48 protein-coding genes and 1 pseudogene are annotated in these 51,393 nt (G+C 70.4%); 38 read left to right on the forward strand and 11 right to left on the reverse strand.

What is annotated here, in order from left to right; genetic code table 11:
• Positions 1-183: pseudogene (locus tag QH270_RS28470) on the reverse strand (hypothetical protein); the annotation flags it as partial.
• A 150-nt stretch (positions 184-333) separates the two neighbouring features.
• On the opposite strand from QH270_RS28470, the gene QH270_RS28475 reads away from it, so the two are divergent.
• The 17 genes from QH270_RS28475 (at position 334) to QH270_RS28555 (ending at position 16,759) form a co-directional block, all read left to right on the forward strand.
• Positions 334-1,206 (forward strand): MaoC/PaaZ C-terminal domain-containing protein, encoded by an 873-nt coding sequence (locus QH270_RS28475; protein WP_280347139.1) that lies wholly within the window; start codon positions 334-336, stop codon positions 1,204-1,206.
• Positions 1,207-1,231: 25 nt separating this feature from the next.
• Positions 1,232-2,443, forward strand: a complete 1,212-nt coding sequence (locus QH270_RS28480) for a lipid-transfer protein (protein ID WP_280347140.1) — start codon at positions 1,232-1,234, stop codon at positions 2,441-2,443.
• Between the two features lie 56 nt (positions 2,444-2,499).
• On the forward strand, positions 2,500-2,934 hold the full coding sequence (locus tag QH270_RS28485) for a type II toxin-antitoxin system Rv0910 family toxin (RefSeq protein ID WP_280347141.1): 435 nt from the start codon (positions 2,500-2,502) through the stop codon (positions 2,932-2,934).
• Between the two features lie 34 nt (positions 2,935-2,968).
• Positions 2,969-3,856 carry an SDR family oxidoreductase gene (locus QH270_RS28490; RefSeq protein ID WP_280347144.1) on the forward strand — a complete coding sequence of 296 codons (888 nt, stop codon included), beginning with the start codon at positions 2,969-2,971 and terminating at the stop codon, positions 3,854-3,856.
• Complete coding sequence (locus QH270_RS28495) at positions 3,856-4,719, forward strand: alpha/beta fold hydrolase (protein ID WP_280347146.1); 864 nt, start codon at positions 3,856-3,858, stop codon at positions 4,717-4,719. Before QH270_RS28490 ends, QH270_RS28495 begins: the two co-directional genes overlap by 1 nt.
• A gap of 29 nt (positions 4,720-4,748) precedes the next feature.
• Positions 4,749-5,591, forward strand: a complete 843-nt coding sequence (locus QH270_RS28500; protein ID WP_280347148.1) for an SDR family oxidoreductase — start codon at positions 4,749-4,751, stop codon at positions 5,589-5,591.
• 45 nt (positions 5,592-5,636) lie between these two features.
• On the forward strand, positions 5,637-7,451 hold the full coding sequence (locus tag QH270_RS28505; protein WP_280347150.1) for an AMP-dependent synthetase/ligase: 1,815 nt from the start codon (positions 5,637-5,639) through the stop codon (positions 7,449-7,451).
• Positions 7,435-8,064, forward strand: coding sequence for a TetR/AcrR family transcriptional regulator (locus QH270_RS28510; protein WP_280347152.1), 630 nt, complete (start codon positions 7,435-7,437; stop codon positions 8,062-8,064). The genes QH270_RS28505 and QH270_RS28510 overlap by 17 nt, the downstream gene beginning before the upstream one ends.
• Before the next feature lie 76 nt (positions 8,065-8,140).
• Positions 8,141-9,109 (forward strand): MlaE family ABC transporter permease, encoded by a 969-nt coding sequence (locus QH270_RS28515; protein ID WP_432420442.1) that lies wholly within the window; start codon positions 8,141-8,143, stop codon positions 9,107-9,109.
• Positions 9,109-9,975: an ABC transporter permease gene (locus QH270_RS28520; protein WP_280347155.1), complete on the forward strand. Its 867-nt coding sequence runs from the start codon at positions 9,109-9,111 to the stop codon at positions 9,973-9,975. The genes QH270_RS28515 and QH270_RS28520 overlap by 1 nt, the downstream gene beginning before the upstream one ends.
• A 4-nt stretch (positions 9,976-9,979) precedes the next feature.
• The gene (locus QH270_RS28525) at positions 9,980-11,011 is read left to right on the forward strand and encodes an MlaD family protein (protein ID WP_280347157.1); all 1,032 of its coding nucleotides are present in this window, start codon (positions 9,980-9,982) and stop codon (positions 11,009-11,011) included.
• On the forward strand, positions 11,008-12,015 hold the full coding sequence (locus tag QH270_RS28530; protein WP_280347159.1) for an MlaD family protein: 1,008 nt from the start codon (positions 11,008-11,010) through the stop codon (positions 12,013-12,015). The genes QH270_RS28525 and QH270_RS28530 overlap by 4 nt, the downstream gene beginning before the upstream one ends.
• Positions 12,012-13,028, forward strand: coding sequence for an MlaD family protein (locus QH270_RS28535; protein WP_280347228.1), 1,017 nt, complete (start codon positions 12,012-12,014; stop codon positions 13,026-13,028). Before QH270_RS28530 ends, QH270_RS28535 begins: the two co-directional genes overlap by 4 nt.
• Complete coding sequence (locus QH270_RS28540; RefSeq protein ID WP_280347161.1) at positions 13,028-14,134, forward strand: MlaD family protein; 1,107 nt, start codon at positions 13,028-13,030, stop codon at positions 14,132-14,134. Before QH270_RS28535 ends, QH270_RS28540 begins: the two co-directional genes overlap by 1 nt.
• Positions 14,131-15,168, forward strand: a complete 1,038-nt coding sequence (locus tag QH270_RS28545) for an MlaD family protein (protein WP_280347163.1) — start codon at positions 14,131-14,133, stop codon at positions 15,166-15,168. The genes QH270_RS28540 and QH270_RS28545 overlap by 4 nt, the downstream gene beginning before the upstream one ends.
• Positions 15,165-16,124, forward strand: coding sequence for an MlaD family protein (locus QH270_RS28550; RefSeq protein WP_280347165.1), 960 nt, complete (start codon positions 15,165-15,167; stop codon positions 16,122-16,124). Before QH270_RS28545 ends, QH270_RS28550 begins: the two co-directional genes overlap by 4 nt.
• A 32-nt stretch (positions 16,125-16,156) precedes the next feature.
• Positions 16,157-16,759, forward strand: a complete 603-nt coding sequence (locus QH270_RS28555; protein WP_280347167.1) for a hypothetical protein — start codon at positions 16,157-16,159, stop codon at positions 16,757-16,759.
• A 114-nt stretch (positions 16,760-16,873) separates the two neighbouring features.
• Here QH270_RS28555 and QH270_RS28560 read toward each other — a convergent pair whose 3' ends face one another.
• Positions 16,874-17,353, reverse strand: a complete 480-nt coding sequence (locus tag QH270_RS28560) for a YiiD C-terminal domain-containing protein (protein ID WP_280347169.1) — start codon at positions 17,351-17,353, stop codon at positions 16,874-16,876.
• An 82-nt stretch (positions 17,354-17,435) separates the two neighbouring features.
• Here QH270_RS28560 and QH270_RS28565 point away from each other — a divergent pair, with 82 nt between their 5' ends.
• The 3 genes from QH270_RS28565 to QH270_RS28575 all read left to right on the forward strand — a co-directional run bounded on the left by QH270_RS28565 (position 17,436) and on the right by QH270_RS28575 (position 20,790).
• Positions 17,436-18,053: a TetR/AcrR family transcriptional regulator gene (locus tag QH270_RS28565; RefSeq protein WP_280347171.1), complete on the forward strand. Its 618-nt coding sequence runs from the start codon at positions 17,436-17,438 to the stop codon at positions 18,051-18,053.
• A gap of 152 nt (positions 18,054-18,205) precedes the next feature.
• Positions 18,206-19,729 (forward strand): aldehyde dehydrogenase family protein, encoded by a 1,524-nt coding sequence (locus QH270_RS28570; RefSeq protein WP_280347172.1) that lies wholly within the window; start codon positions 18,206-18,208, stop codon positions 19,727-19,729.
• 404 nt (positions 19,730-20,133) lie between these two features.
• Complete coding sequence (locus QH270_RS28575) at positions 20,134-20,790, forward strand: nitroreductase family protein (RefSeq protein WP_280347173.1); 657 nt, start codon at positions 20,134-20,136, stop codon at positions 20,788-20,790.
• A 31-nt stretch (positions 20,791-20,821) separates the two neighbouring features.
• Here the strand turns inward: QH270_RS28575 and QH270_RS28580 are convergent, their stop codons facing one another.
• Complete coding sequence (locus QH270_RS28580) at positions 20,822-21,550, reverse strand: PaaX family transcriptional regulator C-terminal domain-containing protein (protein WP_280347175.1); 729 nt, start codon at positions 21,548-21,550, stop codon at positions 20,822-20,824.
• A gap of 134 nt (positions 21,551-21,684) precedes the next feature.
• On the opposite strand from QH270_RS28580, the gene QH270_RS28585 reads away from it, so the two are divergent.
• The 3 genes from QH270_RS28585 (at position 21,685) to QH270_RS28595 (ending at position 24,692) form a co-directional block, all read left to right on the forward strand.
• Positions 21,685-23,316: an acyl-CoA dehydrogenase family protein gene (locus tag QH270_RS28585; protein ID WP_280347177.1), complete on the forward strand. Its 1,632-nt coding sequence runs from the start codon at positions 21,685-21,687 to the stop codon at positions 23,314-23,316.
• A gap of 74 nt (positions 23,317-23,390) precedes the next feature.
• Positions 23,391-24,410 carry a crotonase/enoyl-CoA hydratase family protein gene (locus tag QH270_RS28590; protein ID WP_280347179.1) on the forward strand — a complete coding sequence of 340 codons (1,020 nt, stop codon included), beginning with the start codon at positions 23,391-23,393 and terminating at the stop codon, positions 24,408-24,410.
• A gap of 93 nt (positions 24,411-24,503) precedes the next feature.
• Complete coding sequence (locus QH270_RS28595; protein ID WP_280347181.1) at positions 24,504-24,692, forward strand: DUF1918 domain-containing protein; 189 nt, start codon at positions 24,504-24,506, stop codon at positions 24,690-24,692.
• A 36-nt stretch (positions 24,693-24,728) separates the two neighbouring features.
• Here QH270_RS28595 and QH270_RS28600 read toward each other — a convergent pair whose 3' ends face one another.
• Positions 24,729-25,934: a sensor domain-containing diguanylate cyclase gene (locus tag QH270_RS28600; RefSeq protein WP_280347182.1), complete on the reverse strand. Its 1,206-nt coding sequence runs from the start codon at positions 25,932-25,934 to the stop codon at positions 24,729-24,731.
• Between the two features lie 228 nt (positions 25,935-26,162).
• Here QH270_RS28600 and QH270_RS28605 point away from each other — a divergent pair, with 228 nt between their 5' ends.
• The 9 genes from QH270_RS28605 to QH270_RS28645 all read left to right on the forward strand — a co-directional run bounded on the left by QH270_RS28605 (position 26,163) and on the right by QH270_RS28645 (position 39,812).
• On the forward strand, positions 26,163-27,230 hold the full coding sequence (locus QH270_RS28605; protein ID WP_280347183.1) for a methionyl-tRNA formyltransferase: 1,068 nt from the start codon (positions 26,163-26,165) through the stop codon (positions 27,228-27,230).
• On the forward strand, positions 27,227-33,142 hold the full coding sequence (locus QH270_RS28610; protein WP_280347185.1) for a non-ribosomal peptide synthetase: 5,916 nt from the start codon (positions 27,227-27,229) through the stop codon (positions 33,140-33,142). Before QH270_RS28605 ends, QH270_RS28610 begins: the two co-directional genes overlap by 4 nt.
• A gap of 132 nt (positions 33,143-33,274) precedes the next feature.
• Positions 33,275-33,922 carry a fasciclin domain-containing protein gene (locus QH270_RS28615; protein ID WP_280347187.1) on the forward strand — a complete coding sequence of 216 codons (648 nt, stop codon included), beginning with the start codon at positions 33,275-33,277 and terminating at the stop codon, positions 33,920-33,922.
• 119 nt (positions 33,923-34,041) lie between these two features.
• Entirely contained in the window at positions 34,042-34,689 is a 648-nt protein-coding gene (sigK, locus tag QH270_RS28620) for an ECF RNA polymerase sigma factor SigK (RefSeq protein WP_280347189.1), read from the forward strand.
• A complete protein-coding gene (locus QH270_RS28625) occupies positions 34,686-35,429 on the forward strand; it encodes an anti-sigma factor (protein ID WP_280347191.1) in 744 nt (247 codons plus the stop codon). Before sigK ends, QH270_RS28625 begins: the two co-directional genes overlap by 4 nt.
• A 49-nt stretch (positions 35,430-35,478) precedes the next feature.
• The gene (locus tag QH270_RS28630; RefSeq protein WP_280347194.1) at positions 35,479-37,020 is read left to right on the forward strand and encodes a molybdopterin-dependent oxidoreductase; all 1,542 of its coding nucleotides are present in this window, start codon (positions 35,479-35,481) and stop codon (positions 37,018-37,020) included.
• A 49-nt stretch (positions 37,021-37,069) separates the two neighbouring features.
• Positions 37,070-37,687, forward strand: a complete 618-nt coding sequence (locus tag QH270_RS28635; protein ID WP_280347196.1) for a DUF6968 family protein — start codon at positions 37,070-37,072, stop codon at positions 37,685-37,687.
• Positions 37,688-37,734: 47 nt separating this feature from the next.
• Entirely contained in the window at positions 37,735-38,718 is a 984-nt protein-coding gene (locus QH270_RS28640; protein WP_280347198.1) for an alpha/beta hydrolase, read from the forward strand.
• 167 nt (positions 38,719-38,885) lie between these two features.
• Positions 38,886-39,812 (forward strand): ABC transporter substrate-binding protein, encoded by a 927-nt coding sequence (locus tag QH270_RS28645; protein WP_280347200.1) that lies wholly within the window; start codon positions 38,886-38,888, stop codon positions 39,810-39,812.
• A 144-nt stretch (positions 39,813-39,956) separates the two neighbouring features.
• Here the strand turns inward: QH270_RS28645 and QH270_RS28650 are convergent, their stop codons facing one another.
• Complete coding sequence (locus tag QH270_RS28650; RefSeq protein WP_280347203.1) at positions 39,957-40,541, reverse strand: TetR/AcrR family transcriptional regulator; 585 nt, start codon at positions 40,539-40,541, stop codon at positions 39,957-39,959.
• Between the two features lie 76 nt (positions 40,542-40,617).
• Here QH270_RS28650 and QH270_RS28655 point away from each other — a divergent pair, with 76 nt between their 5' ends.
• Positions 40,618-41,103: a DUF1772 domain-containing protein gene (locus QH270_RS28655; RefSeq protein ID WP_280347206.1), complete on the forward strand. Its 486-nt coding sequence runs from the start codon at positions 40,618-40,620 to the stop codon at positions 41,101-41,103.
• Between the two features lie 44 nt (positions 41,104-41,147).
• The gene (locus tag QH270_RS28660; protein WP_280347208.1) at positions 41,148-41,762 is read left to right on the forward strand and encodes a methyltransferase family protein; all 615 of its coding nucleotides are present in this window, start codon (positions 41,148-41,150) and stop codon (positions 41,760-41,762) included.
• A gap of 51 nt (positions 41,763-41,813) precedes the next feature.
• Here QH270_RS28660 and QH270_RS28665 read toward each other — a convergent pair whose 3' ends face one another.
• Genes QH270_RS28665 through QH270_RS28680 form a run of 4 tightly spaced genes read right to left on the reverse strand, consistent with a single transcriptional unit; the run spans position 41,814 to position 44,711 of the window.
• Positions 41,814-42,440, reverse strand: a complete 627-nt coding sequence (locus QH270_RS28665; RefSeq protein ID WP_280347210.1) for an MBL fold metallo-hydrolase — start codon at positions 42,438-42,440, stop codon at positions 41,814-41,816.
• Positions 42,437-43,522: an S-(hydroxymethyl)mycothiol dehydrogenase gene (locus QH270_RS28670; RefSeq protein ID WP_280347212.1), complete on the reverse strand. Its 1,086-nt coding sequence runs from the start codon at positions 43,520-43,522 to the stop codon at positions 42,437-42,439. Before QH270_RS28670 ends, QH270_RS28665 begins: the two co-directional genes overlap by 4 nt.
• A 56-nt stretch (positions 43,523-43,578) precedes the next feature.
• Positions 43,579-43,797 (reverse strand): three-helix bundle dimerization domain-containing protein, encoded by a 219-nt coding sequence (locus QH270_RS28675; RefSeq protein WP_280347214.1) that lies wholly within the window; start codon positions 43,795-43,797, stop codon positions 43,579-43,581.
• 38 nt (positions 43,798-43,835) lie between these two features.
• Positions 43,836-44,711 (reverse strand): hypothetical protein, encoded by an 876-nt coding sequence (locus tag QH270_RS28680; RefSeq protein WP_280347216.1) that lies wholly within the window; start codon positions 44,709-44,711, stop codon positions 43,836-43,838.
• 246 nt (positions 44,712-44,957) lie between these two features.
• Here QH270_RS28680 and QH270_RS28685 point away from each other — a divergent pair, with 246 nt between their 5' ends.
• Together QH270_RS28685 and QH270_RS28690 are read left to right on the forward strand one after the other, a co-directional pair.
• Positions 44,958-45,734, forward strand: coding sequence for an ankyrin repeat domain-containing protein (locus tag QH270_RS28685; protein WP_280347218.1), 777 nt, complete (start codon positions 44,958-44,960; stop codon positions 45,732-45,734).
• A gap of 39 nt (positions 45,735-45,773) precedes the next feature.
• Positions 45,774-46,691: an alpha/beta fold hydrolase gene (locus QH270_RS28690; protein ID WP_280347219.1), complete on the forward strand. Its 918-nt coding sequence runs from the start codon at positions 45,774-45,776 to the stop codon at positions 46,689-46,691.
• On the opposite strand, the gene QH270_RS28695 is transcribed toward QH270_RS28690, so the two are convergent.
• Positions 46,675-47,667, reverse strand: a complete 993-nt coding sequence (locus QH270_RS28695; RefSeq protein ID WP_280347221.1) for a GlxA family transcriptional regulator — start codon at positions 47,665-47,667, stop codon at positions 46,675-46,677. The genes QH270_RS28690 and QH270_RS28695 overlap by 17 nt on opposite strands.
• A gap of 146 nt (positions 47,668-47,813) precedes the next feature.
• Between QH270_RS28695 and QH270_RS28700 the strand changes: the two genes are divergently transcribed.
• Positions 47,814-48,386, forward strand: coding sequence for a hypothetical protein (locus tag QH270_RS28700; RefSeq protein WP_280347223.1), 573 nt, complete (start codon positions 47,814-47,816; stop codon positions 48,384-48,386).
• Between the two features lie 43 nt (positions 48,387-48,429).
• On the opposite strand, the gene QH270_RS28705 is transcribed toward QH270_RS28700, so the two are convergent.
• Entirely contained in the window at positions 48,430-49,083 is a 654-nt protein-coding gene (locus tag QH270_RS28705; RefSeq protein WP_280347225.1) for a TetR/AcrR family transcriptional regulator, read from the reverse strand.
• A 150-nt stretch (positions 49,084-49,233) separates the two neighbouring features.
• Between QH270_RS28705 and QH270_RS28710 the strand changes: the two genes are divergently transcribed.
• Complete coding sequence (locus QH270_RS28710) at positions 49,234-51,267, forward strand: CocE/NonD family hydrolase (RefSeq protein WP_280347226.1); 2,034 nt, start codon at positions 49,234-49,236, stop codon at positions 51,265-51,267.
• Positions 51,268-51,393: the final 126 nt, after the last annotated feature.

Genomic DNA, 51,393 nt, shown 5'->3' on the forward strand with positions numbered 1-51,393 from the left:
CACCCCGTTGACGAGGTGGCTGGACAACTTGCCTTCCGGCATGGCCTTCACCGCGATGGAGATGAGGCGCTTGCCGCCCGGCGACTGGCGCGCGTCCCCGCCCCCCCGGGGGGCCGCGGCCTGTTCCCCCCTGGCGCGCACCCGGCCGATGGGCAGGGTGTTCTGGGCGTCGGAGGAGGGCACGGGCCAGACCGTATCAATCGAATCCGGGCGCGACGGTCAGGTCGAGCGTTTCGGTCAACGCGCAGAGAGATTCGGTCATCGCAGCCGGGGGTGCGCGCTCCCTACCGTCGAGTCAGGCACTGCCCAACGACGCGCACAGGAGAGACAGCCGTGGCCGACAACGAGGGTTTCAACCTCGATCACCTAGACACTTGGGGCGAGGAACAGCGGTTCAAGGTCGACGCCGAGCAGACCATCGCGTACGCCGAAGCCACCAACGACCCCATCGCGCAGCACCTGGACGGTACCTACGCGCCGCCGGTCTTCGCGGTGGTTCCCGCGATGGTCATGATGGCCGACGCCACCATGTCGGTGGTCCCCGACGAACTGATGATGCGAATCCTGCACGGGGAGCACGACTTCCGGCTCCACCGGCCGATCGTGCCCGGCGAGACCCTGACGGTGCGCGCCAAGCCGATCGGCGTGGAGGGCAAGTCGTCGGGCGTCGTGGTGACCACGCTGATGGAGACCCGCGGCGAAAGCGGCGATCTGGTCAACGAGCAGTACTTCATCGGGTTCTTCCGGGGCGGACAGTTCGAGGGGTCTGTCGGAACAACCAGTCCGGACCACGCCTTCGACGAATCACTGCGCGCCCGCGAGGCCGACTTCACCACGGTGCAGAAGTTCGACGAGGACCAGACCTTCCGCTACTCCGGGCCCGCCGAGGATCCGATGCCGATTCACCTCGACGACGACTTCGCGCGGGCGATGGGGTTGCCCGGCATCATCATTCACGGTCTGTGCACGATCGCCTTCACCTCGCACGCGCTGATCACCGAGATCAGCCCGCAGGACCCGACGCGGCTCAAGCGTCTGGCGGTGCGACTGACCAAACCCGGTCTGCCGCTGGAGACCATCACCACCAGCGTGTGGCGCAAGGGAGTGGTGGGCGACCGCGAGGTCTACGCCTACGAGACGGCGGGCGACGAGAAGCCGGGCAAGTTCCTCATCACCGACGGCCTGGCCGAGTTCGCCACCGCCTGAGCCGCGCCAACTTTCAGGAGTGATCATGTCCAACAGAGTGTTCGTCGTCGGCGTCGGCATGACGAAGTTCGAGAAGCCGGGCCGCCGGGAGGGCTGGGACTACCCGGCCATGGCCAAGGAATCCGGCACCAAGGCGCTCGCGGACGCCGGAATCGAGTACAGCGCGGTGGGCGAGGCCGCCGCGGGCTATTGCTACGGCGACTCGACCAGCGGCCAGCGCGCGATCTACGAACTCGGGATGACCGGTATCCCGATCGTGAACGTCAACAACAACTGTTCCACCGGATCCACCGCGCTCTACCTCGCGGCCAGGGCCATCCGGGGCGGTTTCGTGGACTGCTCGCTGGCCATCGGCTTCGAGAAGATGCAGACCGGTTCCCTGGAGTCGCAGTGGAACGACCGTGAACAGCCGCTCATGAACCACATCCAGGCGCTGGCCGAACTGCGGGACTTCGCCATGCCGGTGGCGCCGTGGATGTTCGGCGCGGCGGGTGTCGAGCACATGGAAACCTATGGCTCAACGCCCGAGCACTACGCCAAGATCGCCGAGAAGAACCACCGGCACTCGGCCAACAATCCGTACGCGCAGTTCCAGGACGTGTACACCCTCGACGAGGTGCGCGAGGCCAAGATGGTCTACGAGCCGCTGGGGATGACCCGGTTGATGTGCTCGCCGACCTCCGACGGCTCCGCCGCCGCCGTGCTCGCCAGTGAGCGTTTCGTCGACGAGCACGGGCTCGGCGATCGGGCGGTCGAGATCGTCGGCCAGGCCGTGGTCACCGACCTGGAATCCAGTTTCACCGCTGAGACCGCCCGCGCGCTGGTCGGCATCGACATGACCGCGGCCGCCGCGCGCCAGGTGTACGAGCAGGCCGGAATCGGGCCCGAGGACGTCGACGTCATCGAACTGCACGACTGCTTCGCGCCCAACGAACTGCTCACCTACGAGGCGCTGGGGCTGGCGGCCGAGGGCGAGGGCCACAAACTCATCGACAACGGCGACACCACCTACGGCGGTCGCTGGGTGGTCAACCCCTCCGGCGGCCTGATCTCGAAGGGCCACCCGCTCGGCGCGACCGGCCTGGCGCAGTGCGCCGAGATGACCTGGCAGTTGCGCGGTGAGGCCGAACAGCGGCAGGTGGTCTCGGCCGCCGCCGCCTCCGGTGTCGCGCTGGCGCACAACATCGGGCTCGGTGGCGCGTCCTTCGTCACCGCCTACCGCCCCGCGAACCGCTGACGCGCGGACGCGGCACCACAGATCCGTTCCATCACAACGCATCAGGAGAAAAGATCATGGCCAAGGCCAACGTTTCCAAGGAATTCCCCGTCGCACAGGACAAGCTGTGGGCGGCGATCTCCGACCCGCGCCGGTTCGAGGAATGGCTGACGGTGCACACCAAGTGGAAGTCCGAGCCGCCGGCCCAGCTCTCGCAGGGCGCAACCATGGCCGAGGTGCTGACCATCATGGGGATGGCCAACACCATCGATTTCACGGTCGAGACCTACGACGCTCCCCACACCACGAAGTTCTCCGGCACCGGGATGGCGGGCGCGAAGATCAGCTTCACCCTGTCCGTGGCGGCCGACGGCGCCGACGCGTCCACCGCCACCATCGACGCCGAGTTCATCAGCCAGATGATGGTCGGCGCGATCGGCGGCGCGATCGAGCGCGCCACCACCAAGGAACTGACCGCCTCGCTGGACAAGCTCGCCGCGCTCGTCGGCTGAGTCCCCGGCACCTTCTACACAGACGGAGAAACCCATGGGTTCAATGGAGAACCGTGTCGCCGTGGTCACCGGCGCGGGACGCGGCATCGGCCGTGAGCACGCCCTGCTGTTTGCCCGCGAGGGCGCGAGCGTGGTCGTCAACGATCTCGGCGGCGGAAACGACGGCAGCGGTACCGACACCGGTCCGGCCCAGGAGGTGGTGGCCGAGATCCGCGCCGCGGGTGGGTCGGCCGTCGCCAACACCGACAACATCGCGACCTGGGCCGGCGCGCAGAACCTGGTGCAGCAGGCGATCTCGGAATTCGGCGGCCTCGACATCGTGGTGAACAACGCGGGCATCCTGCGCGACGGCTTCGTCGCGGGCATGGATGAGGCGCAATGGGATTCGGTCATCGCGGTCCATCTCAAGGGACACTTCGCGGTGCTCCACCACGCCGCCGCCTACTGGAAGGACCAGAGCAAGGCGGGCACGCCGGTCAACGCCGCGGTGATCAACACCGCCTCCGCGTCGGGCACCTTCATGCCCAACCCGGGACAGGCGAACTACGGCGCCGCCAAGGCGGGCATCGCCGCGCTCACCGAGGTCGCCGCGGTGGAGCTGGAGCGCTACGGCGTGCGGGTGAACGCCATCGCGCCGGTCGCGCGTACCCGGCTCACCCTGGCCACCCCCGGCATGGGCGCGATCTTCGCCGAGGAAGTGGACGAGGGCGAGTTCGACGCGTTCAGCCCGGCCAACATCGCGCCGGTCGTCGCCTACCTGGCCGGCACCGACTGCCCGCTCACCGGCAAGGTGCTGGCGGTGCAGGGTGGCGCCATCTCGCTGCTGCAGGGCTGGACCACCAAGGAGACGGTGGAGACCGACGGGCCCTGGCTGCTGGACAAGCTGCCCGCGCAGCTGAACCACTGGTCCAAGGCCGAGTAGTGATCGGCGAACGGCGTGCGGGTTACGCCGGATATCGCACCCGTGAGCTGTTTGTCGAAGGCGCGGGGCCGAAGCTGGTGCTGGTGCACGGCTTCGGCCACCCCGCACCCTGTTGGCGGCCGGTCCTGGAGCGCTGCGCCCGTGCCCACCGGCCGGCCGTCGCGATCGATCTGCCCGGCTTCGGGCTGGCGGACCCGCTGGCGCCCGGACCGGCGCTGCCCCAGCTGGTTCGCTTTCTCGAGGCCGTCGTCACCGCCCAGGGGGCGAGCGCGCCCGTGGTGCTGGTGGGCAATTCGCTCGGTGCTGCCACGGCGGTGCGCATGCTCGACACCGTGCCGGGACTGCCGGTCCGCGGACTGGTGGCCCTCGATATCGCCACCGACCAGTGGACTCCGCTGGTGAAGACGCTGCTGGTCGCCGACGGCCGGGCCTTCACGGCGGCGGCCGGATTGCCGCTGCCCCGGCTGCTGCAAGGCTCCGCGTCCAGGCGGGTGGTGGCCCGGCTGCTGTACGGCGATCCCCGCGCGGCCGACCCGGCGATGGTGCGGATGCTGGCCGACCAGTTCTCCACCCGCACCGGGCGACGCGAGCTGGCCCGTCTCGCCACCCGCTTGAAGGCGGAGGTGTCGGCGGCCGCCCGGACCGGCGACATCGCCTGTCCCACCATCGTGGTGCACGGTCGGCGCGATCTGGTGGTCGCCCCGGCCGCCAGCCGCAATCTGCACGCGGCCGTACCGGGCAGCCGTCTCGTCCTGCTCGACGGCATCGGCCACTGCCCGCATCTGGACGCCCCCGACGACATCGTCGCGCTGGCGACCGAACTCGCGGGACCGATGCACACCGCACACGCCGGCACCGCGTGACTTCGATCTGCGATCAGTGAGGAACAACCATGACGGATACAGCGGCCGCGGTACGCGGCAAGGTTGTCGCGATCACCGGCGGCGCCCGCGGCATCGGGCTGGCGACCGCCACCGCCCTGCACCGGCTGGGCGCGCACGTCGCGATCGGCGACATCGACGAGCAGGCGGTACGGGCGTCCGGGAAGTCGCTCGGACTCGAGGTGTACGCGACACTCGATGTGACCGACCCGGATTCGTTCGAGGCCTTCCTCGACGAGGTGCAGACCCGGCTCGGACCGGTCGACGTGCTGGTGAACAACGCCGGCATCATGCCCGTCGGCCTGATCGCCGACGAGCCGGACGCGGTGACCCGGCGCATTCTCGACATCAACACCTACGGCGTCATCGTCGGAACGAAAGCGGCTGTGCGGCGGATGCTTCCGCGCGGCCGCGGCCATGTGATCAATGTGTCGTCGATGGCGGGCGAGACGTACACGGCGGGCCTGTCCACCTACTGCGCCAGCAAGTACGCCGTGATCGGTTTCACCGAGTCGGTGCGCGTGGAGCATCGCGGGAGCGGACTCGACTTCTCGCTCATGCTGCCGTCGTTCGTGAACACCGAGCTGACCGCGGGCACCAAGGGCATCCGGGGTTTTCGTAATGCCGAACCCGAGGACATCGCCGCGGGCATTCTCTCGCTCATCGCGCGTCCGCGCCCCAAGCTGCGCGTCAGCCGGGTGTTCGGCGCGGCGGTCGTGGCACAGAAGTTCCTGCCGCGCCGGGTCGGCGAGGCGCTGACCCGATTGCTGGGCGGTGAGCATGTCTTCACCGATGACGTCGATCCGGTGCAGCGCCGGGCCTACGAAGAGCGTGCCCGCGCGCAGGGCGACTGATCAGCCCGTACGACACCATCGTTCGATCACACGAGGACGCCAGCAATGACGAATCGGTCCATAGACCCCCAGCCCGCCACCATGTGCGAGGCGTTTCAAGAGACGGTGCGCCGCTACCCGGATGAGGTCGCGCTGCGCACGGTGGGTGGCGCGGTCACCCTCACCTGGCGGCAGTACGCGGATCGGGTGCGCAGGGTCGCGGCGGGCCTGGCGGGGCTGGGCGTCGCCCCGGGCGACACCGTGGCGCTCATGCTCACCAACCGACCCGAGTTCCACGTGTGTGATACCGCGGTCCTGCACCTCGGCGCGACCCCGTTCTCGATGTACAACACCAACCCGGCCGACATGCTGGCGTATCTGTTCGAGAACGCGGGCAACCGGGTGGTGGTCTGCGAGCGGCAGTTCCTGCCGACGGTGCTGGCCGCCCGCGAGCTCGGCGGCGCGGTCGAGCGCGTGGTGTGCGTCGACGACGCCGACGAGGAGTTCCCGGCCGGTGATGCCGCCGCTGGCGTGCTCACCCTCGATGACCTCGTCGCGGCCCCGGCCGACGGTTTCGACTTCGACGCGGCCTGGCGGGCGGTGGGTCCGGAGGACCTGCTCACCATCGTGTACACCTCCGGCACCACCGGCCCGCCGAAGGGCGTCGAGCTGACCCATCGCAACTTCATCGAGAACGCGCGCGTCATGGCGGAATTCGGTGGCATCGGGGCGGCCGATCGGGCCATCTCGTATCTGCCGGACGCGCATGCCGCCAACCGCTGGTTCGCCCACTACGGCGGCATCCTGTCCGGTGCCCAGGTCACCACGGTCGCGGACATGAAGACGATTCTCGCCGCGCTGACCGAGGTGCGGCCCACCCTGTTCCTCGGCGTTCCGCGCGTCTGGGTGAAGCTCAAGGCGGCGATCGAGGCCGGGCTCGACGAGGAGCCGAGCGCGCTCCGGCGGCGGTTGGCGTGGTGGGCGATCGAGGTCGGCCGCCACCGCGCCCGGCTGGCGTCGGCGGGCCGCTCGCCGAGCGCGCTGGACGCGGTGCGGTACGCGATCGCCGATCGGGTGGTGCTGTCGCGCGTGCGGGCGAAGCTGGGCATGGACCGACTGCGGATCGGTGTCACCGGGGCCGCGCCGATCCCGCCCGAGGTGCACGAATTCGTGCTGGCACTCGGAGTTCCGCTCAGTGAGGGCTGGGGAATGAGTGAATGCACGGCCGCCATCACGGTCAACCGGCTCGAGCGCATCAAGCTCGGTACCGTGGGAACCCCGGTGCCGGGGGCCGAGATCCGCATCGCCGAGGACGGTGAGGTGCTGGCCCGCGGCCCCATGGTGATGCGCGGCTACCGCGCCGATCCCGAGAAGACGGCGGAGACGATCGACGCCGACGGCTGGTTGCGCACCGGTGACATCGGCGAGATCGACGCCGACGGCTATCTGCGGATCGTCGACCGGAAGAAGGAACTCATCATCAACGCGGCAGGCAAGAACATGTCGCCGACCAATATCGAGAACACGCTCGCCGCCAACAGCCCGCTGGTGGGCGCCGCCGTCGTGATCGGCGATCAACGCCCCTACAACGTGGCGCTGATCTGCCTGGATCCCGATGCCGCCGCGGCCTTCGCCGCCAAGCACGATCTCGCTGACACCGCGGTCGCCACGCTGGCGGGCCATCCCGTCGTCCGCGAGGCCTTGCAGGCCGGAGTGGACACCGCGAACGCGAAACTCGCCCGGGTGGAACAGATCAAGAAGTTCACCGTCTTGACCGAGACGTGGGAACCGGGCAGCGCGTACCTCACCCCCACCGGCAAGCTCAAGCGCAAACCCATCGCCACCGACTACCGCGCCACCATCGATGACCTCTATCGATAGTCTCGCCGTCGACCCACCGCGCGCGGTCCTGCGCGCCCGCCGCCGCAGGCATCTGCTCGCGGCCGCGGGCGAGGTGTTCGCCCGGCAGGGCTACCACGCGGCGACCATGGACGAGATCGCCCACCGCGCCGGCTTCAGCAAACCGACGGTCTACGTGCAATTCCCGAGCAAGCTCGCGCTCTATCTCGAGGTTCTGCAGAACCACATCGACGACCTGATCGAGGTGGTGCGCACCGCCCTGCGTTCGACCACGGGCAATCGCGCGCGGGTGCACGCCGTGGTCGCCGCCTATTTCGACTTCGTCGACCACAACTCCGTGGGCTACCACCTGATCTTCGAATCGGACGCCACGATCGAACCCTCCGTCCAGTGGCGCGTCGGCAACGCCATCGACGCCTGCGTGACCGCGGCCGCCGATCTCATCGCCCACGATGGCGACCTCGATCCTTTCCGCGCCCGCATGCTCGCCGTCGGCATGGTCGGGGCCAGCCGCTCCGGTGCCGCGCACTGGGTCGAATCGAACCGCGAGATCCCCAAGGCGGTCGCGGTGCGGCTCACCGCCGAGCTGTGCTGGGGCGGACTGGCCGGGATCCCGCTGCGCGACGACCTGTGAGGGATGTCGCGAGCGTTCGGGTCAAGGGTGTGAGCGGCGCGATCATGGTCGGCCCGCACCCTACGAATCTACGTTTATGCGCAATTGGCTGCTGATAGGGGAATTCGATGTATGTCGGCACGTTCGCGGTCGCTCAACGCCTTTCGTCCGCTTTCTCGACCGGGGCGACGACACGATGAGGGCGCGATCAGCAGTAGGACGGTCGCCGGATATGGCGACCACCGATGAAGTGCCACTGTCGGCCGTCTTGCGCAAGAACTTCACCGATACCGTGGTGTCGGGATTGCGCACCACGGGCCGCCTGGTCCGGCTGTCGAGCGAATCGGTGAGTGGGGCCGCGAGCGATACCGTCCGCCGTCGATTCCCCTGGCAGGAGATGTTGCGGCAGGCCTGGTACCTGATCACCGTCACGACCTTGCCCGCGGTGCTCATGGCCGTGCCGTTCGGCGTCATCGTGTCCGTCCAGATCGGAAACCTGATCCATCAACTCGGCGCCGACTCACTGCTCGGCGCGGCCAGCGGGCTCGGGGTGATCAAGCAGGGGGCGCCCATCGCCACCGGGCTGCTGCTGGGCGGCGCGGGTGCGGCGGCCATCGCGGCCGATCTCGGCGCGCGCACCATCCGCGAGGAAGTCGACGCGCTGCGGGTGATGGGCATCAGTCCGGTACATCGGCTGGTGATTCCGCGCATGGCGGCCATGGTGCTGATCGCGCCGCTGCTCAACATCTTGATCATCGTCACCGGTGTGGTCGCGGGCTTCACGGTCGCGGTCGGCACCCAGGGTGCGGTATCCGGCAGCTACTGGGCCACTTTCGGTTCCTTCACCACGGTGACCGATATCGCGATCTCGCTGTTCAAGGCGGTGTTGTTCGGGTTCATCGTCGTCATGATCGCCTGCCAGCGCGGATTGGAGGCGCGGGGCGGGCCGCGCGGGGTGTCCGACGCGGTCAACGCCTCGGTCGTGTTGTCGGTGGTGGCGATCCTGGTGGTGAACCTGGTGATCACGCAGCTGGTCACCATGTTCGCGCCGACGAGGCTGGCGTGATGACGGCGACTCCCTACGCGCCCAGAGGGTTACGGCACGTCTACCGGATCGTGCGCCATCGCGAGCGGGCCCTCGCGCCGATCGACTCGGCCGGGTTCGTCCTCGGTTTCGTCTGGCAGGTGCTGTCCTCGATTCCCCTGACCCTGCGGCACTATCGCGCGCAGACCCTGCGCACCACCGCCGAATTGACTTGGGGCCGTGGCTCACTCATCGTCGGCGGTGGCACTCTGCCCATGCTGGTGGTGTTGGGTATCGTGCTCGGTGCCGGCATGGGGATCGAAGCGTTCGCGACGCTGAACATGATCGGGCTCGGACCGCTCACCGGCATCGTGTCCGCCTTCGCCAGCACCCGCGAACTCGCGCCCATCATCGCCGCCATCGGCTTCGCCGCGCAGGCGGGGTGCCGGATGACCGCCGAGATCGGTTCCATGCGCATCTCCGAGGAGATCGATGCCATCGAATGCCTGGGCTTGCGGTCGGTGCCGTTCGTCGTGACGACCCGGGTCATCGCCGGGGTGCTGGTGCTGGTGCCGTGCTTCGTGGTGACGCTGATCCTGGCGTATCTGTCGTGTGCCGCCGTGGTGGTCAGCGTGCACGGGCAGGCGGCGGGGGTCTACGCGCACTACTTCGACCAGTTCGTCAGCGGCGGCGACGTCCTGGCGGCGGTGGGCAAGGTGCTGGTGTTCGGGCTGGCGGTGATCCTGATCCACAGCTATCAGGGGTTCTTCGCCACCGGCGGGCCCGAGGGCGTCGGCATTGCCTCCGGGCGGGCCGTCCGCGCCAGTTTCGTCGCCATCATCGCCCTCGACATGGTGCTGAGCATCATGCTGTGGGGCTTCCACTCGTCGATCACTTTCACGGGGTAGACAGATGCCGAAATACGGAATGCCCGGCGTCGCCGTCGATGAACGGGTCTCGCGCAGAGCGGGATTCGCGGCCCTCGCGGTCGCGGCGGTGGTCACGGCGGCGGGGCTGGGCATCCAGTCCCTGCGCGCGGACGCGGGCATCGAGGTGGTGCTGCGCACTCCGCTGGTCGGGGACGGCGTGGTCACCGGAGCCGACGTCCGCCTCGACGGGGTCACGGTCGGCCGGATCGCCGACATCGCCGTCGACGAGCGCGGTTCGCCGCGCCTCACGCTCCGATTGGACGATACCCAGCTCGCCGGTCTGACCGACAGCCTGCTCGTGGACTACGCGCCGTCGAACATGTTCGGCATCAGCGAGGTCGAGCTGCGGCGCGGGCCCGGCGGAGCGCCGCTGCGCGACGGCGCGGTGGTCGACCTCGCCGGCGCCGAGGCGCACCGGGTCTCCGACGCCACCATGGGCGCGCTGATGCGCTCGCTCGCGGCGACCACCGACCAGGTGCTCACGCCACGGCTGACCGATCTGCTCACCCGCCTGGCCGGCGATCTGAAAGCCTTCACGCCGATCCTGGAGGCGGTGGTCATGCTCGGGCGTTCGGTGGCCGACACCCAGCGGCTGGACCCCTCGTACCTGATCGGCCGGTACGCCGACACCCTCGCCGGCGCCGCGCGATTCAGCGCGGGGACCATCGAACTGCTCGACCGGATCAACAACATCGAGGCGCTGCGCGGTGACCGACGAGCCTTCGACGGCGGCATCCAGATGATCGTCGAGCAACTCTTCGTGCCCGGTGTCTCCGAACTCGCGCTGAGCCTGCGACAGCACCTGGGCGGCTACGCCGAGATCCTGACACCCCTGCTCACGGCCGCCGCCGCGACCGTCGCCGACCCGCGACGATCGAGTGCGGAGGTACGCGCGCTGCTGGCGGGTGTCGATCGCTCCTTCGTCGACACCCCCGAGGGGCCGGTGCTGCGACTCGAGGTCGTCGTAAGCGCGATTCCGGTGCTCGCGCCGGTGCTGGGCGGTGGCCAGCGATGACATCCATTGCGGGAGTGAGCGTCCGGCTGGGGCTCTTCGCCGTCGGCATGGTGGTGCTGCTGGTCGGGGTGATCAGCGCCATCACCCGTCCGGTGCCCGGCGACACCGACACCTTCACCGCGATGTTCACCGACGCCAACGGCCTGAAAACCGGCGACGACGTGCGCATGTTCGGCGTGCAGGTGGGCAAGGTCGGCGAGATCGGGCTCAGCGGCGGGCAGGCCGAGGTGCGGATGAGCGTGCAGCGCTCGCATCCGGTGTACGACACCAGCACCCTGGTCATCCGGTACCAGTCACTGACGGGCCAGCGCTACCTCGACATCCGCCAGCCCGCCGTCGCCGGGCACCGGCTGGCCACCGGGACCACGATCGGCACCGAGCACACGGTCCCGTCCTTCGACATCACCACGCTGTTCAACGGACTGCAGCCGGTGCTGGCCGACTTCTCGCCCGCCGCGCTGAATCAGCTGGCGCAGAGCGTGCTGGCCGTGGTCGAGGGCAACGGCACCGGCATCGGGCCCGCGCTCGACGCCATCGAGCGGCTCAGTCGCTACGTCACCGATCGGCAGACCGTGATCTCGGCGCTGGTGCGCAATCTCGGCGACATCGCCGGACAGCTGGGCGGGCGATCACCCCATCTCGAGACGTTGATCGCCGGACTCACAGACTTGTTCACGGTGCTGGAGCAGAAGGTGTACGGGTTGGTCGACTTCGCGGTCACCGCTCCCGGTGTACTCGGCCCGATCGACAGTCTGGCGGCCACGCTCGGCCTGAACGTGGGCTACAACGCCGACGCCGACGCGCTGATCCGGACCGCCATTCCGGATCCGGACACGGCGGTTCAGGCGCTCGGGCGGCTGCCCGGGTTGGTGCAGTCGCTCAACACCCTCATCCCGGCGACCGGCCCCGGCGTCGACCTCACCTGCTCGCGCGGCCGAGCCGAGGTTCCCGGCGTCGTCGCCGTCCTGATCGATGGCCGGAGGATCTCGATTTGCAACCGATGAAGGACAAGTGGCGCAGGCGTGCCCCGGGACAACCCGACGAGGCGACGCTCGCGCGGCGGGAACTGCGCTGGGGACTCGGCGGCGCCCTCGCGGTGGTGACACTGCTCGCTGCGGGCACGATCCTCTACGTCGCCCCGGTCGGGCGCGCCGAATACACCGCGGAGCTGACCGAGTCCGACGCCATCCGTCCCGGCGACGATGTGCGAATCGCGGGTATCCCGGTGGGCAGCGTGACCTCGCTCGTGCTGCGCGATGACCGGGTGCGAATGACCTTCACCGTCGACGACGCGGTGCGGCTCGGCGACAAGACGACCTTGGCCGTTCGGATGCTCACGGTAGCGGGCGGCCACTATCTGGCCGTGTCCCCGGCGGGCACCGAACCCCTGGGCCGCACACCGATTCCGGCGGATCGGGTGCGATTGCCCTACAGCCTCGGGCAGGCGTTCCAGGACGCGGCTCGACCGATCGCCCAGGTCGACGGCGACACCGTGCGCAAGAATTTCGCCGCCCTGCAACAGTCGCTGGATCGCAGCCCGGACGGTCTGCGGCAGCTGGGTACCAGCATCGACGCGGTCGTCGACATTCTCGATCGGCAGAACCAGGACGTCTCCCAGGCGCTGTCGATCGCCGGCGAGTATCTCACCTCGATCAACGCCACCTCGCAGCTCTACGGGCGGCTCAACGCGGAGTTGAGCCTGGTGGAAACGCTGCTGCTGGACAAGAAGTCGGAGATCGCGGTGTCGATCCAGTTGCTCGACAACGTCTTCTCCCGCATCGCCGCGCTGGAGCCGGCCTACGCGAACACCCTGAAGCCGATGGCCGCCGAGCTCGCCCGCGCGCTACCGGAACTGCGGTCGCTGGGCGATCGGTTCGACGGTCTGATCGGGTCGTTGCGCAACACGATCGCGCGGCTGGGCGAACTCAGCGGGCCGGATGGGCTCGCGATCGACCATTCGACCGCGGCCGTGCGCACCGGCGGGGTGTGCGTTCCGGTACCGGGAAGGACCTGCTGATGTTGCGGCGACTCTTCGCTTCCCGGGGATTCCTGTCGGTCTCCGGTGTCGTACTCGTCACCACAGCTGTCGTGGGCGGGTACGCCGTCGCCACCGACGCGGGACGGCCGACACGCGCCTACTGTGCCCTGATGCCCGACGCCATCGGGTTGTATCCGGGCAGTCACGTGACGCTGCGCGGTGTGCGGGTGGGCGCGGTGTCGGCACTGCGCCCCGAGGGCACGGGAGTGCGGGTGGACTTCCGGGTAGACGCGGATCATCCGCTGCGCGGGGCGGTTTCCGCCGTCACCGTGTCGGACACCCTGGTCGCCGACCGGGACCTGGCCGTGCTCACCGAGGGCGCCGGCGCGTCCGAGTGGGACCAGCGCGCCTGCGTCACCGACACCCTCACCCCCAAGAGCATGACGCAGACCATGGCGGCACTGGAGAAACTGTCCGGCGCGCTCACCGCGGGCGAGGATCCGGCCGAGCGCCAACTACTCGGCCGCGGCCTGGCCGCCTTCGACCGGGCCACCGCGGGTACCGGCCCCTCCTTGAACGCGCTGATCCGCGCACTCGGCTCGGCCCTGGATTCGCCCGACGCCGCCATCGGCAACATCGGCGCGCTGATCGACGCGATGTCCGAACTGGCCGCGAAACTCGGAACCCACTGGGGCGCGGTGGAACAGACGCTGACCCGGCTGGGCGAGACCCTGCGCTACGTCAACGGGGAGCTGCTCCCCGTGGTGGTCGATGCCATCAACCGCCTGAAGGTGATCCTGATCTGGTTCAACGACCTCACCCGCACCTTCGGTGGCGCCCTGCTCGACGGCCTCGACGCCACGGTTCCGCTGGTGCGTCTGCTCAGCGCGAACGTGGGCTCACTGCACGAGCTCGTCGACATGATCCCGCCGATCACCGCGGCCTTTCGCAAGTCCGCCGATCCCGAGACGGGATTGACCGCAATCGACTACGCGCCACCGAAACTCACCGTCGCGCAGCCCGAGGCCGACCAGGTCTGCGCCGCGATCAACGCGCTCACGCCCGGCGGCTGCGCGAACAGCGGCGCCGCGATGGCCGATATCGACCTGACCCGTCTGATTCTCGGTGCCGGAGGTGCGCGATGAGACACGCTGTCGCCAAGAGCTTGTCCGCGCTGACGGTGACCGCGGCGCTGGCCGGTTGCGCGTTCGATCCCTCCGCGCTCACCCCGCCCGGAGCCGGGGTCGACGGGCCGACCTACCGGCTGCACATCGAATTCGCCGACGCGCTGAACCTGCCTGCCCGAGCGCAGGTGGTGGCCAATGGCGTCCAGGTCGGCGACCTGCGCGCCGTCACGGTCGTCGATCCGACGCCGAGCAGCGCGGGCTACGTGATCGCCGATGTCGAGATCAGCCGCGCGGTCCGCCTGCCGGTGGACACCCGCGCGCAACTGCGCCAGAACACGCTGCTCGGCGACGTGTTCATCGCGCTGTCCGCGCCGACGGGCCAGGCGGTGTCGCTCCCCGACAACGGCACCATCCCGCTGGCGCGCAGTGAACCGGCGCTGCAGGTCGAGGACGCGCTGGCCGGGCTGGCGACGTTCGTGCAGGGCGGTGCCGTGCATCAGTTCCAGGACATCGTCAACCGGATGAACACGGTGCTGCCCGCCGAACCGGCCGACAGCGCCCGCATCGCCGAGGTTCTCGGCCGAGATCTCACCGACGTCGCCGCGCACCTCGACGGTGTCGGCGCGCTGCTCGACGGCGTGCACGCCAATACGCAAGTGCTGGTGGACAATCGCCGCGCGTTGAGCGAACTGCTCTCCGAGACCGGCGCGACCCACGTCACCGAGGCGGTGCGCTCGATCATCCTGGTCCTCGGTGCTTTCGGGGCGCTCGGCACCGTCGCGCACAGCCTGGAATGGCTGGGTCCGACCGTCGTCGCGGGTGACGCCGCGGCCAAGGCGCTGCTGCCGATGCTGTTCACCGACCGGCCGCTGGATCCGAACGCGTCGTCCAACCTGAACACCCTGGTGTCGCTGATCCGCGATCGGTTGCTGCCGTTCCTCGAACGCGGGGTGAAGGTCGACGTGGTGCCCGTGCTCGGTGCCACCGGCGACCGCGCCGAGCAGACCGCCCGCATCGTCGACACCCTGCGCATGATCGGACTTCTACGATGACCCGCGGCGTCACCGCCTCCCTGGCCGCCCTCGCCGGCGTGCTGCTGATCGGCATCAGCTACCTGACCTTCAGCGTGGTCGGGGTGGACTGGTTCACCCGGTACACCCGGTTGACCATGGTGCTCGCCGATTCCGGCAGCCTCGGCCCGCGGTCGCCGGTGCTGCTGTCGGGCATCCGGGTCGGTGAGGTCACCGGCGTACGTACCGTCGCCACGGGCGTGGAGGTGGCCCTGCGCGTCGACGACGAGTACCGGATTCCGGTGGCCAGCACCGCCGTCATCGAGAACCTGTCGGCGCTCGGCGAGCCCTACGTCCAGTTCGTCCCGACCCGGGCGGGCGCGCCCTACCTGGCCGACGGCCAGACCATCGAGACCAGCGCGGTGCGCACCCCGACCTCTCTTCCCGAGGTCGCCCGCCGGGTGACCGAACTGCTGAACCAGCTCGACCCCAGTACGATTCGCTCCCTCATCGACACGTTCAGCCAGGGCTTGGCGGGCACCGAAGCGATCATGCCCCAGTTGGCGCGGTCGACCAGTTTGCTCGCCGCCACCTTGCTCAGCCGCACCGACAAGATCCGCGCTCTGCTCACCGACCTGCAGACCCTCGGCGGCGAGATGGACTGGACCGGAGCCGCGCTGGCCGACGCCGGGCCCGAATGGGGCGCGCTCGGCGGCACTTTCGACGATGCGGCCGAGGCTGTCGCGGCCTGGGCGAACATCGGCGACGTCCCCACCGACTACACCACCGGGACCGGACTGGTGCCGTTCCTCGACCAGCTACGGGACTGGGTCGACCGTGTCGGCCCCGAGCTGTCGGCGCTGGTTCCCGTGCTCGCTCCGCTGGCCCAGAACTCGACGTCGGCGCTGCGCCGGATCGACCTGGGCAGTTTGATCTCGCAGGCGCTGGAGGCCGTCGGCGAGGACGGGAGGCTGCGCGTGCAGATCCACGTCAAGTAACGCCCTTCACCCTCGAGCTTGCAGGAGTCACCATGTCCGTCGAAACCCCCGAGCAGACCACGACCGCTGCCGACGCGCCCACCAGGGCCGCCACCGAACCGAGGCGTAGACCACGCAGCGTGTCCTTCTCGCTCAACGCCGTGATCGGCGTGGCCGCCGCGGTGGCCGCCGTGGCGATCATGGTGACGCTCGGCGGGCTGCTGTGGTCGGCTCGGGCCGAGCTCGCGGCTCAGCGGGCGACGGCCGACGATCAGCGGCGGGCCGAACAGATCGCCGCTGACTACGCGGTCGGCGCCTCCACCATCAACTATCAGGATCTCAATCCCTGGTTCGCCGAGCTGAAGTCGAATACCGCCCCCGCGCTGGCGAATAAATTCGACGCGACGGCCCCGGCGTTGCGGGAGATCCTGGTCCCGTTGAAGTGGACCTCCAACTCCACTCCCATCACCGCCGAGGTGATGTCGGAGGCGAACGGCGTCTATCAGGTGAACGTCTTCGTCAATGTCACCTCGACCAGTGCGCAGGCGCCGGAGGGCGGCCAGAGCACCGTCACCTACACCGTGTCGGTGGATCGCGGCGCGGACTGGAAGATCACCGACGTCGGCGGCATGGACGGCGCGCTGCCGATCAAGTAGTCCGGGCGCTGGTCCGCAGCGGACCGCCCATCGGTCCCGGCCGGATCGGCGGGCCGCCCGGTTTCGGGCACCCCGCCGATCGTCGGATCACGCCAGGCCGTCACGGCCGAGGCGTCAGCGCGACCGGATCTGGTAGATCCCGCTGGTCGTCGCCACGACGGTGCCGGTGTCGTCGGTGACCTTCGCGGCCAGCACGAATTCCACCTTGCCCGCGGCTGCGAGTTCCACCGGTAGCCGCGCCCAGGTGGCATCGTCGAATTCGGCGGTCGCGCGGATGTCGGAGGTGGCCGGGCGGTGGTAGTCGATCTGGAGAGACTTGACCGTCGGGTAATACCGCTGCGGGTCGAAGCGCGGGAAGAACAGAGCCCCGCCCAGCATCTCGGCCGCGCCGAAAATCGTCGCCGCGTACATGGTGCCGAGGTGGTTGGCATTACCGGCCAACGGCGCCACGGCGACCGCTCGGCGCGCTGTCAGCTCGACGAGATGGATGCCGAGGCCGTGCATCGGCGGGATCGTGTGCTCGATACCCGCGTTGATCACCTCGATCAACTGCCGTTCGGGCAGTTCGGCGAGCGCGGGCGGAGATTTCGGCATGGGGCACCTTCCTATTTGCAGATCAAGTGATCTGTAAATGCAGCATACAGAACAAGTGATCCGTATGTGTAGGGTGAACTCCGTGACAGCCACCGACCGGCCCGTCCGGCGAACCCAGAGCCAGCGCAGGGAACAGACGCGCTCCGCGTTGATCGAGGCGACCATCGCGACGATCGAGCGCTCGGGTTTCCACGCGGCCACCAACCGGGCCATCGTGGACCGCGCGGGCACCTCGCTCGGCGCGATGTCGCATCAGTTCGCCGGCCGGAACGAGCTGATCGCCGCCGCCCTCGACGAGGTCGGCCGACGAGCGGTGACCGAGCTGGCCCGGCACGCGGCCGCACTCGGCGACGGCGGCCCACCGCGGACCACCCAGCTGCTCGACCTGCTGTGGCAGCTCTTCGACGGAAACCTCTTCCAGGTGTGGGTCAAGGTGTGGTCCGCCGCCGCGGACGATCCCGAGCTCTACGCCGCCCTGGCCCCGAACGAGGAACAGCTGTCCACCGCGATCGCCGCCGTGGTCGCCGACCTCACGCCACACCGGGCCGGCGACCGAACGTGGTCGCGCAGACTGGGTGTGGCCGTCGACACGATGCGCGGCTTGGCCCTGGCAGCGCGGTTCGAGCCACACCGGGCCGACCGCGCCCGCGATCGCTGGCCGGGCACGCGCACCGAACTCGTCCGCCTCATCGACGGCTGAGCGTTTCGGTCAACGAGCCGAGAGGTTCGGTCACGGCGGGAGGCGAATTCTGCTGCCTACAGTCGAGAGTGGCGTGGCCGACCACGTCGACGGCGTGGCGACGGCGGCACTGTCCGCGGCCCGGCCGGAGCCGACCAGGATGAGGACACGCGATGATCGACGAAACCTCCGTACCCGCAGGGTATTTCGAGGTACGCAACCCCGCGGACGGCCGATCGGTCGGCACGGCGGCCGAGCGATCCACCGCTGAGGTGGCCGCGCTGGCCACGTCGCTGCGGGCCGCGCAACCGGCATGGGCCGCAGCGGGGCCCGGCGAGCGCGCCGAATGGCTGTTCGCCCTGCAGGATTGGGTCGTCGATCACCGCGCGGAACTGGCCGACATCGTGCAGTCCGAGAGCGGAAAGGCCCGGCCCGAGGCGGAGCTGGAGCCCGCCGCCTGGATCGACGTCATCAACTACTACGCCGGCAACGCGGCGAAGTTCCTCGCCGAGCAGCACCCCGCGCCGCACAGCCCGCTCGGTGCGGTGAAGCGGCTGAGCGTGACCTACCGGCCGTACCCGCTGGTCGGCGTGATCACCCCGTGGAACTATCCGCTGGCCATGGGCGCGCTCGACATCCCCGCCGCGCTGCTGGCGGGAGCCGCCGTGCTGCACAAACCTTCCGAGGTGACGTCACTCTCGGCGCTCGCCCTGGCGCGCGGGTGGGCCGAGATCGGCGCGCCGCCGGTGTTCGCGGTGGCCACCGGGGCCGGCGCGGTCGGCAGCGCGGTGGTCGAGGCCGCCGACTACGTGCAGTTCACCGGGTCCACCCGGACCGGGGCGGCCGTCGCCGCCCAGTGTGTTCGGACGTGGAAGCCCTACAGCCTGGAACTCGGCGGCAAGGACCCGGCGATCGTGCTGTCCGACGCCGATCTCGATCACGCCGCGCGCGGCATCGCGTGGGGCGGGCTGTTCAACTCCGGGCAGACCTGCGTGGCCATCGAGCGGGTGTATGTCGAGGAGTCCGTCTACGACGAGTTCGTGCGCAAGCTCGTCGCGCACGTGCGCGAGCTTCGGCAGGGGCACGACGATCGGGACTACCGGTTCGACATCGGGGCGATGGCCACCGCCGCGCAACGCGATCTGGTCGCCCGGCATGTCGAGGCCGCCGTCGGCGCGGGCGCGCGGGCACTCACCGGCGGCAAGCCCGCCGGTACCGGAACCTTCTTCGAACCCACCGTGCTCGTGGACGTGGACCACACCATGGCGGTGGTCACCGAGGAGACCTTCGGGCCGGTGCTGCCGGTGATCAAGGTGCGCGATGAGAACGAGGCCGTCGCGCTGGCCAACGACAGCGTCTACGGCCTGTCCGCCACGGTGTGGACCGGTGATCTCGCGCGTGGCAGGCGAATCGCCGCGCGACTGGAGGCAGGCGCGGTGAACATCAACGACGCCATCGCGAACCTGTTCAGCTTCGCGCTGCCGATGGGTGGCTGGAAACAATCCGGCGTCGGTACCCGCTTCGGTGGTGCCGCGGGGTTGCGCAAATACTGCCGGGCACAAGCGATCACCGAGCCGCGCCTGCCCATGCCGCCCCTGATCTGGTTCCCCTATTCGAAAACCAGCTTTCGCACGGTATACGCGATCATGCGGGCGATCGGGGCACGTGGTCGGCGCCGCTTCACCCGCCCTGCGTGAGGAGGGCGGGTCGGGGGCTCGGGATGATCAGCAACAGCAGACGACGAGCCGCGGCGCCCGGACGCGCTGGACGAGGCGGTCGCCGCCGTGCGTTCCGCGGCGGTGTGACGAAGTGATCTGGTCGCGTGCAGGCGTTACCTCGCGGTGGATCAGGTTCTCCGATTCCGCGACCCCGGATCTTCGTCGCGTCGGCGAGATCGTGGCGAAGGCCGAGGACGTGCGAAGCCGGCCCTACAAGGAGAGGCTCTGAGCGCCCGGCTCCGGAGTGGTTTCAGGCGGAGGCCCGGATGACGACTCGATCGGGAATGATGAGGCTCGTGAAGTCATCGCCGCATGCGTCGACGAGCGCGCCGCCGACCGTGCGACATCGCGATCCCGAGACCGAACGCATGATCGGAGAAAGCATGACCGTCGAATTCCCGCATCTGGACCTGTCCGCCGACGAGGTACTGACCACGACCAGGTCGGTGCGCAAACGTCTCGACCTGGAGCGGCCGGTGCCGCTGGAGGTGATCACCGACGCTTTGGAGGTGGCGCTGCAGGCTCCGTCGGGCAGCAACGCGCAGGGCTGGCATTGGATCGTGCTGACCGATCCCGAGCCCAAGAAGATCGTCGCGGAGTACTACCGCAAGTCCTACACGGCATACGCCGCGGCGGGTGCGGCGGCGCGGGCGGCGAAGCCGCCGAAGGATCTGGAGACCGCGGAGAAGGTGGCCTCGAGCGCGACCTACCTGGCGGAGGTGATGGAGCAGGTGCCGGTGCTGGTGATCGGCGCGATCCACGTTCCGGGCGGACAGCTGCCGGAGGGTAATCAGGCCGGGCTGTGGGGCTCGCTGCTTCCCGCGGCCTGGAGCCTGGCGCTCGCGCTGCGCGAACGCGGCCTCGGATCAGCTTGGACCTCACTGCATCTGGAGTACGAACGAGAGGTCGCCGAGGCACTGGGAATTCCCGGCAGTGTCCGGCAGGGCGTGCTGTTGCCCGTCGCGTACACGAAGGGCACCGACTTCAAGCTCGCCAAACGCGCCCCGCTCGAAACGGTGCTCCACGTCAACAAGTGGTAGCGCGGCCTGCACCGTTTCTCTGGTTCTCGTGTCACGGCACGTGAGCGGTGGCGAAAGCGGTGAATTCCGTGCGGAAGTCGCGGTAGGCGTGGCGCAGGGCGGCGCCGGGCCAGGGGTTCGGCAGGAATTCCGCGGGGAGGATCGGGTCGTGCAGGATGTGGCGCACGACCGCGGCCGCCACCTCGAGGCGGTCCCGCATCGAGTCCGCGGTGTCGAGGGCGGCCAGTAGTCTTGTCGCGGTGTCGGCCCAGTCGGCGGCGTGGAACATGCGGGTGGCGAGGTCGGCGGGGTCGTCGGGGCGGCCGGTGACATAGGTCAGTCGGTGGGCGGCGGTGATCCGGGCGGTGCGCAGGTTGTCCGGGCGGCCCCAGACGCCTTCGCGAATCTCGCCGAACTTGTTGGCCTGCAGCGATTCCCGGAGCAGGGTGCGGTCGGCCGCGGCTTCGGCGCCGGTGGTGACGATCGCTATGCGCCAGTCGCCGTCGTAGGGGCGCAGGATCGGGTCGAGGGCGAGATCCTGCAGTTTCTGGCGGTTCAGCAGTCGCGGGGTGAGCCGGTAGGTCGCGTCGTCGCGTTCGAGGTCGCCCGCCGACACCATGCGGGTCAGTGCCGCGCGCACCGTCGACTCCTGCAGGCCGAGTTCGGTCGCCAGGTACACGATCGTCGCCGCCGACGCCTGCGCCGGGTGCGCGCCGAGCAGCACGCTCAGGATCGCCGAGCGCGCGGTGAGGCGACGCAGCGGCAGCGAGTTCCGCACCATCGGTCGATGGTAGCCAGTGGGCTACGGGGGCCGAGCGAGGATCCGGATTCGGTATTGCAAATTTCGGTCGTACGACGCAAACTTGCAATACCGGTCGCGGGTGAGCCGGGACGCCGAGTGCCGGGAGGATCAGCATGGCAACCCACGAGGTGACGAACCAGGCACCGCCACTGGTCGACTACGACCCGGCCGACTACCCGGTGGTGCTGGAAGCGCTGCACAGGGCGGGCGCGGCCCACGCCCTCGACGAGCTGCACGAGATCGGCCGGCTGGCGGGCAGCGCGCAGGCGCAGGAGTGGGGCGACCTCGCCGAAGCGCACCCACCGGTGCTGAAGACCCATGATCGCTACGGTCATCGCGTCGACGAGGTCGTCTACGACCCCAGCTACCACCGGCTGATGACCAACGCCATCGGCTTCGGCCTGCACGCCGCGCCGTGGGCCGACGATCGCCCGGCTCCCCACCTGGTCCGGGCGGCCAAGATGAGCATCTGGGCCCAGGTGGACGCCGGCCACGGTTGCCCGATGTCGATGACCTACGCGGTGGTGCCCGCGCTGCGGGCGAATCCCGAACTCGCCGCGCGCTACGAGCCGCTGCTCACCAGCGCGGTCTACGATCCCGAATTGCGGGTGCCCACCACCAAGCTCGGCCTCACGGCGGGCATGTCGATGACCGAGAAGCAGGGTGGCTCCGACGTCCGCGCGAACACCACCACGGCCGTGCTCCAGCCCGACGGTTCGTATCGGATCACCGGCCACAAGTGGTTCACCTCGGCGCCGATGTCGGACTTCTTCCTGGTGCTGGCGCAGGCGCCCGGCGGGCTGTCCTGCTTCTTCGTGCCCAGGGTGCTCCCGGACGGCACCCGCAACCCGTTCCACCTGCAGCGGCTGAAGGACAAGCTGGGCAACCACTCCAATGCCAGCAGCGAGGTCGAGTACGACAACACCGTCGGCTGGCTGGTCGGCCCCGAGGGTCGGGGCGTGCCGACCATCGTCGAGATGGTGAACCTCACCCGGCTCGACTGCATTCTCGGCAGCGCCGCGGGCATGCGGATCGGGGTCACCACCGCGACCCATCACGCCGCGCACCGCAGCGCCTTCGGTGCGAGCCTCATCGACCAGCCGTTGATGCGCAACGTGCTCACCGATCTCGCCGTGGAGGCCGAAGCCGCGACCCTGGCCGGACTGTGGCTGGCCGAGCTCACCGACAGCGCGGTGGCCGGTGACGAGCGGGCCGCGACGCTGCGCCGGATCTCGTTGGCGGTGACCAAGTATCACGTCTGCAAGCGCGGCCCGATCCACGCGGCCGAGGCGCTGGAATGCCTGGGCGGCAACGGATATGTCGAAGAGTCGCGGATGCCGCGGCTGTACCGGGAGGCGCCGCTGATGTCGGTGTGGGAAGGCTCCGGCAATGTCGCGGCCCTGGACACCCTGCGCGCCATGGCCAAGCAGCCCGAGACCCTCGGCGTCTTCCTGGACGAGGTGAAGTCGACGGCGGGTTCCTCGGCCGAACTCGACACCGCGATCGGCCACCTCGAGCGGGAGTTCGCCGACTTCGAGACGATGCAGTACCGGGCCCGCCGGGTCGTCGGGCAGATGGCGCAGGTGTTGCAGGGCTCGCTGCTGGTCCGCTACGGGCACCCGGCCGTCGCCGAGGGGTACCTGCGGACCCGGCTCGCGGGCGACCGCGGCGACGTCTTCGGCACCCTCCCGCTCGGCATCGACACCGCGGCGATTCTCGAACGATCCACCCCGAAGCTCGGCTGAGCCGGGCAGGGGACCGCGATCCATGGTCCAGCCCGTCGGCTGACGTCCTTCCGTCGAATCCCAAGGAGCACACCGTGTCCCATTCCGAGCCCGACTCCGGCGAACGGCAGGCGGCCTGGTACGAGAGCTGGACCGAAGGTCCCGAGTCGCCATGGCGGCACCGCCCCGACCCGGACTTCGAGCGCGAATACGCCACGCTCACCTACGAACGGGACGGCCGGATCGCGCGGATCACGTTCAACCGCCCGGACAAGGGCAACGCCATCACTCCGCACACCCCGCGGGATCTGGCGCACGCGGTGGAGCGGGCCGACCTGGACCCGCGGGTGCACGTCATCGTGGTGTCCGGGCGCGGCAAAGGGTTCTGTGGCGGCTACGACCTGGACATGTTCGCCGAGCAGGGTTTCGCGGACGCGGACGGGGCGGACGAGGTCACCGGAACGGTGCTCGACCCGGTGGTGAACGCGATCAACCACAACCCGCGGGGGGTGTGGGATCCGATGATCGATTACGCCATGATGAGCAGGTTCACCAAGGGTTTCGCCAGCCTGATGCACGCCAACAAGCCCACGGTGGCGAAGCTGCACGGCTTCGCGATCGCGGGCGGCACCGACATCGCGCTGCACGCCGATCAGATCATCTGCGCCGACGACACCAAGATCGGCTATCCGCCCACGCGGGTCTGGGGTGTCCCGGCGGCGGGCCTGTGGGCGCACCGGCTCGGCGATCAGCGCGCCAAGCGGCTGCTGTTCACCGGCGACTGCATCAGCGGCAAGCAGGCCGCCGAGTGGGGTCTCGCGGTGGAGTCCTGCCCCGCCGAGGAACTCGACGAGCGCACCGAAGCCCTGGTGGAGCGCATCGCGCGGATGCCGGTCAACCAGCTGATGATGGCCAAGCTCGCGCTCAACTCCGCGCTGAACACCCAGGGCGTCGCGAACTCGGCCATGATCAGCACCGTCTTCGACGGCATCTCCCGGCACACCAGGGAGGGCTATGCCTTCCAGACACGGTCCGCCACCGCCGGTTTCCGGGAGGCCGTGCGCGAACGCGACGAACCGTACGGCGACTACAAGCGCGCCCAGTTCGAGAGCTGACGCCGCGATGGCCGAGCACACCGACCGCGGGTCGCCGACCAGGATGCGCGTTCGCTCTGGTCTCGACCGTCCTCGGCTCTCTACACTGGATTCATGCAGGCAAACGTAGGCGATCGGCTCGTTTTGCACGGCAGGACCGTCGGTCAGCACGACCGAGAGGCGGAAATCGTCGAGGTGCTCGGCCCGGACAGTGAACCCCTGTTCCGGGTGCGGTTCGAGGACGGGCACGAGACGTTGTTCTCGCCAGGGCCCGACACCGTCGTGCAGCATTCCGCCCGATAGTCCGGGCGGGCGGTCATCCGGCCGGATGGATCTGTCTCACCGCCGGGTGCGGAATCCGCTGTTCGGCGCTTTTACTGCGTAGAGGGCCTGGTCGGATCGGTCGAGCAGGCCCTCTACGTCGGCGCCCGCGAGGTGGACGAGGACCGCGCCGATGCTCATGGTCATGGTCAATTCGGTGCCGTCGAGGGTGAACGGCTCGCGTAGGGCGGCGCGCAGCGAGGCGACGACGCGGTCGAGCCGCTCCTGGTCGGCCGGCGGGCCGACCAGCACGATGAACTCGTCGCCGCCGGTGCGCGCCAGCAGACAATCTTGCCGCGCGGCGGCGGAATCCAGTCGCGCCGACAGCGCGGTCAGTATCCGGTCGCCCGCGCTGTGGCCGTAGGTGTCGTTGACGTGTTTGAAGTTGTCGAGGTCGAGCGCGCAGATGCCGGCTCGCGCGTCCGTGGCCGCGTCGGCGATCACGGTCGCCAGGCGGTCGAGCAGGAAGCGGCGGTTGGGCAGTGCGGTGAGGGGGTCGTGTAGGGCCTGCCACTGTAATTGTTCGGTCGCGGTGCGGCGTTCGGTGATGTCCTCGGCGAAGGCGAGGAGGTAGCCGCGATCGGAGTCGGCGGAACGGCAGCGATGAATCGTCCACGCGACGATCGACATCGTCGCGTCGGCGCGCGGGAAACGGCCCTCGACAGTGAAGGTGTCGGCCCGGGAACTCTCGATCCCGGACCGCACCAGATTCCGCATCTCCGCGCGCCGTTCCGGGTCCATGAGCGCGTAGCCGCTGTCGGCCGTGCGTAGTTCGGCCAGACCCCGGCCGGTGAGGCGTTCGAACGCGGGGTTGGCGTCGAGGATGCGGCCGTGTTCGTCGCTGATCGAGATCGCGATGGTCGCGTGGCGGAAGACCATCTCGTAGCGCTCGCTCGCGGCGCGGGCCGCGCACAGCGCGGCGGCGTAGCCGGTGCCGAACCCGCCGAGGACGGCGTCGAGGGCGGCGCCGTCGCCGGGGCACACCCGGTCGAGGTACCGGCGCAAGACCGGAACCGACGCGGCGATCACCGCGGGGTCGGTGAATCCGAGCTCACCCAGCTCGCGGCCGCACCGAGTGGCCGGTGCGGCGTCGGGAACGGAACTCGCGAGTTCGCCGAGCGCCCGCGCGAGCGTGTGGCCGAGTGCGGCCGCGGGCGCGGGCAACGGACCCAGCTCCGCCAAATTCCGGATCCACTGCCGAACGCTGTCATCGAGGGGCGTCATCGCGGTCTCCACGTCGTCCGGACCTGGCTATGGGTGTTCGGGTGCGATACGACCGCCGCCGGGGCCGCCGACCAGGCGATTCCTGATCGCGGGGCGGCGATCGGTGATGGCATGGTAACCGCGTACGCGCGGCGCGCGGCCCAGGCGTGAGCACGCGAACCCACCGTGGTCCGTAACCTCCTCTACGCAATGTAAGGTAAGCCTACGCAAAATACGAGAGGTGAGTTCATGCGGATCGTGTCGTTCGGCTTTCAAACCTGGGGTCGCAAGACTTTGCAGGCACTCATCGACTCCGAGCACGAGGCGGTCCTCGCGGTCACCCATCCGGCCGCGGATTCCGCCTACAAGGCGATCTGGAACGACTCGGTCGAGGAGCTGGCCCGCGAGCACGGCATCCCGGTGCACCTGACCGAACGCGCCGACGCCGAGACCATCGAACTGGTCAAGCGCGCCGAGCCGGACGTGATCGTCGTGAACAGCTGGTACACCTGGATGCCCGCCGAGCTGTACGACATGCCGCCGCACGGCACCCTCAACCTGCACGACTCACTGCTGCCGAAGTTCACCGGCTTCTCCCCGGTGCTGTGGGCCCTGATCAGCGGCGCCGAGGAATTCGGGCTCACCGTGCACCGCATGGACGAGCAGCTCGACACCGGCGACATCCTGGTACAGAAGCGCCTGCCGATCCCGGCCGGCGCCACCGGCACCGAACTCGTCCTCGCCGGCATGGAACTGATCCCGGGCGCCGTGCACGAGGCCCTCGCCGCGCTGACCGACGGCACCGCGGTCTGGACGCCGCAGAACAAGGCCGAACGCACCTACTTCCACAAGCGCTCCGATCGCGACAGCCGGATCGACTGGTCCTGGGACGCGGTCGACCTGGAACGGTTCGTGCGCGCGCTGTCGGCGCCCTACCCCCGCGCCTACTCCCACTACCGCGGTGAGCGGATCGAGGTGCTCCACGCGGTGATCTCCGAGGCTCGCTACGGCGGCACCGCCGGACGGGTCATCGTGCAGGAAGGCGGCGGCGCGGTCGTCTGCGGCGCGAACACGCACCGCGGCGGCAATACCGCGCTCGTCATCACCCCCGTCAGGACAGCCGACCCCCCCCCACACCCCACAGGCCGAAAAATAAACCCCCGGGGCGATATAAAACCACCCCCCCCCCCCACCCCGCGGGGCCTTATTTTTCCCCCGGGGGGGCAAACACCCCCCCCCCCCCCCCCTCCCCCCCCCCCCCGCCGGGGCCCCGGGGGGGGCCCCCGGTTCGCGCTCCCAGTTCCAGAGGCACCATGACCCACCCCGATGAGACCACCCACGCCCGCCGACCGCTCACCGCGGCCCAACGGGAGGTGTGGCTGGCTCAGCAGCTGCTCGGGCCGGTGCCGCTGACCGTCGCCCAATACGTCGACCTGACCGGGCCGCTCGACCTCGAGCTGTATCAGCGCGCCGCCCGCGCCGCGGCCCGGGAACTGGGCGCCTACCTGCGGTTCACCATCGTCGACGGCGAGCCGGGGCAGCAACTCGATCACGGCATCGCCGACCGCGTCGTCGTGCGGGACCACTCGGCCGAGCCGGATCCGTACGCCGCGGCGCTGGCCTGGATGCGCGCGGACCAGTGCGCGCCGTTCGACCTCGCCGTCGATCCGCCGATCGCGACCACCGTGCTGCGGCTGGGTCCGCGGCATCACCTGCTCTACACGCGCGCCCACCATGTCGCGCTCGACGGCTACGGCGCCCTGCGCATGCAACAGGTGCTGGCGCGGCATTACGAGGCGGCGCTGGCCGGGACGGAACTTCCCGTGGTGGAAACGGATTCGACCGCCGTGCTGGCCGCGGCCGAACGTGACTACGTCGCCTCGCGCCGGTACGAGACCGACCGGCGGTACTGGAGTGAGCGGATCGGCGAGCTGCCCGCGCCGGTCAGCCTCGCTGCGCGGTCGGGCGACCCCGATCCGCTCCCGCGCCACGCGCGCGCCGAGCTGCCCGAATCGCTGGTCGCGCGGCTGGCCGACCGCGGCGGTCTGCCCGGCAACGCCGTGGTCCTGGTGGCGGCCTTCGCCGCGTTCCTCGGCAGGCTCGCCGATGCCGACCCGGTGGTGCTCAGCCTGCCCGTCACGGCGAGAACCGTTGCGGCGCTGCGTGCTTGCGGCGGCATGACGTCCAATATCGTGCCGTTGCGCTGCTCGGGCGACACCGTCGGCGCGGCCATCGCCGAGGCAGGCGCCGCGCTGGGCGGGGCGCTGCGGCATCAGCGCTATCGCGGGGCCGACATGCTCCGCGACAGCGGACGCCAGGCGCGCTCGCTGGGCTTCGGGCCCGCGGTCAACATCATGAACTTCCACACCGAGCAGGTGCTGGGGCAGGCGCGGGGCACGATCCATCTGTTGTCGACGGGACCGGTCGAGGATCTCGCGCTCAATGTGTATCCGGTCGGCGGTTCGCGGTTGCGGGTCGAGTTCGAGGCGAATCGGCATCGGTACACCGGTGCGGAGGTCGCCGCGCACCTCGACCGCTTCGTCGGCTTCCTCACCGCCTTCGCGGCCGCCGCCGACGACATGCCGATCGTCGACCTGCCCGTGCTCAGCGATACCGAACGGGAGCTGCTGGTGCCGTGGCGCGGTCCGCGGGCGGTGGCTCCGGCGACACTGAGCGAACTGATCGCCGCCGCCGTCGCGGAGAACCCGGACGGCATCGCCGTCGCGTACGACGGAAAACGCTGGACCTACCGGGAATTCGACGCGTGGACCGACCGGATCGCCGACACGCTGCGGGCCGCGGGCGCGGGCCCGGAGACGTTGGTCGCCATGGTGATGGAACGGTCCGCCGCCTCGGTCGGCGCCGTCTGGGCCATCACCAAGACCGGGGCCGGGTTCGTGCCGATCGATGCCGGCTACCCCGCCGAGCGCATCGCGCACATCCTCGGTGACTGCGGCGCGAACCTGGGGGTGACCACCGCCGAGCACCGCGCGAGCGTGCCGGACTCGGTGGCCTGGACGCTGCTCGACCCGGCGGGCCCCGGCCCGGCGGACACGACGCCGACCGCACCGCCGACCCGGCCGACGATCCGCCCCGAGAACCCGGCCTACCTGATCTACACCTCCGGCTCGACCGGCGTTCCCAAGGGCGTGCTGGTGACGCACGGCGGCCTGGCCAACCTCGCCGCCGAACGGCGCGATCGCTACGCGCTGCGGCCGGGCGCGCGCACCCTGCACCACGCCTCGCCGGGATTCGACATGGCGGTCGGCGAGATCCTGTGCGGCCTGGCCGGCGCGGCCACGCTCGTCGTGGCCCCGCGCTATGTGATGGCCGGACCCGACCTGGCCGAGCTCATCCGCCGCGAACGGCTGACCAACGCCATCATCACCCCGGCGGTCCTGGCCACCCTCGATCCCGAGACGCTGCCCGAGTTGCGCGTCCTCGGAGTCGGCGGCGAGGCGATCCGCCCCGACCTGGTCGCCGCCTGGTCACGAACCAGGTTGATGCGCAACGGATACGGGCCGACCGAAGCCACCGACATCGCGACGATCGCCGAGCTCGAGCCCGATCGCGCCGTCACCATCGGCGCGCCCCTGCGCGGCTTCCACGCGCTGGTGCTGGATGCCCGGTTGCGGCCGGTGCCGCCCGGGGTCATCGGCGAGCTCTACATCGGCGGACCCGCGCTCGCCCGCGGGTACCACGGCAAGCACGCGCTCACCGCGGCGCGCTTCGTGGCCGACCCGTTCGGCCCGCCCGGCGGCCGGGTGTATCGCACCGGTGACCTCGTCACCATCACGCCCGGCGCCCAGCCGGAGCTGATCTACCACGGCCGCAGCGACTTCCAGATCAAGGTCCGCGGGCACCGCATCGAGCCGGGGGAGATCGAGACCGCGCTCACCGGCCTGCCCGGTGTCGCCCGCGCGGCCGTCACCGCGCACACGGACACCCGCGGCACCCATCTGGTGGCGTACCTGGTGCCGGACGGTCCACTCGAGGTGGGCGCCGTCCGCGCGCGGATCGCCGAGAACCTGCCGCCCTATCTGCGGCCGAGCGCCTACGTGCTGCTCGACTCCCTGCCGCTGACGCCCAACGGCAAACTCGACAGCCGACGGCTACCGCCACCGGTGTTCGCCCACAACGGTTCCCGGGCCGCCACCACGGCGGCCGAGCGGTCCGTCGCGGCCGCCGTCGCCGCGGTCCTCGGGATCGACGAGCCCGGTGCGGAGGAGGACTTCTTCGAGCTGGGCGGCACGTCGCTCACCGCGACCGCGCTCGCGGCCAGGCTCGGCGTCGGGGTCCGCACGGTCTTCGACGCGCCGACCGTCGCGGCGCTGGCCCTGCGGCTCGACGACCCGGCGCGCGCCGGTGTCCCCGAGCCGGTGCCGGGCCAACGACCCGAGGTGCTCGCGCCCGCACCCGCGCAGCTGCGGATGTGGCTGCTGAATCAGCTCTACCGGGAGTCCTCGGCCTATCACCTGCCGCTCGTCCTGCGGCTGACCGGACCGCTGGACGTGGCCGCGCTGGCCGCCGCCGCCGACGACGTGGTGCGCAGGCACGAGGTGTTGCGCACCGTGTACCCCGACAGCAGCACCGGACCCCGGGTGCGCGTGCTGCCCGCCGACGGCGTGTCGGCGGCGGCGCCGCTGATCGCGCGACCGGTCACCGAGGGGGAGCTGGATGCCGAGCTCGCGCGCGTCATCGCCGCGCCGTTCGACGTGACCACGGACCTGCCCATCCGCACGGCACTGTGGCGGCTGGGCGCCGAGGAGCACGTTCTCGCGCTGGTCGCGCACCACATCGCCGCCGACGGTTGGTCGTACGGTCCGCTGGTCGCCGACCTGACCACCGCCTACGCCGCCAGGGCCGCCGGGACCCCGCCGGGCTGGGACCCGCTGCCCCTGCAGTACGCGGACTACACCCTGTGGCAGCACCAGCGGCTCGGCGACCGCGGCGATGCGCGGTCCGTGGCCGCGCGTCAGCTCGCGCAGTGGGTGCGGGCACTGGACGGCGCGACCGACCGGCCCCCGCTGCCCACCGATCGGGTGCGCGCTCCCGGTGCCGGACGCCCCGGCGGCGGGGCGGGCGCGACGGTGGAATTCGAGATCGGCGCGCGGACCGCGGCGGCACTGGCCGACCTGGCCAGGCAGCACGACGCGACTCCCTTCATGGTCGGCTACAGCGCGTTCACCGTCCTGCTCGGCCACCTCGCCGGGGCGACCGATGTCACCGTCGGGACTCCGGTGGCCGGGCGGGGCCATCCCGCGCTGGACCCGCTGGTCGGCATGTTCGTCAACACGCTGCCGCTGCGCCTGACCCTGGACCCCGCCGACCATTTCACGGCGGTGCTGGCGCGGGCGCGCGAGGTCACCCTCGCGGCCCTCGACAACGCTGACGTGCCCTTCGACCACATCGTGGAGGCGGTCAACCCGCCCCGTGACGACACCAGGCACCCGTTGTTCGACGCGGTGTTCTCCTACGAGAACCTCCCCGAGCCGCCGCCGTTGCGGCTGGGCGCGGCGTCGGCGAGCGTGCTCGAAACACCCACCGGGACCACCCATTTCGATCTCTCGCTGACGCTGCGCGCAGGGGCCGGGGTCGACGGACTGGCCGGCAGCTTCCACTTCGCCACCGATCTCTACGACCCGGCGACGGTGCGAGGCTTCGCCGCCCGGTTCGAGCGCCTCCTCGCCGAGATCCTCGCCCGGCCCGACGCCACGGTCGCCCAGCTGTGGGACGGTGTCGCCGACGGACACGGGACACCGTCCCGGGTAGCGGTGGACTCCGTGCCCACCGTGGCAGCGCCCACGGAACCCGCCACGGTGCGCGAGCTCGCGGTCGCCCGGGTCTTCGCCGACGTGCTCGACCGCGAGTCGATCGGGGTCGACGAGAACTTCTTCACCCTCGGCGGCACCTCGCTGCTGGTGTTCACGCTGCGGTCCGAATTGCGCGCCCAGCTCGGCATCGACGCCGATCCGCGCACCCTGTTCGAATCGCCGACACCCCGCGCGGTGACGGCGGCGGTCTCGGCGGAATCGATCGCCGCCACCGACGCGCACTGGCTCGCGACACTGACCGCCGACGCGGTCCTCGATCCCGCGATCGCGCCGCCCGCGGAATTCACGCCGGCGCCGATCGAGGCCGGCGAGGTGCTGCTGACCGGCGCGACCGGTTTCGTCGGCATCCACCTGCTGCGCGAGCTGCTCGATCGCACCGCCGCGCGGATCTGGTGCCTGGTGCGCGCCGAGGACGCCGACGGCGTGCGGCGCAGGCTCCGCGCGACCCTCGACCGGTACGGGCTCGCCGCAGACGAGCTCGAGCGCGTCGTCCCGGTGCCCGCCGATCTGGCCGCGCCGCGTTTCGGCCTCGCCGACGCCGAGTGGGCCGAGCTGGCCGAGCGGGTCGAGGTGATCTATCACAACGGTGCCCGCGTGAACCATCTCGAGTCGTACGCGACGCTGCGCGCGGCGAATATCGCCGGCACCGTCGAGATCCTGCGGCTGGCGGTCGACACCAGGGTGAAGACCCTGCACTACGTGTCCACGGTGTCGGCCGCGGTCGCCACCGCGCACACCGGTGTGGTCACCGAGGACAGCCGCATCACCGTGGCCGAGGTGCCGCGCAACGGGTATCTGGCCACCAAGTGGGTGGCCGAGGAACTCGTCCTGGCGGCGGCCGAACGCGGGCTGCCGGTCACCATCCATCGGCCGGGTCTGGTCGCGGGCGCGATCGGCAGCGGTGCGATCAGCACCGACGACGCGTTCTGGACGCTCATCCGTTCGGCCGCGCACCTGGGGGTGGCGCCCGACATCGAGAACGCCGACGTCACCTTGGCCCCGGTGGACTACGTGGCGCGCGCCCTGGTGACGCTGGCCACGCGTCGGCCGCCGCGCGGCGAGGTCCATCACCTCGTCAACAGTGCGCCGACCGGCGTCGGTGACATCCTGAACACACTGCGCCGCAAGGGTTTTCCGATCGATATCGTGTCGGTGGAGGACGCCGCCGAACGGTTGAGCGGCCGTCTCTCCGAGCACGCCGACCTGATGCGGGCGGCCCTGATCGCCGAGAATTACCTCAACGGCGGCGGTGATGCCCTGCTCGTCGACGACACCGCCACCAGGGCCGTCCTCGCCGAGCTCGGTGTGCGGTGCCCGCGCATCGACGACGCCGTCCTCGACCGCTACGTGGAAGGGTTCATCGCCGAGGGCCTGCTGCCCGCACCGATCGGGTAGGAGCGCGTAGGCGCGCTGTGGCGCCGAGATTTTTCCGATCACCGGCCATCCGGACCGCCGGGCTGGCCGAACTCCGTGGCATCCAAACCAGTGCGGCACCTTCGCCGCTCGACGGAAGTGACGGAAACGATCATGCGAACCCTGCGCACCACTCTCGCCGCGACAGCACTTCTCGGTTCGATGCTCGGCGCCTCGGCCTGTTCCGGTGACGACGACACCACCGCCGCGCCGACCTCGGCCCCGTCGACGTCCTCGGCCTCGTCGACCATGGCCGAGTCCGCGGATTCGGGCCTGGTCGGCCCCGGCTGCGCCGACTACGCCGCCCAGGTCCCCAGCGGGCCCGGTTCGGTGAGCGGCATGGCCCAGGACCCGGTGGCCGTCGCCGCGAGCAACAACCCGATGCTCACCACGCTCGTCTCGGCGGTCTCGGGCAAGCTCAACCCCCAGGTGAATCTGGTCGACACCCTCAACGGTGGCCAGTTCACCGTGTTCGCGCCCGTCGACTCGGCGTTCGCGAAGATCGACCCGGCCACGATCGAATCGTTGAAGACCGACTCGGCGACCCTCACCAAGATCCTGACCTATCACGTGGTGCCGGGCCAGATCGCGCCGCAGTCGATCGCGGGCGAGCACAAGACCGTCGAAGGTGCCGAGGTGACGGTGACCGGCTCCGGTGACACGCTCGCGGTCGGCGACGCGAAGGTGATCTGCGGCGGTGTCCGCACGGCGAACGCTACCGTGTACATGATCGACAGCGTGCTCATGCCGCCTGCCGCATGACGGCGGTGACGGTCGGTCGGCCGAGAAGGGCGTCGCCGAAAAAAGTCGCCGTCGACGCCCATCCGAACCGGAGCGCTGTCCGAAGTCCCTCTCATGCTGATGCGAGCAGGTACCCCACGATGACGAACGGGCAGCGCGCCGCACCGATCCGCCTGCGGTCGGTGCCGGATCCCGCGCCCGCGTGCCCCGCCGTCGCCAAGCCCGACCACGCGGTCCAGGCCCGGCTCATCACCTTGCTGGACGAGGTGGCCGCCGGTGACCGTCGCGCCTTCGCCGAGTTCTACCGGGCGACGAGTCCCCGGGTGTTCGGGCTCGCGCTGCGGGTGGTGCGCGGCCACGGCGCCGCCGAGGACATCACCCAGGAGGTGTTCCTCCAGGTGTGGTCGCTGGCGGGCGAGTACGACGCGAGCAAGGCCAGCCCGATCGGCTGGCTGATGATGCTCACCCACCGGCGCGCGGTCGACCGGGTGCGGGCCGAACAGTCCGCCACCAACCGTGACCTGGTGTTCGGGCACGCCCACCTCGGCCGCGATCACGACATCGTGGCCGAGGAGGTCACCCAGCGGCTCGACGAGCAATCCGTGCTGGACTGCCTCGACACGATGACCGAATTGCAGCGCGAGGCGGTGGCGCTGGCGTACTACAGCGGGCGCACCTACGCCGAGGTCTCGGAGACCTTGGCGGTGCCGTTGCCGACGGTGAAGAGCCGGATCAGAGACGGGCTCAAGCGGCTGGAGAATTGTTTGACCGGAGGTGGTTCCCGATGAGCGAGACAGGTCGGCGGACCCCCTGGTCGTGGCTCGACGAGGCCTATCCGTACGCCCTCGACGCGCTCGACGCGCAGCAGCGGCGGGCGGTCGACAACTGGCTCGACGCCGCGGGCCCCGAGACGGCCGCGGAGTTCCTGGCCACGGTCAGCCGGATCCAGGAGACCGTGGCGGCATTGTCGATCACCGACGCGGTACCACCGCCGGCCCGGCTCGAAGCCGCGCTGATGCGGGCGCTGGACCAGCTCGATCCGCAGGTCCGTCCGCCGGTCCGGCGCACGGACGCCGACCGGCGATGGCAGTGGCGTTGGTTCATGGCCGCCGCGGCGCTGATCGTCGCGGTCGGCGCCGGTTCCTGGATCGCCGCCGTGGTCGAGCGGGGTGACGGCGGCACCGGCGCGATCACCGCGCAGCAGGTGCTCGAGGAACCCGACAGCCGGGAGTCCTCGGTGCCCATCGAGGGCGGTGGCGCGATGTCGGTGGCGCAGTCCGCCGCGCTGGGCGCCGCGGCGGTGTCGTTCCGGGACATGCCCCCGTTGCCGGACGACCGCGCGTACCAGCTGTGGCGCATCCCGTCGGGGAACTCGCCGCAGTCGGTGGCCGTCATGGCCGGAGCGGCCGGTGAGGCCTCCGTGGTCACCGCGGTGAACCCCGCCGACACCCTCGCGGTGACGGTCGAGCCCGCCGGTGGCTCGCCGGGTCCCACCACACCGGCGATTGTCAGCATGGCAGTCGGCTGACCCGCTCTCGGCGGGCCGTGCCGGCACTCGAGACCCCAGGAGTGACAGCATGGTTCGCCGTACAGCGCGCACCCCTCGCCAGTTGGGCCGCACCGCAGCCGCGGCGGCGGTGACCGCGGCCGCGGCCACGGTCCTCGGCGTCGGTCATCTCGTCGCGGCCTTCGTCGACCCGATCGCGTCGCCGTTCTTCGTCCTGGGCGCCACCGTCGTCGATCACACGCCGAAGTGGTTGAAGGACAACGCCATCCGCTGGTTCGGCACCAATGACAAGCTCGCGCTGGCGGTGACGATGGCGGTGGTCATGGTGCTGGCGGCGGTGGCGATCGGTCTGCTCGCCCGCCGGGTGCCGTGGCTCGCGGTGGGCGCGCTCGGCGTGCTCGGCACCGCCGTGGCGACGCTGGCGTTGCTCCGGCCGACCGCCGATCCGTCGTTCGCCGTTCCGGCGCTGGTGGGGACGGCGGTGGGAACCGGCGCGCTGTGTCTGCTGCTGTGGGCTCCGGTCGCGCGCCGTGGCGATGACGGGCTCTCGCGTCGCGGCTTCCTGCTGGCGGTGGCGGCGGTGGCCGCGGGCGCCGCGACGGCGGGCGCCGCCGGTCGCCTCATCGGGGCCAGGTTGCGCGACATCACCGCCGACCGCGCGGCTTTCGTGGTGCCCCGGGCGGCCGAAGCGGCTCCTCCCGTGCTGCCCGAGATGGATCTCGCGGTGCCCGGTCTGACCCGGATGATCACCCCCGCCGACAACTTCTACCGCATCGATACGGCCCTCCAGTTGCCGTCGCTGACCCGGGCGCAGTGGCGGCTGCGCATCCACGGCATGGTGCGGCGGGAGATCGTGCTGGACTTCGACGCGCTGGACGCGCGCCGCGCCGTCGAATCGTTGATCACGCTGACCTGTGTGTCGAACGAGGTCGGTGGTGATCTCGCCGGGACGGCGGTCTGGACCGGCTACCGGCTCGACGAGTTGCTGGCCGAGGCAGGGCCCGACCCCGCGGCGGACATGATCCTCTCGCGCAGCGTCGACGGCTTCACCGCGGGAACCCCGCTGGACGCGATCCTCGGAAACCCGCAGGCGCTGCTGGCCGTCGGGATGAACGGTGCCGCACTGCCCGTCGCGCACGGGTATCCGGCGCGGATGATCGTGCCCGGACTCTACGGCTACGTCTCGGCCACCAAATGGGTGGTGGAGCTCGAGGTCACCCGCTTCGACCGCGCCCGCGCGTACTGGACCGAACGAGGTTGGGCCCCAGAGGCTCCCATCAAGACGGCATCGCGCATCGACGTGCCCGCCGCGTTCGCGACGCTCGCGCCCGGCCCGGTGACCGTGGCCGGGGTCGCCTGGGCGCAGGGCCGGGGGATCGCCGCGGTCGAGGTGCGCGTGGACGACGGCGCGTGGCAGCGGGCCACCCTCGCGGCGGCCTACTCCACCGACACCTGGCGTCAGTGGACCTGGCGCTGGGACGCCTCGCCCGGCACCCACACGGTGCGCGTGCGTGCCGTCGACGGCACCGGAACGGTGCAGACCGACGAGCGCGTGCCCCCCTTCCCCGACGGCGCGACGGGCTGGCACAACCGGGTGGTGACCGTGCGCTGACACGACCCGACGGCAAGGCGTGACCGGACAACGAGCTGTGAGGAGCGACATGGGTGAAGTAGTCGTCGCGAGCACCGTCAGAGACGGCGATCGCGAGTTCGGGATCGAGATCTCCGAACCGGAGCAGGACGCCGCCACCCGCGGCTGGCAGTGCACCTATCGCGTGGACGGCACCCGCACGCGCAGAGTGCGCGGTCCCGACCGCCTGGCCGCGTTGTACGCGGCCCTGATCGACATCCACAGCGCCGCAGCACTGTTCGTCCCCGGGCAGGGACGCTCGCAGGTGGATGGCCCGCGGCAGCCCGGGCGGCCACCCGGCGCCGACACCTCGGCGGCGCACAGTGCGCGGACCCGCGAATTCGGTCCGCCGCTGGGAGCGCGGGCCGTCGAGACGGCGCACGGCCCGGTGGTGGTCGTCCTCGGACGCCCCCGCCGCGATCCGCATCGCCCGCACACCTGCCTGTGCCCGTTCCGCATCGCCGATCGCACCGAAGCCTTCGGACAGGGCTTCGACGAGGTACACGCGGTGATGTCCGCGATCCGGGGCGCCGGCGCGATCTTGGGCGTGCCGAGCGATTGGCCGGCGCCTCGGTCCGCCACCCCGCAACCATCCGCGAGTCCGCGGCATGCCCGTTCACCCCACGACGAGAGGTCTTCCCGACAGTGAGAACGCAACGACGAACCGCCGGTCCGCGATTCGCGCGGCTGACGGCGGTGAGCGCCGCGACCGTGGCCTGTGTGATGTTCCCGGCCGCGGCCGGGAACGCCGAACCGGAGGCCGCGCGCATCGTGTCCGTGTCCTCGATCGACGAGCGACGCGACGACATCGCGGTCTTCTCGCCCGCCATGGGCAAGCCGATCACGGTGCAGGTGACCCGCGCGGCGGACCCCGCCGGTGGCAGACCCACGCTGTATCTGCTCAACGGATCGCAGGGCGGGCCCAACGGCAGTGGCTGGGACGCGCAGACCGACGCCCAGCAATTCCTGCGTGGCAAGGACGTCAACGTCGTCACCCCGGTCGGTGGCGCGAGTTCGTACTACACGGACTGGATCCGGGACGACGCGGTGCTCGGCCGCAACAAGTGGCAGACCTTCCTCAATGACGAACTGCCCGCCGTGGTCGAGAACTACCTGAACGCGAACGGCGATCGCGCGGTGGCGGGCGTCTCGATGAGCGGCACCTCCGTGCTGAACCTGGCGATCGCCAAGCCCGGATTCTGGAAGGCCGCGGCCTCCTACAGCGGCTGCGCCCAGACCTCGGACCCCATCGGGCAGGAATTCGTGCGGATCACCGTCGAGAACTGGGGTGGGGGACAGAGCGTCGAGAACATGTGGGGTCCGCGCGGCGGGGAGCTCTGGCGAGCCAACGATCCGCTGATCAACGCCGAGAAGCTGCGCGGCACCGACCTCTATCTGAGTACCGGCACCGGGATTCCCGCCGCGCCGCACGACACCCCGGCCGATCCGCGCGTCCAGGACGGCCGGATTCCGTTGCCGGTCCAGATCGCCTTCGGCGGGCCGATCGAGGCGGCCGTGCGCTTCTGCACCGCCAACCTCGCCCAGCGCCTGCACACGCTGGCCATCCCGGTCACGGTCGACGAACGGCCGGTGGGTACCCATTCCTGGGGCTACTGGGAGGACGATCTGAAGAGCTCGTGGCCGTTCCTGGCGCGGTCGATCGGCAGCCGCACGAGCTGACAGACTCCTAATGAGGGTTGCCTTGCCTAATTCGATGATCTAGGGTTCGCGGAGCAGTTGCCACGTGAAGGAGGATCGTCATCGCGAACCTGGATCGACAGGGAAGTGCCCTCAGCCGCCGCCGGTTCTTCGCGGTCGCCGGGGCGGTCGGGCTGAGCGCGGGGCTGGTGGCCTGCGCCGGTGGCGCGGACGAAGCACCCGAGGGCGCCGGGAGCTGGGAGTTCTCCGACGGGCGCGGCGGCACGGTCCGGTCGGGTTCGACGCCGAGCCGGGTGGTGGCGTTCACCGGGTCCGCGGGGGCGCTGGTCGACTACGGGGTGCGCGAAGGCATCGCGGGAATCTTCGGTGAGGCGCGGTCGGCGGATCTGCTCGGCGAACTCGATCCGACCTCGGTGACGGTGATCGGAGACGCCTGGGGTCAGTTCGACATCGAGAAGTACGCGACGCTCGAGCCCGACCTGCTCGTCACCGATTCCTATGTGCCCGGGCGGCTTTGGTATGTCCCGGACGACAACCTGGCCAAGATCGAGTCCGCGAACCCGAACGTGGTCGCGGTGCAGATCGCCGGTCAGCGGCTGCCCGACATCATCGCGCGGTACCGGGCGCTGGCCGAGGCACTCGGCGGCGACACCGCGTCCGCGGCGGTCGCGGCCGCCGAGCAGCGCTTCGCCGCCGCGTCCCAGGCGGTGCGCGACGCGGTGGTGGCGAACCCTGGGGTGCGCGTGCTCGCCGCCTCGGCCAGTCCCGAGCTCTTCTACGCGTCCGACCCCCGCGCTTCCGCCGATCTGAGCTATTTCACCGAGCTCGGTGTCGAGTTCGTCGTTCCCGACCAGGTGGACCCCGGCGGCTATTTCCAATCCCTGAGCTGGGAAATGGCCGACCGCTACCCGGCCGACCTGCTCCTGCTCGACGACCGCGGCTCGAGCCTGCAGCCGACCGCGCTCGCCGACCGCCCGGTCTGGCGGAACCTCCCCGTGGTCGCCGCCGGCCAGGTCGCCCCCTGGTCGCCGATCTTCCGCTTCTCCCACGCCGCCACCGCGCCCCTGCTGGAACGGCTGGCGACCACCCTCCGCGCCGCGAAGAAGGTGCGCTGACCACGCGAAGGATCGCCGCCACGGACGGCCGGTTCCGCGCCGATCAGGTCTGAGGCACGGTGGCGCCCGCGAGCTCGTCCGGGTCACGGAAGGTGTTGCGGCGTAGGTGATGCGGAGCTCGCCGGCCGCGAGAAGTGGCGGGGTTCACGGAATGTTCTCGCCGCCGACCAGCCGTAGCACGCTGGCGCGCAGGACCTTCTCGGCGTCCGGTTGCGCCATCCGGCCGGACCTGACCTCGTCGCCCGCGGCGTGGCTGACGGCGACGATCGCGGTGACCAGCCACGGCGCGCTCAGGCTGTCGTCGAACTCGCCCGCCCGCTGGCCGCGCCGGACGAGCCGCAGCAATCGGTCGTTGACCGGGAGCTGCCGGTCCTCGTCGCGTTGCCGGGCGAACGCCCCGACGTGTTGGGCGAGCGGGGTGACGCGGAAGAACCGCCAGCCCACCGCGAGCATGCGCAGCAAAGCGTCGCGCGCGGGCCCGCTGTCCAGGTCGGCTTCGCGCATCGCGGCCACCGCCTGTTCGGTCGTACGCGTGATGACGGCGTCGACCAAGTCGTCGCGAGAACCGAAGTGCGCGTAGACGGTTTGCCGCGTCACGCCCGCCTCGGCGGCGATGGCCGCCATGCCCGCCTCGGGGTGGGTGGCCAGTAGCCGGGTGGCGGCGTCGAGGACGGCGGCTCTGCTGCGGGTCGCGTCCGCGCGCCGCTTCGGTTCCCGTGGTCCGGTCAAAGTCTTACACCCTTGTCAAAATTGTGGGGCGAACCTAGCCTTTACATGTCTGTAAGAATTCTACGGCTGGAGTGTCTTGAAGTCCGTCCCCGTGCTGTCGCGCTCGCTCGCCCTGTTCGCCACCGGCCTGCTCGCCGGCGCCTTCGGCTATGGCGCCGCCAATCTCGTCCCGACCTTTCATCGCGTGCCACTGCAGATGCGCCTGGAATTCCACACCGAACTCATGCGCAACAACAGCGTGAGCATGCAGGCGACCATGGCGGTGGCGGCGCTGAGCTGCCTGGTCGTCGCCGCGCTCGCGAGCGGGCGCGCCCGGTGGCTTGCGGGGACGGCGACCGCGCTGGTCGTCGCCTCGTTCGCGATCACCCGCCTCGGCAATGTGCCGATCAATCAGCAGATCAACCGATGGGCCGTCAGTGGGGCTCCGGCGGACTACGCGTCGATCCTGTCCCGCTGGGACCAGTTCCACTTCCTGCGCACCGGAACCGCGCTGGCGGCCTTCGCTGTGATGATCGCCCTGGTTATGAGTGCGCGGAGAATGTCGAGCGGCCGGAACCCCTGAGTTCAGGGGTTTCTGAATACAGGAAAATCTGTATCATTTGGGTGATGACAGCGATTACCGCACTGGCCCTGTATCTGATCTTCGGCGCGCTCGGCTTCGGCTGGCGCAGCTGGCGGCAGTACCAGACGACCGGTTCCACTGGATTCCGCGGCATCAGCGGCCGCCCCGGTTCGCTCGAATGGTTCGCCGGGGTCGGGTTCGTGGTCGCGATCCTCGTCGGCCTCGCCGCTCCGGTTCTGCAACTGGCCGGGGCGGTCTCGCCGGTGCGGTTCCTCAGCGCCGCACCGGTTCAGGCGGCGGGCGGGCTGCTCGCCCTCGCCGGAATCGCGGCGACCCTGTACGCGCAGAACCAGATGGGCGAATCCTGGCGCATCGGCGTCGACGCCGGCGAGACGACCCGCTTGGTCCGCACCGGCGTCTTCGGTCTGGTCCGCAATCCGATCTTCGCCGCGATGCTCCTGTTCGCCGCGGGCGTCACACTGTTGGTCCCGAATGTCCTCGCGCTGTTGGCATTCGCGCTGCTCCTGACGACGATCGAGCTCCAGGTACGTGTCGTCGAAGAGCCCTACCTGTCGCGGGTCCACGGCGCGGACTATCGCGACTATCGCGTCACGACAGGCAGATTCGTCCCCGGACTCGGCCGCGCGTCCGGCGCGTGACGCGGTGGCGGTGCGCCGGAACCCGGCCCACCGCCACCCGCGTGGTCTTGCTCAGTGACCGCGCGCGATCCATTCCGCCAGGGCCGGCTTCTCGGCGCCGATGGTGGTCGTGTCGCCGTGGCCGGTGTGGACCGTGGTCTGCTCCGGCAGGGTGAGCAGGCGGTCGCGGATGGAATCGATGATGGTGTCGAAGTCGGAGAACGAGCGGCCCGTGGCGCCGGGTCCACCGGCGAACAGGGTGTCGCCGGTGAACAGGGCCGCCAGCTCCGGTAGGTGCAGGGAGACCGAACCGGGGGAGTGGCCGGGGGTGTGCAGGATGTCGATATCGGTGCCCGCCACCGTGATCCGGTTCGTGTCGGCCAGCGAGCGGTACCCGGCGTCGGGGTGGGTCATCCGCCACAGCGGTTCGTCGCCCGGATGGAGCAGGACCGGCGCGTCGAGGCGCGCGGCCAGTTCCGGGGCGACGGTGACGTGATCGTTGTGACCGTGCGTGCACAGGATCGCGGTGACGTGCCGGGAACCGACCGCGGCCGCGATGGCCTCGGCGTCGTGCGCCGCGTCGACGACCACGACCTCGTCGTCGTCCCCGATCAGCCACACATTGTTGTCGACTTCCCAGGTACCGCCGTCGAGCGCGAAAACGCCCGAGGTGACGACCTTCTCGATGCGGGCGCTCACCGGACCACCACCGAGCGCAGCACCTTGCCCGCGCCCATGGCCGCGAACGCCGCCTCGACATCGTCGAGGCCGATCCGCTCGGTGACGAAACGGTCCAGCGGCAGCCTGCCCTGCCGGTAGAGGTCGACGAGCATCGGGAAGTCGCGTTCGGGCAGGCAGTCGCCGTACCAGGACGACTTCAGCGCGCCGCCGTGGGAGAACAGGTCGATCAGCGGCATGTCCAGGGTCATGTCCGGGGTCGGGACGCCGACGAGCACGACGGTGCCCGCCAGGTCGCGGCCGTAGAACGCCTGCTTCCAGGTCTCCGGCCTGCCGACCGCGTCGATCACCACGTCGGCGCCCCAGCCGTCGGTGAGTTCCTTGATCCGCTCCACGACGTCCTCGGCGCTCGCGTCGATCGTGTGGGTGGCGCCGAACTCCCTGGCCCACTCCAGCTTCCGTGGATCGCGATCGATCGCGATGATGGTGCCCGCCCCGGCGAGCCGGGCGCCTGCCACGGCCGCGTCGCCGACACCGCCGCAGCCGATCACCGCGACGCTGTCACCGCGCGAGACGGCGCCGGTGTTCATCGCGGCGCCGATGCCCGCCATCACGCCGCAGCCGAGCAGGCCCGCCACCGCCGGATCGGTCTCGGGATCGACCTTGGTGCACTGCTTCTCGTGCACGAGCGTCTTGTCGGCGAAGGCGCCGATGCCCAGCGCCGGGGTGAGCGGGGTGCCGTCGGTGAGTGTCATCGGGACGCTCGCGTTGTGGGTGTCGAAGCAGTACCACGGGCGGCCGCGGCGACAGGCCCGGCACTCCCCGCACACCGCGCGCCAGTTCAGCACCACCACATCGCCCTCGGCGACATGGGTGACCGCGGCGCCGACGGTCTCCACCACGCCGGCGGCCTCGTGGCCGAGCAGGAACGGGAACTGGTCGTTGATCCCGCCCTCGCGGTAGTGCAGGTCGGTGTGGCAGACGCCGCAGGCCTGGACGCGGACGACCACATCGTGCGGTCCCGGATCGGGGATGACGATGTCGACGGTCTCGACCGGCGCGTCCTGCGCTCGGGCGATGACGGCGCGTACGGTCTCGGGCATGCGGTACTCCTAGGGTCGGCGTGATCTCCTCCCACGCTAGCGCCGCGCCCGCTCGCTCAGTCGGGGATGGGTGGTATCTCGCCGGTCGGTGTGCCGAGTTCTTCGCGCACATGATGTTCCACGAGCAGCGGCACGAAGTCCCGGACGTGCACCTGCGCGAAATGGTCGTAGGCGTGCTGGACGATGTCGGCGATCTCGGCGGGGGCGATCGTGGGATAACGGATGGTCAGCCGTTCGATGACCTCGTCGAGTTGCTGGTCCTCGTGAGTAGTCATATCTCAGGGTTACCCCCGGACCCCGCCGGGTCAACACGTCACTTCTCGTCGAAGACCAGATCGGCCGGCGGATGGGTCAGGCGCACGGTGTCGCCCTCGACGACGGTGATGGCGTCCAGGCCGGTGGTGGAATGGCCGGTGGACAGGATGAAGAAGCGGTCGGCGGCCTGGGCGAGGAAGGCGGGGAACCCGGCCAGGGACAGGTCTCCGTCGCCGAGTTCGAGATAGTCGGCGAGGCGGCGGAAGAGCTTGGGCAGCAGCACCAGGTCGTCGGTGAGCGAGGTCGGGGAGGTCACCGCCGCGCCGGTGGTCGTCACGTCGGCCGCCCACACACCGAGTGGGGTGGGCGCGGTGGCGGCGGCGGTCGCGACCGCCGCGAATTCCGCGCGCAAGGTGGGGAACAGGCTGCGATAGAACGTCGGATAGGCCAGTCCGGTCGCCAGCTGGTGGTGGTTGAGGGTGAGCCGCAGCAGGGCGACGTCGACGAACATCTCGCTGCCGGAGGCCTGCGGCGCGGCCCCTCGACCGGCGAACGCGACACAGCGGCCGTGCAGATCGGCGCCGCGGGTGAGGATGAAGCCGGGAACGGTGTCCTGGTCGGTGGCGGTCACCGTCTCCGCCTCGTTGCGCACCACACCGGTGAACCCCAGCCAGGCGAGCAGCTCCGCGGCGGCCGCGTGCGCCAAGGCGAGCGGCTGGTGGGTGCGGGTGCCGTGCCGGGGGGTGTAGTGCGTCTCGAGCGAGTCGACGCCGTCCAGGCGCAGCTGCGCGGCACCGGAGGCATTGCGCTTGACGCGGTGTGGGCCCGGCACGCGGTCCCATACGGTCGGGTCGTCGGGCCGGAAGCGCACCGAGTCGCCGTCGGGCTGGGCGCCCTCGGCGACGAACACTCCGGAGATCAGCAGAAACGGCATCGCGTGTCCTTCGTCTCGTGCGCGGGGCCGCCCGGGGGCGGTGGGCACCGGGCGGGCGTACCGCACCCAGTCTGGATATGCGCTGGCGCGCAGGGCAATACGGCCACCTCGATGGTTCGTCCGCTGTTCACGCGACGGTCACCACGGCCGGTCATAGACGGTGTCGATCGGAGTGATCGGTGTTGCGTCCTGGACGCGATCGGCCCTGGTGGGCACGGTGGAGGCGAGCTGACCAGAGGAGAAACCATGCATCCCGCTCGATCGACAGTCCGTGGCGCCCGCGCGAGTGTGCTCGCCCTCGCTGTGCTCGCGGTGGGCATCGGCGCCTGCGCCGCCGACCCGGCGACGCCCGCCGCGGCGACCTCGACCTCGGCCGTGGCGCCCGCGCCGGCAGGCACGACGACGCAGGCGCCGCAGCCCACCCGTCAGCTCGACCACAGCCTCGACGACGACCTGCTCGACGCCGCCGAGGCCGACGACGCCGACCGCGTGCGCGACCTGATCGCCCGCGGCGCCGACCTGGAGGCGCGCGACGACGACGGCCGCACCCCGCTGGTCGAGGCCACCAAGAACCGCGCGAGCGCGGCCGCGCTCGCGCTGATCGACGCGGGCGCCGACGTGAACGCCAAGGACGACCTGCAAGACTCGGCCTACCTGTACGCGGGAGCCGAGGGGATCGACGACATCCTCGCCGCCACCCTCAGCCACGGCGCCGACCTGCGCAGCGTCAACCGCTACGGCGGCACCGCGCTCATCCCCGCCAGCGAGCACGGGCATGTGAGCACCGTGCGCATGCTGATCGCCGCCGGGGTCGATGTCGACCACGTCAACACGCCGCGGTGGACGGCCCTGCAGGAGGCGATCGTCTACGGCGACGGCTCCCAGCGCTACCAGGAGACCGTCACCGCGCTGCTCGACGCGGGCGCCGACCCGCGGATCCGCGACGCGGACGGGCGCACCGCGCTGGAGAACGCCGAACGTCTCGGCCAGGACGCGATCGTGGCGTTGCTGCGCGGACGCTGAGGCTCACCGGCGTTCACCCGCGCGGACTATCCTCCATATATGGCCGAGGAAGCGCTGTTCCTGGACCCCGTGATCGGTCGACCGGCGATCAAGATCGGCTACTTTCCCGATCAATGGGCCTTCGACCGGTTCGCCGCCGCCTACACCGCCGCGATGGCGGTGTTGCCGAGGCCCGATGCGATCGCCGCCGTCTCGACGACCTTCGGTCCGGTGCGCGCGTATCGCTTCGGCCCCGGCGGCGACACCCCGCTGGTGCTCCTGGCCGGACGGCAGGCCTCCACCCCGATGTGGGCGGCGAACCTGCCCGGCCTGCTGGCTCAACGCACCGTGTGGGCGGTCGACAGCATCGGCGAACCGGGCGCGAGTGCCCAGCACCGGGAACTGGAGAACGGCCGTGATCAGGCGACCTGGATCGCGGAAACCCTTGCCGGACTTGGTCTTGCGCGCGCCCACCTGCTCGGGGTGAGCATCGGGGGGAACCTGGCGGTGCAGACGGCGCTGCATCGGCCCGAAGTCGTCGCCTCGATCACCCTGCTCGATCCGGCCAACACCTTCGCCCCACTGAGCTGGAAGATGATCGCGGTGTCGCTGGGCAGCACCGTGCCGATGATGCCGGACAGCGTGCGCCACCGGTTGCTGAGCTGGATCTCCGGGGGTGTCCCCGTCGACGACACGGTGCCGGAGGGTCGGCTCATCGCGTCGGGCATGAAGGACTATCGGGGCGCGCAGCCGTTGCTGCCGCGCCCGACCGAAGAGCAGTTGCGCGGCCTCACCGTCCCGGTCCTCGCCCTGTTCGCCGGTCGCAGCATCGTGCACGACGCGGCGAAGGCCGCCGAGACCGCGCGGCTGATCCCCGGCGCGCAGGTGGAGGTGTGGCCGGACGCCTCGCACGCGATCAACGGCGAGTACCCGGACCGCATCGCCCGGCGCTTCGCCGAATTCACCGCGACGAGCTGATCGTTCCGGTGTCGCCGTGCCGCGCGAGCGTGGCCCGGTAGTGGGCGGGCGCGACCCCGAACTGCCGCACGAACGCCTGCCGGAGCGACTCGGCTGTGCCGAAACCACAGCGCGTCGCGATCACCGCGACCGGCGTCGTCGTGTGCACGAGCAACTGCGCCGCGGCCTCGACCCGCGCGCGGCGGATGTGCCTGCCGGGCGTGACGCCGAGATATCGGCCGAACAGGCGGGTCAGGTGGCGAGCGCTCACCCCTTCGCGCGCGGCGAGCGCCGCGGTGGACAGATCGTCGGCCAGATGCGCGGCGATGTGGGCGGTGACGCGGCGCACGAGCGCGTGCTCGGCCTGCGGCTGCGCGATGAACATGCTCATCTGCGCCTGCGAACCCGGCCGCTGCAGATAGGTCACCAGACCGCGCGCGACCTGCCTGGCGAGCTCCGCGCCGTGGTCCTCCTCGACGAAATCGAGCATGAGGTCGATCGCGCTGGTCATGCCCGCGGCCGTCGCCACCCGGCCGTCGCGGATGTAGATCGGGTCGGAATCGACGGTGACATCGGGGTATTCGGCGGCCAGTTCGTCGGCCGTGATCCAGTGCGTGGTCGCCCGCTTGCCGTCGAGCAGCCCGGCCGCCGCCAGCACGCTCGCGCCGGTGCAGACCGAGGCGACGCGGCGACTCACCGCGGCGAGCCGCCGGACATGGGCGACGAGGGCTGTGTCGCGCGCCGCGTCCTGATGACCGAGACCGCCGGAAACGACCAGGGAGTCGAGGGGCCCGGTGATCTGCTCCAGCCGCGCCTCGCCGTGTAGCCGCAGTCCGGAATCGCAGGTGATCGTGCGGCCACCCCTGGTCGCCAGCTCGATCCGGTACGCCGGGTCGGCGCCGATCCGATTGGCGAGGGCCAGGGTGGTGGTGACGCACGACAGGTCGAGCAGTTCGGCGCCGTCGTAGCCGATGACGACAACGGTCCTGGCACCCATGTGGTCAGTGTAAATGCGCGCGGCGTCGTCGGCGCAGGTCTGTTCTGCCAGGAATCCCAAGAAAACAGACGCGATGGGCCGGGGCTGTCGACCTCCCCGTCGATCGGGCGCGACGCTGAGCGGACATCGATCCACGGAGGCGTGACATGACTGCCCGAACCGAACGTATACCCCTGCGGCGCGGGTCTTTTCCGGACGCGGCACTGCACCGCTGGCCGAGTCTGCTCGCCCTGGGCCTGGTGGTGCTGATCTGGCCGACCGGGGCGGAGACCACGGTCCGGATGCTGGCCGAGGTGCTCGTCGTCCTGCCGCTGATCTATCTGGTCACCGCGGCGCTGGGCCGGGCCGATCGCACCTGGCTCGTCTTCGGCGCGCTCACCGTCCTGTTCGGCGCGCTCGCCGCCCAGGACGTCGTGCCGACGACGGCGGGCTTGACGGTGGTGGCCGTGCTCGCCGTGGCGCCGGCGGCGCGGACCGGCCGGGTCGACCGGGTCTTCCTGCTGCAAGTCGCGGGCTTCGTCCTCTTCACCACGATCGCGGTGCTGGCCCAGCACGTCGACCTCGGCCTGGCGCGGGTCCTCGTCGCGGCGGGCTGGTTCGCCCACGGCCTGTGGGACTACGAGCACCGGCACGCACATCGCACGGTCGCCCGCAGCTTCGCCGAGTTCTGCGGCCTGATCGATGTGCTCGTCGGCGTGGCGGTGCTGCTGGTGCCCTGACCGGACCGTAACCACGGCGCGCGAACGACGTTCTGACGCGGCACTATTCGGCGTCGCCGGCGATCCGGCCGAGGACGGCGCCGACGACCAGGAAACCGCTGTCGACGACGTCCTCCAATGGCTGGCGGTAGTCGTCGAGGACCCACTTCTGGGCGATGATCAGGATGGCGCCGACCAGCCCGAGGACGACCATCCGCACGCTCACCTCGGGGTGGTTGTCCAGGTCCACGTGCGGCGTCAGCAGGGCCAGGCAGATGTCGACCAGTGCGTCGAGGACGTCGTGATAGGCGCGATCGACCGTCGGGCTCACGCCGAGGATCTCGAAGAAGGCGATCCGCGGCACCCGGGGGTCGTCGCGGATGAGCTGGAAGTACGCCCTCAGCGCGCCGCGCACCCTGGTATCGATGTCGGCGTCGGTGTCGCCGATGCCGAGATGGATCGCCTCGAGCATGCGCGCGGTCACCTCGCGATACACCTCGAGCAGCAGATCCTCGCTGTCGGTGAAGGATTCGTAGAAGTACCGCTTGCCGACCCCGGCCGCGGTGCACAGCGTGATGACGGTGGTGTTGCGGTAGCCGTCGGTGCCGAAGGCCTCGGTCGCGGCCTCGATCAGCCGGGCCCGGCGCTCCCGCTGTCGCTGCCCTGGCGCGGCGCCGCGGTACCTGCGGCCGTCGGGGTCGAGTTCGGGCGCGCTCACGACACCGATTCTGTCAGGTGCGCTCTCGGAGCCGGTGCGCGCGTGGGGATCGCCGGGAACATGTTCTTGCGATCGAACGTGACGCAGGCTACGTTACTTCCCGGTACGGGAACGTCGTGGTTCCCGATGGTGGAGGGCTGAGACCGAAGCATGATCAAACATCGAGGGCGTTTCGCCGCCCTGATCGCGTCTGTCGTGGTGATGGTGGGGGCGGTCGCCTCGGCCCCGGTCGGCCAGGCATTGCCTGCCGACGGTGGCCTGGACGCGCAGTTCGTCGCCACCCACAACGGGCCGCAGCAGTACCCGAACGTGTTCATCGAATGGGACGTGCCGATCACCATGAGTGACGGAACGGTATTGAAAGCCAACGTCTATCACCCGGCGGGCGCCGACGGTCAGCCGATCGCCGAGCCGACGCCGACCATCGTCAATATGACGCCCTACACCAAGCTGGTGTCCAATATCGCGGACTCGACGCTCGCGGTGCCCGGGCTGTCGGAACTGCTGATGCCGGTGCTGCAGAACCTGGACTTCTCGCCCTTCGGCTTCAGCACCCTCAGCGACATGATGAAGGCGCTGCCCGGCGGCGCCGCCCGCACCTTCGGCGTCGACCGCAACCTGATCCGCGGCGGCTACACCCAGGTCGTCGTCGACGTGCGCGGCACCGGATTCTCCCAGGGCACCTGGCAGGTGTTCGGCGAACGCGAACAGCTCGACGGCGTCGAGGTGGTCGACTGGGCCGCGAAGCAGGGCTGGTCCAACGGCAAGATCGGCATGAGCGGCATCTCCTACTCGGGGATCAACCAGCTGCACACCGCGCAGCGTCAGCCCGAGGCGCTGAAGGCGATCTTCCCGATCGTGCCGGGCAGCGACCTCATCCGCGATGTCGCGGCGCCCGGCGGCGCGCTCGGCATCGGCTTCATCCCGGCCTGGCTGCTCGCCGTCGACGGCGCGAAACTGCTGCCCGACCTGGTCTCGATCCTGACCGGCAAGTTCGACTGGCAGTGGCTGGCCGACCGCGTGCGTGACCCGTTCACCTTCTTCAATGTCCTCATCGCGGCACTGACCACGCCGACGGTGGAACAGATTCCGCCGGAGATGGCCTCGATCCTCGACGACGAGAGCCCGCTGCGCACCGCCTGGGTCGGCGAACCGGATCAGGTGCGGGTACCGACGTTCCTCTACGGCGGCTGGCACGACATCTTCACCTACTCGACCCCGCGCATCTACAACGCCGTCGACGTGCCCGCTGAGCAGAAGAAGCTCATCATGGGCGACGTCTACCACGTGACGGTGAGCTCGGGCCTCGGCCAGGCCGGTGCGCCCGCCCCGCTGGAATCGTTGCAGCGCGCCTGGTTCGACAAGTGGCTCAAGGGCATCGACAACGGCGTCGACCGGTACGAGCCGGTCACCCTGTGGCAACAGGGCAGCGAGCAGTGGACCACCGACGTGGCCTTCCCGCGGCCGGGGATGCAGCACCGGCGGCTCTACCTGGACGCCGCGTCGTCGGGAACCGCCCCGGGCGCGCGGTACGACGGCAGCCTGGTCGCGTCGCCCGGTGCGGCGCAGCGGGTCTCGGTCGATCCCAGCCTCACCACGATCTGCTCGCGCGATGCCGCGCAGGGCACGGCGGGCCTGGTCCCGCTGCCGGATGTGTGCGTCGAGGACGCCAGGATCAGTGAGGGCGCCGCGCTGACCTTCACCTCCGCCCCGGTCACCCAGCCCACCCGGATCTCCGGTGCGATCGCCGCGCACCTGAACACCGTGCTCGACGCGACCGACGGGTACTGGACCGTCACGGTGAACGATGTCGCCCCCGACGGCCGCTCGACCGTGTGGACGCAGGGCCAGCTGATGGCCTCGCTGCGCGCGGTGGACGACGGCAAGTCCACCCGCTCGCCCAACGGTGACTACACCGACCCGTATCCGTTCCTCACCCTCGACACCCGCCAGCCGGTGGTGCCGGGCGAACCGACCACGATCGACATCGGCATCCGCGCCACCGACGGCGTGCTGCTGCCCGGCCACCGGCTGCGCGTCGACGTGTTCGCGAGCAACTTCCCCAGCGGAATCCCGTTGCGGCCGTTGCTGAACGAGAGCGGACTGCGCACCCAGCACCTCGAGCTCGATCCGGCGCGGCCGAGCTGGATCAACATTCCGATGGACACCGACCCCGGCTGGTGAGCCGGATTCACCCCGCCTCGAACAACCGCGTCAGGTCGTCGACGAACGCGGTGTAGGCCTTGGCCCCGGCGTTCCCCCGCCCGCCCCCGGGGGGGGTGCCCGGGGGCCCGCCCCCCAATTTGTGCC

Source organism: Nocardia neocaledoniensis (genome assembly GCF_029868625.1).
GTDB classification, from domain to species: domain Bacteria; phylum Actinomycetota; class Actinomycetes; order Mycobacteriales; family Mycobacteriaceae; genus Nocardia; species Nocardia neocaledoniensis_A.

Coding starts and splice junctions, on each gene's coding strand:
- QH270_RS28570 (WP_280347172.1), top strand. CDS start 18,206: ATGATCGACGAAACCTCCGTACCCGCAGGGTATTTCGAGGTACGCAAC.
- QH270_RS28550 (WP_280347165.1), top strand. CDS start 15,165: ATGACCCGCGGCGTCACCGCCTCCCTGGCCGCCCTCGCCGGCGTGCTG.
- QH270_RS28690 (WP_280347219.1), top strand. CDS start 45,774: ATGGCCGAGGAAGCGCTGTTCCTGGACCCCGTGATCGGTCGACCGGCG.
- QH270_RS28710 (WP_280347226.1), top strand. CDS start 49,234: ATGATCAAACATCGAGGGCGTTTCGCCGCCCTGATCGCGTCTGTCGTG.
- QH270_RS28700 (WP_280347223.1), top strand. CDS start 47,814: ATGACTGCCCGAACCGAACGTATACCCCTGCGGCGCGGGTCTTTTCCG.
- QH270_RS28525 (WP_280347157.1), top strand. CDS start 9,980: ATGCCGAAATACGGAATGCCCGGCGTCGCCGTCGATGAACGGGTCTCG.
- QH270_RS28630 (WP_280347194.1), top strand. CDS start 35,479: ATGGTTCGCCGTACAGCGCGCACCCCTCGCCAGTTGGGCCGCACCGCA.
- QH270_RS28615 (WP_280347187.1), top strand. CDS start 33,275: ATGCGAACCCTGCGCACCACTCTCGCCGCGACAGCACTTCTCGGTTCG.
- QH270_RS28670 (WP_280347212.1), bottom strand. CDS start 43,522: ATGCCCGAGACCGTACGCGCCGTCATCGCCCGAGCGCAGGACGCGCCG.
- QH270_RS28595 (WP_280347181.1), top strand. CDS start 24,504: ATGCAGGCAAACGTAGGCGATCGGCTCGTTTTGCACGGCAGGACCGTC.
- QH270_RS28505 (WP_280347150.1), top strand. CDS start 5,637: ATGACGAATCGGTCCATAGACCCCCAGCCCGCCACCATGTGCGAGGCG.
- QH270_RS28580 (WP_280347175.1), bottom strand. CDS start 21,550: ATGGTGCGGAACTCGCTGCCGCTGCGTCGCCTCACCGCGCGCTCGGCG.
- QH270_RS28675 (WP_280347214.1), bottom strand. CDS start 43,797: ATGACTACTCACGAGGACCAGCAACTCGACGAGGTCATCGAACGGCTG.
- QH270_RS28555 (WP_280347167.1), top strand. CDS start 16,157: ATGTCCGTCGAAACCCCCGAGCAGACCACGACCGCTGCCGACGCGCCC.
- QH270_RS28585 (WP_280347177.1), top strand. CDS start 21,685: ATGGCAACCCACGAGGTGACGAACCAGGCACCGCCACTGGTCGACTAC.
- QH270_RS28695 (WP_280347221.1), bottom strand. CDS start 47,667: ATGGGTGCCAGGACCGTTGTCGTCATCGGCTACGACGGCGCCGAACTG.
- sigK (WP_280347189.1), top strand. CDS start 34,042: ATGACGAACGGGCAGCGCGCCGCACCGATCCGCCTGCGGTCGGTGCCG.
- QH270_RS28515 (WP_432420442.1), top strand. CDS start 8,141: ATGCGCAATTGGCTGCTGATAGGGGAATTCGATGTATGTCGGCACGTT.
- QH270_RS28535 (WP_280347228.1), top strand. CDS start 12,012: ATGAAGGACAAGTGGCGCAGGCGTGCCCCGGGACAACCCGACGAGGCG.
- QH270_RS28520 (WP_280347155.1), top strand. CDS start 9,109: ATGACGGCGACTCCCTACGCGCCCAGAGGGTTACGGCACGTCTACCGG.
- QH270_RS28490 (WP_280347144.1), top strand. CDS start 2,969: ATGGGTTCAATGGAGAACCGTGTCGCCGTGGTCACCGGCGCGGGACGC.
- QH270_RS28510 (WP_280347152.1), top strand. CDS start 7,435: ATGACCTCTATCGATAGTCTCGCCGTCGACCCACCGCGCGCGGTCCTG.
- QH270_RS28540 (WP_280347161.1), top strand. CDS start 13,028: ATGTTGCGGCGACTCTTCGCTTCCCGGGGATTCCTGTCGGTCTCCGGT.
- QH270_RS28660 (WP_280347208.1), top strand. CDS start 41,148: ATGACAGCGATTACCGCACTGGCCCTGTATCTGATCTTCGGCGCGCTC.
- QH270_RS28560 (WP_280347169.1), bottom strand. CDS start 17,353: ATGCCGAAATCTCCGCCCGCGCTCGCCGAACTGCCCGAACGGCAGTTG.
- QH270_RS28600 (WP_280347182.1), bottom strand. CDS start 25,934: ATGACGCCCCTCGATGACAGCGTTCGGCAGTGGATCCGGAATTTGGCG.
- QH270_RS28530 (WP_280347159.1), top strand. CDS start 11,008: ATGACATCCATTGCGGGAGTGAGCGTCCGGCTGGGGCTCTTCGCCGTC.
- QH270_RS28680 (WP_280347216.1), bottom strand. CDS start 44,711: ATGCCGTTTCTGCTGATCTCCGGAGTGTTCGTCGCCGAGGGCGCCCAG.
- QH270_RS28625 (WP_280347191.1), top strand. CDS start 34,686: ATGAGCGAGACAGGTCGGCGGACCCCCTGGTCGTGGCTCGACGAGGCC.
- QH270_RS28485 (WP_280347141.1), top strand. CDS start 2,500: ATGGCCAAGGCCAACGTTTCCAAGGAATTCCCCGTCGCACAGGACAAG.
- QH270_RS28605 (WP_280347183.1), top strand. CDS start 26,163: ATGCGGATCGTGTCGTTCGGCTTTCAAACCTGGGGTCGCAAGACTTTG.
- QH270_RS28545 (WP_280347163.1), top strand. CDS start 14,131: ATGAGACACGCTGTCGCCAAGAGCTTGTCCGCGCTGACGGTGACCGCG.
- QH270_RS28685 (WP_280347218.1), top strand. CDS start 44,958: ATGCATCCCGCTCGATCGACAGTCCGTGGCGCCCGCGCGAGTGTGCTC.
- QH270_RS28635 (WP_280347196.1), top strand. CDS start 37,070: ATGGGTGAAGTAGTCGTCGCGAGCACCGTCAGAGACGGCGATCGCGAG.
- QH270_RS28610 (WP_280347185.1), top strand. CDS start 27,227: ATGACCCACCCCGATGAGACCACCCACGCCCGCCGACCGCTCACCGCG.
- QH270_RS28480 (WP_280347140.1), top strand. CDS start 1,232: ATGTCCAACAGAGTGTTCGTCGTCGGCGTCGGCATGACGAAGTTCGAG.
- QH270_RS28500 (WP_280347148.1), top strand. CDS start 4,749: ATGACGGATACAGCGGCCGCGGTACGCGGCAAGGTTGTCGCGATCACC.
- QH270_RS28575 (WP_280347173.1), top strand. CDS start 20,134: ATGACCGTCGAATTCCCGCATCTGGACCTGTCCGCCGACGAGGTACTG.